Origin of the sequence: Mucilaginibacter galii (assembly GCF_014635825.1) — a bacterium.
In the GTDB taxonomy this organism is placed as follows: domain Bacteria; phylum Bacteroidota; class Bacteroidia; order Sphingobacteriales; family Sphingobacteriaceae; genus Mucilaginibacter; species Mucilaginibacter galii.
The window spans coordinates 1-57,671 of the sequence record NZ_BMDO01000015.1 but is presented as its reverse complement, the minus strand read 5'-3'; the positions used below and the strand labels follow the sequence as shown (position 1 = coordinate 57,671).

Here is a 57,671-nt window from a genome sequence, read left to right as displayed (position 1 = left end):
GCGATTTCCTCTTCCCTTACGTTACCGATTTGGGCGAGGGCTACATGGTAGCCGCCGTAACCCTCATTATGCTTTGCTTTAGCTACCGAAAAACCATATTAATTGCTACCAGCTTTGCGGTAAGCGGTATTTTAGTGCAAATAGTAAAGCACATTTACCGCGCCCCACGGCCGGTGGTTTATTTTGAAAAAGATTTAACCAGCATACATTTTGTTAAAGGAATTGCCCTGCTACACAACAACAGCTTTCCATCGGGGCATACGGTTACTGCGTTTTCGGCAGCGGTGGTACTCTCCTACCTGGCGGTAAACAAGCGGCTGGGTTTCATATTTTTGCTCTTGGCCATGTCGGTCGCCTTTTCGCGTATGTATTTGAGCCAGCACTTTTTTGAGGATGTTACCGCAGGCTCTATCCTGGGTACCATGAGCACCATTATGTGGATTACCTGGATGGACGGACGCGCCTTTATGCATTCGCAGCGCATGAGCATGGGCTTGTTGAAACGGCGGTAAGCTTTCGCGATCCTCCCAGTTGATGCTTGGCTTTTTGAAGAGATGGCATCTTATAAATATGGTATTGCGGGCAATAGAACCGCAACTATACGTGCTAAAGCAAGTGTTCGGTTGCCACGTCGCTATCACTCCTATAAATCATGTTTTTTTGTATAAGGCATGTGCCAAACTCTTCCATCACCCTAACTATTAATAATATATATTCAATATAATTAGCAAAAAGTCTGCATAAGGTATTTGATTGACTGTAAATTAGCTGTTACACAAATCGCACCTCGTATGGATGATTTTTTAGCAGCCCGATCGCAAATGGCCCTATCGCTGGGGTTTCATATTATTTACGCCTGTATTGGCATGGTAATGCCGTTTTTTATGGCGGTGGCACACTACCGCTGGCTTAAAACCGGCGATGCTGCGTACAAAAATGTAGCCAAGGCCTGGAGTAAGGGTGTAGCTATATTTTTTGCCACGGGCGCGGTGTCGGGTACTATATTATCCTTCGAATTGGGATTACTTTGGCCTAAGTTTATGGAACATGCAGGGCCTATTTTCGGGATGCCATTCTCGCTGGAAGGCACCGCATTTTTCATCGAAGCTATTGCCTTAGGGTTCTTTTTATATGGCTGGGATAAATTTAATCCTTACTTTCATTGGTTTACCGGCGTAGTGGTGGGCATTAGCGGACTGGCTTCGGGCATTTTGGTAGTAGCAGCTAACTCGTGGATGAACAGCCCGGCAGGTTTCGATTATGTGAACGGGCAATATACCAACATCCATCCCATGAAGGCCATGTTCAACAATGCCTGGTTCCCCGAGGCTTTGCACATGACACTGGCTGCCTTTGCCTCCACCGGTTTTGCCGTAGCTGGTGTACACGCGCTCATGATCGTTCGTAAGCGTAATATTCACTTTCATACGCAAGCGTTCAAAATAGCTGCCGGTTTTGCAGCGGTAGCTGCCTTGCTACAACCCTTAGCCGGCGATATTGCCGCCAAAAGTGTAGCCAAACGTCAACCGGCTAAACTGGCCGCCATGGAAGCTTACTTTCATACGCAACCCTATTCGCCACTGGTAATAGGAGGTATACCTGATGAAAAGCTGAAGAAAGTAAACTACGGGTTGGAAATTCCCGGTTTACTGAGTTTTTTGGTATACGATAATTTTCATGAACAAGTAATGGGCCTGGATCAAATCCCGGAGAAAGATCAGCCACCGGTAGCCGTTACACATTATGCTTTTCAAATTATGGTAGGCTTGGGCATGTTTATGATGCTGATAGGGGTACTGTATTTGGTAGCCGTTTGGTTTAAGAAGCACTGGCTGGAAAGCAACTGGCTCATGAAGCTGTTTATTGCCGCCATTCCGGCAGGCTTTATAGCCCTGGAGGCCGGCTGGGTAGTAACCGAAGTTGGCCGGCAGCCATGGATAATTCAGGGGGTGATGCGCACCAAAGATGCAGTTACGCCAATGCCCGGCATTGCCTATTCATTTTACTTATTTACGGCTATTTATATCTCGTTAAGTGTAGTGGTCATTTTTTTACTATACCGGCAAATACGTATGGTGCCTCAACTGTACGATAAAAAACCTGAACAATTAACGTTAAGCCACAACTAACTATGGAATACGTCATCATTGCTTTTTTGTGGCTGGCTATACTCCTTTACCTGGTTTTAGGCGGGGCCGATTTTGGCGCAGGCATTATTGAATTATTTAGCACCTCAACCACGCGCAGTCGTACCCGCAAGGCGGCCTACCAAGCTATTGGTCCTATTTGGGAAGCTAACCACATGTGGTTAATTATTGCCGTGGTTATTTTATTTGTGGGCTTCCCGGTTATTTACAGTACCATGAGTACTTACCTGCACATTCCACTGGTGGTTATGCTGCTGGGTATAACTGCCCGCGGAACGGCTTTCGTTTTTCGTAATTATGATGCTGTGGTTGATGATATGCAGCGGGTTTATAACCGTATTTTTTTATACTCCAGCTTTATAACGCCGCTATTTTTAGGGATTATTGCCGGGAGTGCGGTATCTGGCCGTATTAACCCCGATGCTCATACTTTCCTATCGGCTTATGTGTTCGACTGGCTGAACTGGTTTTCGGTAGCTATTGGCTTATTTACGGTGGCTTTATGCGGTTTCCTGGCATCGGTGTATCTTATTGGCGAAACCAATATAGACGAAGATCAGCGGAGCTTTATTCGCAAAGCCAAAATATGGAATGCCATTGCCGTGGTTTGCGGTGCACTGGTTTTTACAGCAGCGCATGCAGAAGGCATCCCACTATTTAAATGGATACTGGGCAATACGGTCGGATTAACATCTGTAATTGCCGCTTCTTTGTCGCTCGTCCTCATGTGGTTCCTCATCAGCAAGCGTAAAACCATTGTGCCGCGTATGCTGGCAGGCTTTCAGGCCAGTATGATTTTGCTGGCTATCAGCTGGGTACACTTTCCCGATTTTTTGATCATGCAAAATGGCGAACACTTATCGCTCTTTAAGCACCAGGCACCCAACGCCACCATGAACGCCTTGGCCTGGGCATTATTAATAGGTAGTTTGTTCATTATACCTGCGTTGTTCTACCTGTACTATAGTTTTCAAAAAGACAGGTTTGTTGAAAAGGGGGAAGGAAGGTAATAGCAGGAAAGTTCTGGTGCGGGGGAAGATACAGGGTTAAAGATGAATGTAGCCTTTAACTTTTTTTCTCACGCTGAATTTTATCTTTTCCTTAACCTCTCCATCGTCAACCTTTCTATCGCACCGGAGCTTTCCTGCTTTTTCCTTTCACCTTTCTTCCTTCACCCTTCCAAAATGGAATACTATTTGCAATACCTGTTTCATGGAATTACTGACGGTGCTGGAACAGATTGATGAAGAGGCTAAAGTGTTGCAAACCAACAGCCGTGCAGACTATAAAGCCTGGATGCCTAAACGGGTAGTGTTTACACCCGATGCTATGGAGGAGCCCTACGGGCGGCAGATCTTTGAACGCGCCCAAGCCCTGAACTTAAACATAGAACTACTCAAAAGCAACCGTATTATCGGTCTTCGTGGTGCTACTGACCGCGAAACTTATAAGATAGCCAAGAATACCTTGGCCATTGTTAATGCACCCAAAGGTGCGTTTAACCTAAGACCCATACCGCCATCGGCCGATTGGCAGTTTCATTTGGCCGAAGGTTGCCCCGCGCATTGCCAGTATTGCTATTTAGCCGGGAGCTTACAGGGGCCACCAGCCATACGGGTGTTTGCCAATTTGCCTGCCATTTTAGAAAACACTGTTAAGTTTGAACGTTTAAGCCAGATCACCAGCTTCGAGGCCAGCTGCTATACCAACCCGCTGAGCCTGGAACACCTTACCGGCGGATTGGCCGAAACCGTTAAATTCTTTGGCCAGCGCCCCATGAGCCACCTGCGCTTTGTCACCAAGTTTGATGCCATTGAGCCGTTGTTAACCTTAGACCACAATGGCCGCACCCGTTTCCGTTGCAGTTTAAATGCCGATACAGTTGCCCGCCGCTTAGAAGGTGGTACACCCAGCATTGCTGCCCGAATACAGGCCTTGCGTAAAATGGCTTTGCCTAAAGAACAAGGTGGAGGCGGTTACCCTATTGGCGTGGTACTGGCACCCATTATGCCGATACCCAATTGGGAGGACGCTTACAACGACTTGTTTAACCAGCTACAGCAAAACCTCAACTTTGATTGCGATTTGACTTTTGAACTGATCAGTCACCGTTTTACACCCGGCTCTAAAGATATTTTGATGAGCTGGTACCCTAACACCAGCCTCGATATGGAAGAAACTACCCGCAGCACCAAACGCAATAAGTTTGGCGGCATCAAATACGTGTACACCAAAGAGCAAATGGGCTATTTGAAAAGTTTCTTCTTTGAGCAAATAGGAACACGTTTTCCGCAGGCTAAGATTTTGTACTGGACGTAGCATTTAAGATGTTATAAGTTCCGTCATTATTGCGAGGTACGATTCCGATAACGTTATAATCAACAAAAAAGCCTGAAATTTAGCTTTATACGCTAAAGGTCAGGCTTAAATATAGTACTTTTCCCTAACTAAACTAACTGTAACGCCTTGCTGGTACGCTCTCGTGTTTCGTTGGCCAATTGTGCATTTTTTGACAATGATTGTCCGTACGACGGAATCATGCTTTTGAGTTTCTCTTGCCACTCCGGCGTGGTTACCTGGGCTTTAAAGCAGCGCTCAATGAGTTGTACCATAATAGGCACAGAGGTTGACGCCCCTGGTGAAGCGCCAAGCAGGGCAGAAATACTGCCATCGGCAGCCGTTACCACTTCGGTACCAAACTCAAGCACGCCACCACGTTTAGGGTCTTTTTTTATGACCTGTACACGTTGGCCGGCAACATCCAGTTCCCAATCTTCTTTTTTAGCGTTAGGGAAGTAATCGCGCAAGGCAGCCAGTCGGTCATCTTCCGATTGTGTTACCTGGGCAATTAAGTATTTGGTCAAAGGGATGTTATCAATACCGGCTTTCATCATCGGGAAAATATTGCCGGGCTTAATGGAGCCGAACAGATCCCAAAGAGAACCGTTTTTTAAGAAACGGGTGGAGAAACCTGCGTACGGACCAAAAAGCAACGATTTTTTACCATTGATCATCCGGGTATCCAGGTGAGGTACCGACATTGGGGGTGAACCTACCGATGCCTTACCATACACTTTAGCCTGGTGGCGTTCAATTACCTGCGGGTTATTGCAAACGAGCCATTGACCGCTTACCGGGAAACCACCAAAGCCACGGCTTTCAGGAATGCCCGATTTCTGTAGCAAGTGAATAGCACCGCCACCGGCACCTATAAATACGAATTTTGCTTTCAATTTGCGTTTTTCGCCTGTGGCCAAATCTTTCACGCGTACGTTCCAGCGTTGGTCTTTATTGCGGGTTAAATCGCGCACCTCGTGTTTAAGGTGCAGGTTAACGCCGGGTTGTTTCTTTAAGTAATCGAACAAACTGTTGGTGAGCGTGCCAAAATTCACATCGGTGCCCAAATCCATGCGGTTAGCCGATACCTTTTCGTTGGGCTTGCGCCCTTCCATTACCAGCGGCATCCAATCCTGAAGCTTAACTTTATCTTCAGAGTACTCCATGCCGGTAAAAAAGTGATTTTTAACCAGCGCTTCGTAACGCTTTTGAAGGTAGGATACATTTTCTTCGCCCCAAACAAAACTCATGTGCGGTACAGGGGTAATGAAAGATTTAGGCGACCGAATAATTTGCTTATCGATCAAAAACGACCAAAACTCTTTAGATACCTCAAATTGTTCGGCAATTTTTATAGCCTTTGAAATATCAACGGTGCCATCCTGCAACTGTGGGGTGTAGTTTAACTCACAAAAAGCCGAGTGACCGGTACCGGCGTTGTTCATGGCATCCGAGCTTTCGGCAGCCATAACATCCAGTCGTTCAAATATTTCAATGGTGAGATTGGGCTGCAATTCTTTAAGCATTACGCCAAGCGTAGCACTCATGATGCCGGCGCCAACCAGTACAACATCGGGTTCAGCGTTCTGTATATATTCGGTGTTAGTCATTTTAGATTTGAACGGTACAAATGTATGCGCAATTTACAAGGTAGCTAATTAAAACGGGCGATATTACGACATAAAACGAAAAAATTACAATTTATTTAAATCGAATGCATCTGGTATAGACGTAAGCGATATGCAATTGCTCCTGTGTTTTTATGTTGGATTAAATAAGAGATACAGGCTTACAATTGTTTGAGCATACCTATGATAATTGCGAGGCACGATGCAACCCCTTGCACAACAGGTAAATTAGCGACCGTTCATTGCAGAAATTGCTTCGTAACTCGTAATTATGCGGACAATTTAGGCGTTATTTTGCATCCAAAGCCGGCTTAACCGCCGTTTGCGATACCAGCCAGCCGGTAGTATACATCCAGCGCGTCATTTTAGCAAGTTTTGGGATGCTGATGCGATCCGGTTCGTCTTTAGGAGTGTGATAATCGGGGTGCAGCAAACTGGTGAAGAAGATAGCCGGGATGCCTGCCGCCGCATACGGCGCATGATCACTGCGGAAATACCAGTTTTCCGGGTGGCGGGCGTCATCCCACGATACATCTATTTTAAAGTTGGTGAGTTGCTCGTTGGCCTGCATGGCCATATCAACCAGTGCCGTAGAGTTTTTATGCGGCAAGGTAGAACCTAAAAGTGCTGCTGAATCGATAGAATTACGCCCAATCATATCGCCATTTAATACGGCAACAATGCTTTCCTTTTTTACTGTGGGGTTCACCGCATACCAGCGCGAACCTAACAGACCCCGCTCCTCGGCACCATGCCATACAAACACGGCCGACCGCTTGCCCGGCTTAGCCACCCAGGCGCGTGCAATAGCCAGCATACCTACCGTTACCGAAGCATTATCATCGGCACCATTCCATATAGAATCTTGCCCAACCGGGTTGCCTATGCCGTCATGATCGTGGTGACCGCTGAAGAGCACGTACTCGTTACGGAGTTTCACATCACTACCGGCGGCCTTTGCTATTACGTTTACAGATGGATACAGGTAAGTTTCCATGAATACATCGGCGCGTACGTTACCTTGCTTAACCGCCGACTCTAATCCCGAACGTAATAATATAACCGGAATAGGCTTGGCATTATTCATAGCGCTGCGGCCTGTTACCGTTGGTAGGCCTACGTTTTGATAAGAACCGTCTTCGTAATTGTGGCCTATAAAAGCAATACCTTTCTCGGTAACATCGTTAGCTACGAAAATAATAGCTGCCACTCCTTTACGGCGCAAAGCCATTCCCTGCTGCCTTATGGCCGATGCCGTATAACGGTACTCCCACAAACTCATGCCTGCGGCCGGTAATACCGAAGGTGCCTGAATTTTGACGGCTACTATCTTACCTTGAAGGTTAGCCGCAGTATCGGCCATGCTATTGAGCCAGGTTACGGGGCCGTCTAAATGACCGTCAACCGGTTGGATTACCCAAAAGTCTTTACCCATATTAAGTGACTGATCACCTGCCTGCATGGTGCTCCTATCGGCCGTGCGGGTACGCTTCATGTTGAAGTATTGAAAATAAGTGCCGTCGTCTCCGGCTGGTTTCAAGCCCGCTTCCTGTGCCTTTTGAGCTACCCAGGCTGCCGCTCGCATTTCATCAACCGAACCTGCTCGTCTGCCTCTAAAGGCATCGCCGGCAAGTTCAAATATGTCGCGTTTGAGGTCGGCCTCCTTTATAGAAGCCAGTCCGGGTGGATTGGCCGTGGTAATTTTGCCTTGACTGTAGCCTTGCAAAGCCGAACCTATCAATAAAGAAATGGTTAGTAATTTTTTCATAGTGAACGTAATTATTACAAGCCTAATATATAATTTTCGGGCTTATTTCGTTTATAACATCTGTGTTACGCGTTACGGTTGGCAGTATTTTACGCCAACATTTAAATCGTTAAAAAAAATTACCTTTGCAGCCTTGCAGCCGCGGGGCTTGCCGTTTTTATATGAAGATTTTAGTTACAGGTACTGCCGGATTTATTGGCTTTTTCGTAGCCCAGAGATTGGCCCAGTTAGGTTTTGAAGTGGTAGGCGTAGATAACATTAACACCTATTACGATGTTAACCTGAAACATGGCCGCCTGCAGGCCACCGGTATCGAAACGGATAACCTGCAAGATAATGAGCCCGTTTGCAGCACCCTGTACCCCAACTATTGTTTTATAAAACTGGACATAGCCGACCGCGCGCAGATGGAAAACTTGTTTGCCACCCACCAGTTTGATGCCGTTTGCCATTTGGCAGCCCAGGCTGGTGTACGTTATTCTATCACCAATCCGCATGATTATGCTTTGAGCAATCTTTCGGGCTTCCTCAATATTTTAGAAGGCTGCCGCAAGGTGCAGGTAAAGCATTTGGTTTATGCCAGCAGTTCGAGCGTTTACGGGTTAAACAGTAACACGCCATTCTCTGTACATGACGGTGCAGCCCACCCGGTTAGCTTGTATGCCGCCAGCAAAAAAAGTAACGAAATGATGGCCCATAGCTACAGCCATTTATACAATATTCCTACCACAGGCTTGCGCTTTTTTACCGTTTACGGCCCTTGGGGACGACCAGATATGGCTTACTTTAAGTTTGCAGATGCCATTATTAAAGGCACACCGATAGACGTATACAACAACGGCGAAATGCAGCGCGATTTTACCTATGTAGATGATATTGTCGAAGGCATTATCCGCGTTCTTGACAGGCCTGCTGTAGCCAACCCGCAATGGAGCAGCGAGAACCCCGACCCTGCTACTTCAAGCGCACCTTATCGTTTGTACAACATCGGCAATTCATCGCCGGTTAAATTGATGAACTTTATTGAGGCGCTGGAAACCGCTATTGGCAAAAAGGCGGTAATTAATTTGCTACCCATGCAAGCAGGCGATGTACTCTCTACCGATGCTGATATGAGCGATCTGGAACTGGACTTTAATTATTATCCTAAGACAGAGATACAAAGCGGCATTGACCGGTTTGTAGATTGGTTCAGGGATTTTTATAAAGTTTAAATCGATTCTAACCGTCATTGCGAGGAAGGTAGCCATCCTTGCGCAGGCTAAAGGGGCGGTACACGGTACACCCGTAGTACAGAAATTGCTTCGTCCTCAATGACGTGTTTCTATAAGCACTTGATATAATAACTAACCCATGGACTATTTTAAAAAGCTTTTAAACCTGCTCAAAATAGAGCGCGATGATGACCGTAAAGCTTATTTAAAATTGACCGAAAGTGCCTCGGCAGCAGACCGGCGTTCTAACGGATTAACCTGGTACCCCATTGCTATTCGCGGTACAGAGCCCAGCCGCGGCGATTATATTACAGTAGAAGTTGAACGCACTACGCACCAGGATCTACTGCATCAATTAAGATTTGGCGCATCCGCAGCGTTATTTTCCAATCACGACCCTAAAAACGACCGGGTTGAAGGTACTATTGCTTACCAGGGTGGCGACCGTTTAAAGATAACCTTGTTTGCCGACGAACTGCCCGATTGGGCACGCGACGGTAAGTTAGGCATCGACCTGCTGTTTGACGATAACAGCTACGATGAAATGAATAATGCCCTCAAACTGGCCGATACCCTAACCAGCAAGCCAACCGAAGGACGTTTGATACAGATACTAACCGGCGAGAAAGCGCCCGTATTTTCAACATTGCCGGTACCCTTGCCGCCCAATAGTTTGAATGCATCGCAGCAGGCAGCCGTACAAAAGATACTTTCGGCACAAGATGTGGCGGTGGTACATGGTCCGCCCGGTACAGGCAAAACCACCACGCTGGTGCAGGCCATTAAAGCCTTGATTGCTCAAAACCACGAACAGGTATTAGTGGTGGCACCAAGTAATACAGCGGTTGATTTACTAAGCCAAAAGCTTGCTGCCGAAGGATTAAATGTATTACGCATTGGTAACCCGGCGAGAGTATCTGAAAAACTAACGTCGTTAACGTTGGATAGCAAAATGGCCGATCATCCGCAGATGAAAGAGGTGAAAAAACTAAAGAAACAGGCGGGCGAATACAAAAACATGGCGCACAAGTACAAGCGCAACTTTGGCCGGGCAGAACGTGAGCAACGCAAAGCCTTGTTTGACGAGGCGCACAAAATTATGCGCGAGGTAGGCAAAACCGAAGACTATATTATTAAAGATCTTGTAGATAAAGCGCAGGTAATCACCGCTACCCTGGTAGGTTCTAATCATTATACGGTGAGGAACACCAAATTCAACACGGTAGTTATTGATGAAGCTGGCCAGGCTATGGAACCGGCTTGCTGGATCCCGATACTAAAAGCCCAAAAAGTGATATTAGCGGGTGACCATTTTCAGCTATCCCCTACCATTAAATCGGCCGAGGCGGCTAAGGGTGGTTTAAGTACTACGATGCTCGAGAAATGTGTGGACTTGCACCCCGAATGCGTTACCTTGTTACAACAGCAGTACCGTATGAACGAGGCTATTATGGGCTACTCCTCACGTGTGTTTTACGGCAGCCAACTGAAGGCCGATGAGTCGGTTGCGCACCACCTAATGTTTGCAGGAGATACACCACTTAATTTTATAGATACCGCCGGTTGCGGTTTTGAGGAGAAGCTGGAAGGTACAAGTTCTACCAACCCGGATGAGGCCACCTTTTTATTTAAGCACCTGGAAAGCTTAGTGAGCGAGTTAGACAAGCATTACGGCACGGTCAACTTCCCTACCATTGCTGTGATCTCTCCTTATAAAGAACAGATCAGGTTACTAAAAGAGCAATTACTTAACCATCCTGCGTTATCAGTACATGGTGATAAAATTGCCGTGAATACGATAGACAGCTTTCAGGGACAAGAGCGTGATGTGGTATACATCAGCATGACTCGGAGTAATAATGAAGGTGATATTGGCTTCCTGTCCGACATTCGCCGCATGAACGTAGCCATGACCCGCGCCCGTAAAAAGCTGGTGGTTATTGGCGATAGTTCTACTTTAGGCAGATTGGCTTTTTATGCTGATTTTGTTGCCTATGCAGAGGAGTTGGGCGGCTATAAGAGTGCCTGGGAATTTATGAGTTAACAATTATTCATATTTGTCATTGCGAGCGATAGCGTGGCAATCTCTAAGCGCCCGGTAACCAAGCGTAAAGAGATTGCCGCATCGCTATCGCTCCTCGCAATGACATGTATGAGGTATATTATCTTCTTAACGACGTTTTTCCGATAACTGACTTGCAGCCACTTCATCAACCATGAAAGTCAACTCACCATTCACAGGCTTTAACAATTGCGATGGGTAAAGTTCGGGGTTATGCTCACCCTCTAAAACTTCGTGCAACGCATGGGTCTTTTTCTCTCCAAAGGTCATGACCACTAATTTTTTAGCGCGATTGATCAATGGGGCGGTTAGCGTAATGCGGTACATTTCCTGCGGCTCAAGGTAATAAGCGTCTACCCACTTGGTTTCTTCTTTTAAAATTGCCGTGCCGGGGAATAAGGAAGCGGTGTGCCCGTCATCGCCCATACCTAAAAGGATGAGATCAAAAACGCCATCATTATCTACTACATCGCGTATCAACTGCTCATAAATTACAGCATATTCTTCGGGACTGTTAGCGGCATCGTACATAGGATAAATTTGTCCGGATGGAACCGGCACAAAATTCAGAAGCGTATCAAAAGCCATTTTGGCATTGCTGCGCTCATCTTCCATAGATACCCAGCGCTCATCGCCCCAAAAAATGTATACGTTTGCCCAGTCAACTTCCTCGCGGTAGGCAGGTGTAGCCAACAACTGGTGAAGCTTTATAGGAGAAGAGCCGCCGGTTAAAACCACTGTAAAGCTTCCCTTTTCGGCTATTGCCTCTTTGGAAGCCTGCACAAACATTTTGGCAGCGGCAGCGCTTAATTCATTGGCATCTTTAAATATTTGAACCATGACAAGTTGATTAATGATTACTCTTTGTATGCGCATTTACTGCCCATACATGACCCTGACGGGCAATTAAAGACTCAGCAGTTTCAGGTCCCCAGGTACCGGCAGCGTAATTAGGAAAATCCAAAGAATCACGGGTTTCCCAAACTTCCTGTATAGGCGTAATAACGTCCCACGCCTCTTCTACCTGGTCTGAACGCATGAATAGCGTGGCATCACCCTGCATGGCATCCAGCAATAAAGTTTCATAAGCTTCAGGCGATTGTGTGGAGCAGGTATCATAATTAAAGATCATTTCGGATGGATTTAAACTCATCTCCAACCCTGTTCTTTTGGTCATAAACCGCAATCTGATATCCATAGACGGCTGAATATTGATAGTCAAACGGTTAGGCATTACATTATCGCTTTGTCCGTCGGCAAAGGTAGAGTGCGGTACCGGCCTGAATTGAATAGTAATAGAGGAAGTTTTTTCCTGCATGCGTTTACCTGTACGCAGGTAGAACGGTACACCCTGCCAGCGCCAGTTATCAAGGTAAAACTTAATAGCGGCATAGGTTTCTGTATTAGATGTTTTGCTTACACCCTCTTCTTCACGATAGCCAGGCACTTTTTTGCCCTGCATCCAGCCTTCGGCATATTGGCCGCGTACGGCATAGTGATGCACTTCATCCGGCTTAATGCGGCGCACAGCCCTCAGCACATCTACCTTACGGTTACGAATTTCTTCGGCCTTGAAAGATGCCGGGGCTTCCATAGCTACCATACAAAGTATTTGCAACAGGTGGTTTTGGATCATATCCTTTAACGCACCGGCGCTTTCGTAATAACCACCACGGTCTTCTACCCCTACCTGCTCGGCAACGGTAATTTGCACGTAGTCAATATAGTTACGGTTCCAAAGCGGCTCAAAAAGCGCGTTAGCAAAGCGGAATGCCAGGATGTTTTGCACCGTTTCTTTACCCAGGTAGTGATCTATACGGTAGATCTGCTCTTCCTGGAACGTACGGGTAAGCAATTGGTTAAGCTCAATGGCTGTTTCCTTATTATGACCGAATGGCTTTTCGATCACGATGCGGTCTTGCGCTGGGATAGCGGCCAAGCCCGATTCGTTAATGTTAACCGTAACTGCTTCAATAAAGCGTGGCGCTACCGAAAGGTAGAACAAACGGTTGGCGCGTACGCCCCATTCTTTATCCAGCGCATCCAGCTTGGCGGCTAATTCTTTGTAAGAGTTGGCATCATCAATATCCGAACGGAAATAAGTAATGGCAGGGTTAAACTTAACCCACTCCTCCTCTACAGAGGCTCCCTTGCGCGAAAACTCTGTTAAACCTTCGTTCAAACGTTTGCGGTATTCTTCATCATCAAGTTCGGTACGACCTAAACCAACTATGGCAAACTTTTCGGGCATGTAGCCATCTAAATATAAATTATAGAAAGCCGGGATCAGTTTTCTTTTTGCCAAATCGCCTGTGCCACCAAATATCACAATGATGGCCGGCGTTGCATTTTTACCTGTTTTCATGGTATGTATTTAATTAATCCCATTGGGTATGAAAAGTTCCTTCACGGTCTATACGCTCATAAGTGTGCGCACCAAAGTAATCGCGCTGGGCCTGAATAAGGTTGGTAGCCATGCGTTCGCTGCGGTAAGCATCAAAGTAAGCCAACGAGTTCATGAACGCTGCAGCCGGGATACCTTTATCAACCGCTAACTTAATAACCGAGCGTACGGCTGCTTGCTTAGCCAGCACCTTACCACCAATTTGCTCATCCAGCAAAATGTTAAGCAACTCTGGGTTACGTGAGTAAGCCTGGCGGAAATCTTCCAGTACCGAAGCACGGATGATACAGCCACCTCTCCAGATCTTGGCTACATGCTCCAGGTTTAAGCCGTAATTATAAGCTTTAGAAGCAATTGTTAACTGAGCCAAACCTTGCGCATAAATATTCAACATGGCAAAGTAGAAGGCATCATGCAGTTGGCTAATTACTTCCTGCTCATCAACTTCAACTGCCGATGGTGTGAAAGTTAATTGTTTAGCCGCTTGTACACGCTCCGGTTTTAGTTTTGACATATCGCGCATGGTAACGGCAGCATCAATAACAGGTATTGGTGCTTGCAGGTCCATTGCGTTTTGAGAGGTCCATTTACCGGTACCTTTAGCTTTTGCCCAATCAGAGATCAGGTTCACCAAACGCTCGCCGCTATCTTCGTCAAACTTGTTCAGCACAATGCCGGTAATCTCAATGAGGAATGATTGCAGTTCGCCCTGATTCCAGCTCACAAATGTTTCCTGAATTTTGGCATCGCTTAAGTTCAGTCCGCGTTTCATTAAATCGTACACTTCGGAGATCAACTGCATAATACCGTATTCAATACCGTTATGCACCATCTTCACGTAGTTACCGGCCGAACCGCCACCTAAATAAGTAACGCAAGGCTCGCCATCCACTTTAGCTGCAATAGCTTCAAAGATAGGGCGCAAACGCTCGTACGCGCTTTCATCGCCACCCGGCATCATGCTTGGTCCGAAACGGGCACCTTTTTCGCCACCCGAAATACCCATACCAAAGAAATGGATCTTCTTTTCGGCCAGTTCTGTAAAGCGGCGGTCAGTATCGGGGAAGTACGAGTTACCACCATCAATCACGATATCACCTTCTTCCAAGAAAGGTAATAGACTGCCAATGGCACCATCAACAGGTTTACCGGCAGGCACCAGTAACATAATGGCACGTGGCTTTTTAATCAGGCTAACAAATTCTTGTGCCTGGGTGGTACCTTTTACTTCTTGTCCGTCTTTGGCTTCTTTTTCTAAAGACTCAGCTTTGGCAGTATCTAAATCTAAACCGGCTACGGCAAATTTATGGTCGGCCATGTTGAGTAACAGGTTACGGCCCATAACGCCTAAACCTACAATGCCAAAATCATATTCTTTCATAATTGTTATTTGTTAAAGTTGAAGTATTACAATAAGCAACTACAGATCGAGCCCGTAGGTAGAAAATACCTGGCGCGTAACTGTTGTGCTGGTGTGATGTATGGTGTTAATGCCTAACTGTTCGGCGGCCTGTATAAATACCAGCCGGTCGTCTACATAGATGGTCTCTTCGGGCTTAAGCTGCAAAAGCTCTAATGCCGTTAAGTAAATATCGTGATCGGGCTTGCGGGCTTTCAAAATACATGATGAGGCAAACACATCAATGAACGACTTAAGATTATACTCCCTGATACGGTATTCGTTAATTTCCTTACCCTCGTTATTAACGGCTATGGTTTGCAGCTTATATTTTTGCTTTAACCCAATCACAAGATCAATCATCTCCTGGTAAGGTTGCGATTGCCCCATCATGAACTTCTTAAAATCCTGCGCGTTAAAGGCACGTGGTTCGTAAAACACCAGCAGATTAAGGTATTCGTCCAAAGTGGATTTGCCCGACTCGTACGCATCAAAAATAATACGGTGACGCTCATTCATCTCCTCAAAGTTGAGGTTAAAATGATCGGCCGCCGCGCGGCGCGAACCACGATCCCAGCCATTGGTGAGGAAAACCCCACCAATGTCCAGTAAAAGTGCTTTAATAGGCTGTTCCATTACGAAACTTTACCTTCCTGACGTTTTTCTTCCAATACGCCCATCAGACTGGTAAATGGCTTGATGAACTTTTGGATACCCTCTTCTTCCAGCTTGGCCGAAATATCGGTCAAATTGATGCCTACCACATCTTCTAATTGGTACAGCACCCATTGCGCTTCTTCAATACCGCCTTCTAAACGGTCGGCCGCTTTACCATGATCGCGGAACGCATCTAAGGTATCTTTAGGAACAGTATTTACCGTGTTGGGGCCAATTAAAGCTTCAATGTACATTACATCAGAGTAAGCTTTGTTTTTTACACCGGTACTGGCCCAAAGCAAACGCTGCGGCTTGGCACCTTTGGCTTCTAATGCCTTAAACCTGTCGGATTGGAATACTTCTTTATAAATATGGTAAGCAACCCGTGCGCTGGAAATAGCTACTTTACCTATCAACTGCCTCGCCACTACCGAACGGCTATTATCTTCTTCACAAATTTTTTCCAACAATGGATCTACCATGGTATCAATACGGCTCAGGAAAAAGCTGGCTACCGATGCAATGCCCTCAATAGGCAAACCTTTTTCGGTACGTTCTTCCAAACCGGCAACGTATGCTTCGGCCACTTCGCGGTAGCGTTCTAAACCAAACAACAACGTAACGTTGATGTTGATACCCTCGCTTATAGCGTTTTTGATAGAGTGCAAACCTTCCTTAGTTCCAGGAATCTTGATCATTACGTTTTTACGATCAAGCAGCTTCCATGAAGACAAAGCCTCTTTAGTAGTACCTTCGGTATTCAAAGCCAAATCCGGCGATACCTCCAAACTTACATAACCGTCTAAACCATGCGTTTTTTCGTAAACTTCTTTGAAAACATCGGCAGCGGCACGTACGTCTTCAACGGCTATGTTCAAAAATATTTCTTCTGATGACAAGCCTTTTTTGGCCAGTTGGGCAATAGCTTCGGTGTAATCATCGCTATGGGCAATGGCTTCTTCAAAAATAGCAGGGTTAGATGTAACGCCGCGCAAATCATCATTATCAATCATGGCTTTTAACTCACCTGATGAAATGAAGTTTCTACGTATATAATCAAGCCATATACTTTGGCCGTAATCGGGTATTTGAGCTAATGGATTTTTCATTGTTTATTTGTTTTACTTTTGAGTAAAGGGCAATTATGTTTGTCATAATTGCCCTTTACGTTTATTGTCTGAATTGTTTTTCTAAAGCTATTACTTTGTTTAACCTGCGGGCAAAGCGCTCTTCGCCGTTGTATTTGGCGTTGAGAAAGGCATGAACAAGTTCCTGTATCAGCATTGGGCCAATAACACGGCCGCCTATACAAAGCAGGTTCATATCATCGTGCTCTACGCCCTGGTGCGCCGAATAGCTTTCGGTTATCAAAGCCGCGCGCACACCGGGTATTTTATTGGCGGCTACGCTTACCCCTACTCCACTGCCACACACGGCGATGCCCCGTTCTACCTCCTTGTGAAACAGCGCCATACCTAAAGGCACTATAATATCGGGGTAATCGTCAGTGGCATCGTAGCTGGCAGCGCCGTAGTCGGTAACCTCATGGCCCATCTCTTTAAGCTGCTGTACGAGTTTTTGCTTTTGCTCGAAGCCGGCATGATCGGCTGCTATACCTATTTTCATAGCTATTTGGTTTATTTGTTTAATACCGCTTTGGCACGTTTAACAACATTTTCAACGGTAAAGCCAAAGTGTTTCATTACGGCTGTACCTTCGCCCGAGTCGCCAAAAGAATCTATACCTATTACATCACCATCCAGGCCAACATATTTATACCAACCTAAAGTTACGCCGGCTTCAACCGCTACACGCTTTTTAATGTGAGGTGGCAATACCGAATCGCGGTAGCTTTGATCCTGGTAATCAAAAAGATCCCATGATGGCATACTCACCACGCGTACTTTGATACCTTCGGCCGTTAATTGTTCCTGAGCTTCAAGAATAAGGCTTACTTCAGAACCGGAAGCAATTAAGATCAAGTCTGGCGTACCGTCGCTGTCTTTCAGAATATAAGCACCCTTTTCAACATTACTTGCTGATGGATAAATATTCTGATCTAACGTAGGCAGTTTTTGACGGGATAAAATCAATGCCACCGGACCTTTATTACGGCTCATGGCAATTTTCCATGAATGTACAGTTTCATTAGCATCGGCCGGGCGCAACACGGTTAAGTTAGGCACGGTACGTAAACCGGTAACCTGCTCAACCGGTTGGTGGGTTGGGCCATCCTCGCCCAATGCTACACTATCATGCGTAAAGATATAAGTTACCGGCGCATGGGTTAAAGCTGCCAAACGGATAGCGCCACGCATATAATCAGAGAAGGTTAAGAAGGTACCACCATAAACGCGTGTACCGCCGTGGGCATCAATACCGTTCATGATAGCACCCATGGCATGCTCGCGCACGCCAAACCAAATGCTGCTGTTTTGATAGCTGCCTGGTTGGAAGCTGATGTCGCTGCTTTTTGGCGTTTCGTTCGAGCTTGCCAGATCTGCTGATCCTCCTATTAAGAATGGTACCGCTTTACGCAAGGCATCTAATACTTTACCTGATGCCTGGCGTGTTGCCAAACCTTCGGCAGGGTCAAATACCGGCAGATCTTTATCCCATCCTTCGGGCAATTCGCCTTTAAAAGCGGTGTCAAACTGCTTAGCTTCTTCTGCGAAATGTTCGCTGTATGATTGTTTAACGTCGTTCCAAACTGATTGCAGCTCTGCTCCTTTTTTACCGGATTGCAAAAGGTAATCTTTCACTTCCTGTGGAACATAGAAGGTCTTTTCAGGATCCCATCCAAAGAACTCTTTGGTTTTCTTCACATTATCTTCGCCCAGGGCGGCACCGTGCACTTTATTGGTGCCTTCTTGCGGACTACCGTAACCAATAATGGTTTTAACCGAAATTAAAGTAGGTCTTTCGGTATCGGCTTGCGCTTCTTTAATAGCAGCTTCAATGGCGGCCATATCGTTACCATCTTCAACAGTAAGGGTTTGCCAGTCGTAAGCTTTAAATCGGGCCTGTACGTCTTCGGTAAAGGCTAAATTAGTTGGACCGTCTAACGAGATCTTATTGTCATCATACAGATAGATTAATTTACCTAATTTAAGGTGACCGGCCAGTGATGCTGCTTCGGAGGCTACGCCTTCCATCAAGTCGCCATCGCTCACTATACCATAAGTAAAGTGATCTATAAGATTATGACCTTCGCGGTTGTACATGGCGGCTAAGTGTGCCTCGGCCATGGCTATACCCACACCGTTACCAAAGCCCTGCCCCAAAGGGCCTGTGGTTACTTCGATACCCGGCGTCATGGTAGACTCTGGATGACCAGGGGTTTTAGAGTCTAACTGGCGGAATTTAGTGAGTTCCTCCAAAGGCAAATCGTAACCGTATAAATGCAGTAAGCTATATAATAGAGCTGAACCGTGGCCTGCAGACAGTACAAACCTATCGCGGTTTGGCCATTTTGGTTCGGCGGGGTTAAAACGTAAGAAACGACTCCAAAGCACATGGGCCATAGGCGCTGCGCCAAGCGGCAAACCGGGGTGGCCCGAGTTGGCCTTTTGAACCATATCAACGGATAAAAAGCGAATGGTATTTACACTTAATTCGTCTGTCTGGGTGAAATTTTGTTGGGTCATGATGAAAGCGGATGTATAATTAATCTGTTTAAAATAGATATGTAGATAAATAAATGCAGCAACGTGTTTACAGCGGTAAACTTACAGGTCGGCAGGTAAAACCAGATTGATAAAAAGCACTAAATAGCATTGATATTTATCAACAATTGCCTCATTAAAGTGCTTATAAAGAACTATAACTATTAGTTAAGCACATATTTTTAACAGATATGCGCCCGTTAGGTTTCCGCTTTTTAAATATGGTATCAGAATTTTACTTTTTATAAACTAATGCCATAAATTATAATGCCGATGCATTAATTATTAAACGTACGTTCAAAATACTTATTGGCATATGGCCGGCATTTATTGGCTAATCTATGCGAAAAAAATATATGCCGGTAAGATATTAATGATATTTTTTAGGATGGTTTACTTTATTTCTACATAAATAAAATATTTCCAGTAGAATTAATTTTTATTCGAACAGCGGTCATAAATGAGGGTGCGGATTACTGTACATCAAACCATTTTAAAACAAAACGGGCGTTTCAAATAAATGAAACGCCCGTTTATTATTGATTATAACTAACTACAAATAAGACTGCAGCAGATTAGATTTTGAGTTATGTTTAAGGCGGGTTAAAGCCTTGTCTTTAATTTGACGAACGCGTTCGCGGGTAAGATTGTATTTTTCGCCAATTTCTTCTAAAGAATGTGGTGCATTTTGGTTTAAGCCAAAAAACAAAACAATCACTTGCCTGTCGCGCTCGGCCAAAACGCTTAACGAACGTCTGATCTCCTGCGATAATGAATCTAACATCAAATCGCTGTCGGTAGTAGCGTCGGTACTTTGTAAAACATCCAGCAGGGTATTTTCCTCGCCGCTTACAAAAGGAGCATCCATAGAGATCTGGCGGCCTGAGTTAGATAACGAATCGGCTATCTTATCGGCTGTGGTTTCCAGGTCTTCGGCCAGTTCTTCTGGTGTAGGCTGGCGCTCATACTTTTGCTCTAGCTTAGAAGATGATTTGTGTATTTTACTTAACGAACCAATTTGATTCAGCGGCAAACGCACAATACGCGACTGCTCGGCCACGGCAGATAGTATAGACTGACGGATCCACCATACGGCGTACGAAATAAATTTAAAACCTTTGGTTTCATCAAAACGGCGTGCCGCCTTAATTAAACCCAGGTTACCTTCATTGATCAGATCGCCCAGGGTTAAGCCCTGATTTTGGTATTGTTTGGCAACCGATACCACGAAACGTAAGTTAGTTTTTGTTAAACGCTCCAAAGCCGCCTGGTCGCCCTCGCGGATCTTTTGGGCTAAAATCACTTCCTCCTGCGCGCTGATCAGATCAACCTTGCCAATTTCGGTAAGATATTTATCTAATGACTGCGATTCGCGGTTGGTAATGGATTGGGATATTTTGAGTTGTCTCATGTAATTAAATATTCAACCGTATAATGAACAAGTTCTTTTGAACCAGACATTACTAATTGGGTAAGCAATAAATTAATTGACTCTTTAAAGTGCAAATCGGTGGCGAATGCCATTTGCCGATGAACAAATTATAAGCCTGAAATTATAATACAGCAGTAATGTGCTAACAGCCCCTATCAAATAATAGGATTTGCAAAGATAACAAAAGAAATGTGGTTGCTATGTAAATATGCTACCATAAAACTGAGTTGTAATATACGAAAAAAGGGAGAAGTTTTCACTTCTCCCTTCCAATTTATTTTACCGTTTTGATTACCAACCCGGGTTTTGCTGTGCTGCTTTTTCAGGAGCAGTTAAAGGCGCACCATCTTTCTTGATAATATCTAAATAAGAAGTTTGCGGTATTGGGCGTAACAAGTGCTTCGGCGCAATTGGTTTGGCCTCGTCGTTAAACGCAAGTGCTCTTGGCAACAGTGTCCTGGTACGGGAAAGGTCTTCCCAACGCATTAACTCACCCATTAGCTCACGAGAACGCTCGTTCAAGATGAAGGCTAAGAATTTATCAGCGTCTGAACCGGCACCAACTTTGGTGTAAAACTCCCTGCCAGAACTTAATATATCGGCCACACTATTAAGGTGCATGCTGCTTACTGTGCTTGTAGTTACCGGCGCAGCAATATTGTTAGATTCATAGTAAGTGTTCCTGTCCGAATAAGAAGTTGTAGCAGTAGGCGTTGTTGCAGGATTGGTTCTGTAAGCAATGCCACCATCAACATAAGCAGCACGGTCTTCACCATCTTTATATGCAGCACGATCGCGTACGGCATTGATGTAAGGCAAAGCGGCAGCATAGTTTCCTAAACGGCCGTAAGCTTCGGCAGCAATAAGATAGGTTTCAGCCAAACGGGCTAAAATACCATCGCGCTGACCAAATTGTGAAGCTACTGTATTACGTGAGCCATCCATAAATTTAGACAATGCTACATACTGGCTTACCGTATAGTTACCGTGACCACCTAACATATTTTCAGGCTGGCTGGCAAAATAACGTACGTACATGCTTGGAGCACGCAGACCTATGTTTGCAGTAGTATACCGGGTATCGCCTGCATTATTCACAATGTATAATATAGATTCCTGGCCAACGGTAAACTTGTTTTGCCCTGCTAACGGATTTCCGGCAGGCCATTTAGGCAAGTTGGCAGCATTGTTACTGATGTAACGCGTTTTAAAGCTTTTCCAGAAACGTGAGTCATTTACACGGTCAAACACATCTAAAGCATAATCTGTTGATCGCAAGCGTTGAAATTCACGTCCGCCGGCCAAATCGCGCACCATGCCCGGTAAGTTTTGGTATACCGATGGATAATATAAATGCACCTGGTTACCATAACGTCCCTGAGTTGCCGTGTTGTTAGAAAACTGGGCAGCCAAAATAATTTCTGCATTAGTTTCGTTAGCACCATCTACTGTGGTAAAATTCCATAAATCGCTGAAGTTGGTAGCCAAACGGTGACCGCTGGTGTTAATAACCAAATCGGCATATTTGATGGCTTCGTTTAAGTCAGCTTCTTTAGTAGCGCTGTTCCAGTCGCTGTTTATTTCGCTTGCGCGGGTTAAATAAGCTTTGGCCAGAAAGTGAGCTGCAGCCCATTTAGTTAAACGTCCTCTTTCAGGCGCCGTAGCCGGAAGCAGGTTATACGCTTGTATAAAATCGGCAATGATCTGGTCATATACCGCCTTGGCAGAAGCACGTGTAAACTCTTCTTCAATAGTTAGAGAAGCTTTTAGCTTTAGTGGCACACCGCCAAATTGTTTAACTAATTTAAAATAGTCAAACGCACGCATAAAGTAACCCTCGCCCAAACGCACATCTTTATTAGCACCGGTATAATATTGCGGCACGTTTTCGATCATGATATTGGCCGAATTGATGTTACCATACATGTTATCCCAAACGCTTGCCACATCGCCGTTCAGCGTGTTAAAGTTAGCGTCGTAAGAGTTGAACATTTGCTCGGTACGATCACCACCTACAGTAAATTCGTCTGTACCGTAGTTGGTAGTGGTATAAGCCCAGGTATAATTAAAATGGAAACGCAAACTCTGGTACATACCAATAGAAAGACCATCTAAACCAAAAGTGGTCTTAAAATCTTCTGTGGTTAATTGCGTAATGGCATTCTCATTTAAGAAGTCCTTTTTACAAGAAGTTGGTGCTATCAGTAGAGTAGCTACTGCTGCGGCACCGTATATATATTTCGTAATCTTTTTCATAAATATTTCAATTAAAAACCAACGTTTACACCAAACACAACACCACGGTTAAAAACTGAACTTTGGGTGTCAGGATCGATGAAGTCTACCTTCGAATAAATAATTCCAGGGTTTAATGCCTGTGCATAAACTTTTACACGTTGTAAGCCCATTAACTTGGTTACCTTGGTTGGCAGGAAATAACCTAATGTGATGTTTCTGATTTTAATGAACGATCCATCCTGATAGTTCATTGAGCTCTTGTAAGGATCGCCGGCAGCACTGTTATAATTAGGTGCAGGATAATCATTAGTTGGATTAGTAGGCGTCCAATAGTTTAACACGCGTTGTGCAAAACGACCTTGTAAAGACTCCTCACCTGCACGGATCAGGTAACCCCAACGGGCAAAGATAAAGGCAGATAATTCAACTCCCTTGTAATTAAAGGTATTGCTCATACCACCTGTCCAGCTTGGGCTCGAGCTTCCTCTAACAACGCGGTCGTTGTTTGCATCAATGCGGTAATCACCATTTTGATCTACTACTTTAATCGAACCCGGGAAAAATTGTCTAACACCATTATTTGCGGCGGTATATTTGGCCATCTCTAGTTGATCTGCTTCTGTATTCTGCCAAATTCCAGCTTTTTGGTAATCGTAGAAAACATTTAAGCGCTGACCAATAAACAAGTTACTTGCAATAAGGTCATTTTTACCATTTGACAAGATATCAACGCGGTCTTTGTTAGCAGCGAAACTTAAGCTCGACTCCCATGTGAAATCTTTGGTTTTGATGTTATCAGTATTCAAAGTTAACTCTATCCCCTTATTTGAGGTATTGGCAATATTATCGTACGCCGTAGTATAGCCGGTTACTGAAGGTATTGGTTTCAAGAATAACAGATCTGAAGTTTTAGAGGTATAGAACTCTAATGAACCGTTGATCCTGTTTTTAAGGAAACCAAAATCTATACCTAAGTTATACTGGGTGGTATGCTCCCAGCTTAACAGCGGGTTAGGTAATGAAATCGGGCTTGATAATGATGCGTCTGAAGACACATAACCCGGTTGCACAGCACTTCCGTAAGTGTAGTACAAGGTTTGCAATTGTCCAACAGTACTGTAAGGCGCAATAGCCGAGTTACCTACGGTACCTACACCTCCCCTAACTTTTAATTGGCTTATCCAAGAGTAATTCCTGATGAAGTCTTCCTGATCTAAGCGCCATGCAATTGATAATGATGGAAAGAAATCCCATTTGTTACCTGGAGCTAACTGTGACGCACCGTCCCAACGACCAAAGGCTGTTAGAATATACCTTCCATTAAAGGTATAGTTAAAACGAGCCATGTAAGAGTTAAGCTTTGTTTCAACAAGGTTAGTAGCAAAACCGTCGAGCGCTGAAACTGAATTTAACTGGTACCATAATGCACTATTGTAAGGCAGTTTAGTAGCCGTCATAGAAGATGTTTCCTGACGGAAAGAGGTAGAACTCTGCAGGAAAGTTGCACCAAAATCGTGCTTACCTATTGATTTGTTGTAGTAAACCAAGTGGTCAAGCGTCCATGCAAGGTTATTGGTTTGATTTAACTGCGCGTAATTAGTTGAACCAGACTGGCCGGCACCACGGTTAATAGACCGCTGATCCATCCACCTGCCGTTGTAGTTATTGTAAAAATCAGGACCGAAGTTTAAACGGTATTTTAAGCCGGGTAAAATTTCTACCTGTGCATAGAACGATCCTAAGGCGCGGGTAACCTTACGCAGGTTAATGTTGTACTGATCTTCACCAACAGGGTTTTGAATATTGATATCGCCACCAGGTAAGTTGATACGGTTACCGTTTGCATCAAACGGAATAGCATAAGGCAACATGCCCAATGCAGCGCCATATAATTGATTTGGACCGGTAGCATTAGTGGTAGAGTAACCATAGTTTTGTTTACCAAAAGTAGAGTTTATGCTACCACCCATGCTAAACCATTTTAAAGGCGTAACATCAACGCTAACCTTTGCACTGTAACGGTTATAATCCTGACCAAGCTGAGTACCTTTTTGGTTCAAGTAACCAAATGAACCATAAGCTTTAATTTTATCGGTACCACCACTGGCACTTAACACATGATCATGAGTTACACCGGTTCTGGTTACCAAGCTGCCCCAGTCGGTTGTGGGTACCAGGCTACCATCAAAAGTACCGTTTGCCCAGCCTTTTTCAATATTGGCAAATGCAAGCGCATCCTGGCCAAAAATACGTCTGTCATCTGCCAGCGTTGGTATGGTTGGGTATGTTGCTGTTGCGGCGGCGGCCGGGTTTAAATAACCAACACGGCGATAAGCATCTCTTCTGAACTCAATATATTGAGCCGAATTCATCATTTCCTGACGGTTTTGCAAGCTTTCAATAGTTGCTGTACCCACGTAATCTAAAGACAATTTACCGGCTTTACCTCTTTTGGTAGTTACCAGGATAACACCGTTGGCACCACGCGAACCGTAAATTGCGGTTGCAGAGGCATCTTTCAGAATGTCGATAGTTTCAATATCATTAGGGTTAATAGTTTCAATACCACCTGTTCTTAAATCAAGCGGAATACCATCTACCACATATAATGGCGAGTTGGCTGCAGTTAATGAACGATTACCACGTATACGGATGCTCCCTATTTCACCGGGGCGCTCGTTTGAGGTAATATCAACACCTGCTGCTTTACCTTGAATAGCCTGCAAAGCATTAGCTACCGGGCGCGAACGTATTTCTTCGGCGTTTACGCTTACTACTGATGAAGTAACATCGGCACGTTTTACAATGTTGTAACCCACTACTACCACCTCGCTCAAGTTACTGGCTTCACCAACCAATTTAATAACCAGGTTGGTTTGTGTGCCTACAGGAATTTCCTGCGTAGTAAAGCCTATGTATTTAACTACTAATACAGCATTAGCATCAGGAACGTTCAGGGTAAAATTACCGTTTACATCGGTAATGGTACCTGTGGTAGAACCTTTGATGGTTACACTTACGCCTACCAGTTCTTCGCCTTTATCGCTGGTGATCTTTCCTTTGATAGGAATGGCTAAAGCGTTGGTTTTGGTAGCAGGCGCATTGTTATCAACCGGCTTTTTATTGCTCAGCACAATGCGGTCGTTAATGAGCTGGTAAGAAATTTGCTCTGGCAAAACGCTGTTTAAAACGGCATCAAGGCGTTGTGCGTTAGCGGTAAAATTTACCTGCTTGTTGGTTTGAATAATGCTTTTGCTGTAAACGAACTTTACCCCGGCCGATTTTTCGATAACCTTCAACGCACTTTCGAGGTTGGGCTCTTTAATAGTTACACTTACAATTTTATCAAGAATTTGTGCACTTGTACTTTTAGCGTAGGTTACGCTGTAAAGTAGCAATGCAATCAATAACTGGCTAAATGTGATCTTCATAATCTTCATACATTTACCAGGAGTTAGTAGATATTGCATACATTAATTGGTTGTTTTAATTTGAAATTGGAACGTTAAATAGGTACCGGGCAGACGTATATCCACCTTCTTTTCTTCTCACGAAGGCTTCGACGAAATCATGTGCTTTAATTTCATGTGTTTTATTTAATTAAGGATTTATAATGTGTTATTGGTTTCGAATACAAAGGCTTTACCGCTTTCAATAGCATAATTCGCATTTACAGATTCTTTGATCATATCCAGTATTGCGGGAAGACTTTGATCTGTAAAATCGCCGGTGAACACCAGGCTGTTGAGCTTGGCTTGATTACTATAGATCCTGATGTTGAAATTTTTGTTAAGCGCGGAGAAAACCTGGCTTAATTGTACATCGTTAAACGAAAGCGATACCTTTTTCCATATACGCATCTCATTTTGTACATCAGTGCTTACATCTTTTACCAGGTGCTTATTACCCGCAAGTGTTACCTTTTCATTCGGCAACAACATTACCTGCTCTTTACGATGATTAGGGTTAACCGATACCTTGCCCGACACTACAGCCACTTCGGCAGGCAGGTTTTTAAATGCTCTCACCCTAAAACTGGTACCCCAAACTTTAGTGGTAATAGTGCTGCTGCTTATAATGAATGGATGCTTTTTATCTTTAGTAACCTCGAAAAAAGCTTCGCCGGTTAAGGTAACATTGCGGTACTGTCCGCTAAATTTTTCAGGGTATGTAAGTGTACTGTTGGGGCTTAACCAAACGGTGCTGTTATCGGGTAGTACTTTTTTGTAAATACTGTTACCTGCGTTGCGAAAAGCTATTTGCACACGGCTATCATTAGCGGCCACGGCCGGCAACGACTGATTGTTAAAACCTAACTTAAAAAAGAAAAGCATTAACGCTGCTATACTTGCAAACGCAAAAAACAAACTAGCAAACCGGTTACCCAGTAATGGGTGGCCGATGCCCGAAGTAGTTTGATCGGCCAAATAATTTTTGAAACGATTGTACAACGAGCGCTGCAGATTATCCTGCTCAACCTCATTCATCAGCCGAAGCGGATCGGGTCCCTGGTCAAAACTATGATACCAGGTATCAACGGCTTCGCGCTCCTCGTCAGAGCACGAATTATTTAAATATTTACGAATAAGTTCAGGAGTAATTTTCATACCATAATTTAGCCTTTAAAGAGTGTGTTTATGAATTGGTATAGTGATGACAATTACAAACGGGCTAACCCTTGCTCTGCCTGAAATTTTTTTTCAGCACTTGAACACCGCTAAATTTTAACCAGGAAAGAAATGGGATTGGTAAATTAGAAATACAGCGCTACCACTGCCATTAAAACAATGCTGATGCTTACTTTAAGCCTTTTAATGGCTTTGCTTAAATGGCCTTCTACCGTTTTTTCAGAAATGCCTAAAACCCGGGCAATTTCTTTATTTGATTTATTTTGCATACGGCTTAGTTCAAATACCGAGCGGCATTTAACGGGCAGGTAACTTACTTCTTTGGCAATAACAGTATGTAGTTCGTGTAACGATATTACCTCTTCTGTAGAATTGTCAAGGTAAGAAGCGTTGGTGTAAATATTTTCGAACACTACCGTTTTGCGGGCCTCACGGGCAAAGTAATTCAGTACCAAGTGCTTTACCGAGGTGTAGATATAGCCCTCAAAAGAAGTTTGAATGTGAAGCTTGTTGCGGCTTGCCCAAAAATTAGTCAGAAAGTCTTGTACAATTTCCTCGGCTACTTCGCGACTTTTCACGCGTTTGTAAGCATAACTGTATAGCTGTTTCCAGTAACGGTTATAAATCTCTTCAAAGGCCTGTTCGTGGTCTGCTTTTATAAGATCGAGTAGTTGTAAATCATTCAGACTATTTATATCGAGCATGGTTAGTTAATAACTTAGGTTATAAATCCTGCTGTTTAATCTCCAAAATTTGCGCGTATTGTAAAGATGCCGGAAGCGGCATACTGAATACTCATCAATATGAATGTTGATTAAACGGAACAAACAGCTTAAAGTAAATTGGTGGAACGAACCTAAAAACTTTTTAAGGATTGACTATCCTGTAGTGTCATGCCTACGGTATAACGGGCTGAAACGCACTTTAATTAATTTTGCCGTACCAGTGCGTCGAAAAGAATTTCTACCGAATGCAATGCCCTCACTCCTGCCCCGTCTTTGATCTGGTGACGGCAGCTTGTGCCTGTAGCTGCAATGATCACATTCTCGGGATTGTTCCTTACTGCCGGTAGCAACACAAGGTTGCCTATTTGCATGGAAATATTGTAATGCTCCTTTTCATAACCGAATGAACCGGCCATACCGCAGCAGCCGGAGGCAATAGTCTCGACTTTATAATTTTGCGGAAGAGAAAGGATTTGCTGCGACGCCCCCTGTGCCGACCATGCCTTTTGCTGGCAATGTGCATGCAGCTTAACCACGCGCTCTTGTGCTGTAAACTGCGATGGCAGGATGTTACCGGCCTTGACTTCGTGTGCCAGAAACTCATCGATCAGAAATGAATGAGCAGCCATGTTTTGAGCGCTGGCCACCAGCTCATCGTCAACCAAATCGGGGTATTCATCGCGGAAGGTAAGGATAGCGGAAGGCTCGATGCCTATTAAAGGTGTTTCTTTGGAAATAAGCGGACTTAACAGCCTCACATTTTGCTCTGCAATTTCTTTGGCATTGCGCAGCAAGCCTTTCGAAATATGTGCCCTTCCGCTTTGTATATGTTTGGGGATAATAACCTCGTAACCTAATCGCTCTAATAGCAAAATGGCTTTAATACCAATGGGTGTATCACTGTAATTGGTAAACTCATCACAAAACAGGTACACCTTTTTATGATTATTTGAGGGTTTAGCTGATTGCTTATGCTTCTTATACCAGCTTTGCAAGGTATCCTGATGCAGCAACGGCATAGAACGCTCTTGAGCAAAGCCTGAAAAGTTTTTAATTAATCTACTTGTTACCGCATTGGTCATAGCCCAGTTGTATAATCCTGGCGCTAACGCCCCCCACTTAGAGGCCATGGCAAAACCGGCAATTAACTTGGAACGAAATGGAACCCCGTTAGCATCCTGGTAATGCTGTAGAACCTCAGCTTTAAGCTTGGCCATGTCTACATTGGAAGGACACTCGGATTTGCAACCTTTACAGCTAATGCACAGATCCATAACCTCCTTAACTTCCTCGTGGTCAAAGCGGTTTAGTTTATCGGAGTTGATTAAAAAGGTGCGCAGCATATTGGCCCGTGCGCGTGTGGTGTCTTTTTCGTTACGAGTGGCCATATACGAGGGGCACATGGTGCCGCCCATGAGGTGGGATTTCCGGCAATCGCCCGAGCCGTTGCACTGCTCGGCATGTTGCAGCACATTTTGGTTATGATAACGAAAAACCGTTTTCAACTGCGGCACTTGTTGTCCCGGCGTATAACGCAACGAGGTGTTCATGGGTGGCGTATCTATAATTTTGCCGGGGTTAAAGATGTGCTTAGGATCCCAAACACTCTTAACTTCCTGTAGCAAACGGTAATTATGTTCACCTATCATCTGCGCTATAAATTCGCCGCGCAGGCGGCCGTCGCCATGCTCGCCGCTTAACGAGCCGTTGTACTTTTTCACCAGTGAAGCGATCTCTTGTGCTATGACCCTGAACAGGCGGTTACCCTCGGCCGTTTTTAAATTGAGAATAGGCCGCAAATGTATTTCGCCCGAACCAGCATGGGCGTAATGAACGGAATACAATCCGTGCTTCTTCAATATTTCGTTAAAATCGGCAATGTAGGCGGGCAGGTCATTTACATCTACGGCCGTGTCTTCTATTACAGCCACGGGCTTTTCATCGCCGGGCATATTACTGAGTAAGCCTAAGCCTGCTTTACGTAAAGTCCAAATGCGTTTGGTATCATTGCCAAACAATAGTGGGAAATGATAACCCAAACCTGCTGCTCGCATATCGGCTTCCACCTGTTCGGCAATAGCACGTACCTCGTCCCTGTTATCGCGGGCGTACTCCACCACCAGTATTGCGCCCGGGTCACCCTGCACAAAAAAACGGTTCTGGCTTTGTTCTATATTGTCTTTAGTGCAATCGAGTATATAATGATCTATCAGTTCGCTGGCGCTTGGTTTGTATTTGAGCGCTATTAAATTAGCCTGTAAGGCTTCCTGCACCGTATTAAAATGTACGCAAAGCAGTCCCGCCTCTTCAGGCGGCAGCGGCACTACATTAAGTTTAATTTCGGTAATAAAAGCCAGCGTACCCTCAGACCCTGCAATAAGTTTGCAAAAATTAAAATCAGGTCCCCCTACAGTAAAAGGCGCCGTATCCAGCAGCATATCAATGGCATAACCGGTATTGCGGCGCTCAATACTTTTCTTAGGAAATTCTTTACGTATCTCTACCTGGTTGTCATAGTTGCTTAGCTGCGTGCGGATGGATCTATACAACGCAGCTTCTAATGTTTCGCCGCTACACTTGGCTATAAACTCGTCAAAGTTCAGCGTGCTAAATTCCACCTCCGAACCATCACTTAATAGCGCCTTAACAGCCAGCAAATGTTCGCGGGTGCTGCGGTAAACAATAGAGTTTGACCCGCAAGAGTTATTACCCACCATACCGCCTATCATGGCCCGGTTAGCCGTAGAAGTTTCAGGGCCAAAAAACAGTCCGTAAGGTTTAAGGTACTGATTGAGTTCGTCGCGCACAACGCCGGGTTGCACACGTACCCAACTTTCGGCGGTATTGATCTCTATGATCTTGTTAAAATGCTTGGATACATCTACCACAATACCCTTACCCACTACCTGCCCGGCCAATGAGGTACCGGCCGTGCGCGGAATGAGCGAAGTGCCTTCCTTGCTGGCAAAGGCGATCAGCGCTTTAATATCCTCTACCGTTTTTGGGATAGCCACCGCCAATGGCATTTCGGCATAAGCTGATGCATCGGTGGCGTAAAGCGTGCGCATAGCCGTATCGGTAAACAAGTCGCCCTGCAAATGCACTGCTAATTGCTGTAACGCCTTTTGCATGAGGTTAGCCTTTGGTTTGTCCAGTGTAAGTACTTTCAAAAATTTTATCGGCATTGGTGGTTTCAAAGCCATCGCGGCGGTGCTTTGCTTGTATTTGGTTGGCTGGTAGGTTTGCAAACTGCGGTAAAACCAGGCGCTCGGCAAATTCTACATAGCTACCGGCAATGCTCATAGTATCGCCACCGGCAAAGGTAGCTTCCTGCATTTCGGCTACGGTGCTACTCTGAAGCAAAAGCTGATCTTGGCTGATCTTAATCTTTCCGCCTGAGGTGTTGAGCTTGATGCCTAAGCTTTCTACAAAATCGTCGAATTGTACCAGCGTGTTATAACCATCTTTGAGGGCATGTACACTAATGGTATAATGATTTAAATAATAGCGGCTGTAAATAACCCAGGCGGCATATTCGCTTTCTGCCAAAAGGGTTTCGTAATCTTTTTTAGTGGGTAGCGGCCAAAGCGCCCGATGAAAAAACTCGCCAATTTGCTGTCCATTGTTCAAGTCCAGCGCATTTACCGGGTCAGACGTAATGGCGTTGGTATATTGATGAATGATCTGCTGCGCCCCGGGTGATAACTGATCAACTACCAGTTCACTCATGAATATACGCGGATAGGCTTCCGTAGGCGGTGCATACCAGTATGCGTTGAGCTTTTTGCCTTCGAAATAGTAATAGTCGCGTTTGGTATAGCCATGATGCAGGAATATTTTTTCGAACGATTGTATACCCAAATGAGGTACACCCAGCGTACGAAAAGCAACATGATCATTCACAATTTCTTGCTGCGCCGTTACTATGCCCTGCGCTATCATGGCACCGGTTATTTTCATCACCGCCGGTACTTTTTGCTGGTAACGCTCAAAAAGCATGTTCATGAAAATATCTAAAGGCTTATGCTCACTAAAGTTCATATTCGGATGCGTTTAAATGGCTTTTCAAATATAGAGAACCTGGCGGCATGTGTACACAAAAAAAGCGGAGTTGATCTCCGCTTTTTCTACACCGTTGTTTCGTACCTCGCAATAACGGTATCAATATTTAAACCGTAACTTATACTTTCTCAGCCGCTTTCTTACCAGCTTTTCCCTTGTGTGAAGCCTTGAATGCCTCGTAGCTTTTTTGCTGGGTAGCATTTAATACCGATTTCAATTGTTGGTCGGTATTTTGTATAATGGTTTTGCGTTGTCCCTTTATCGCTTTGCGATTACCGTTGGCAGCAATTTGTTTCAGGCTATCTACCTTGTTAGCACGGGCCAGTAAAATGCCTTTTACTTTAGCAGATTGGTCTGCAGTAAGTTTCAACTGCTTTTGCAATTTCACGGTCTGGTGCGTGGCTCTTTGCTCAGGAGTCTTATGTACTTTAGTTTGGGCATTGGCAAACACAGTTACACCAAGCACCAGGGCTATCATCATGATTATACGTTTCATAAAAATTTCGTTTGTTTGCTTAGATAGACTTTACTTTCTAATTAAAGTTTAACGTGCGGTTTTAATTATACCTGCTCCAATTTGTCATATACATCTCTTTACTTTAACTTCTAAATTTTTTTATTTCTTAAAACTATAACACTGTACCCATGTTTTTAGATGAGAAATTGTCTTTAACCGGTCATCAATTACTCATCATACATCAACCTTTTACACTCATTAATTAATGTATACTTTAGGAATCAATGCCGTATTTCATGACTCGGCAGCTTGTATTATTAAAGACGGCGTACTACTGGCCGCTACTGAAGAAGAACGTTTTACTCATTTCAAACATGGCAAACGCCCGGTACCCTTCTCTACCTGGGAACTGCCTTTTCATGCCATAGACTACTGCCTGCGCATTGCCGGTATCCATATAAACGATGTAGACCATATTGCTTACTCTTTTGACCCCTACTTGTTAGTGGGTGAGCAGCACCGTGGTAAACCTACCATCGAGATTCCTTTTGAAGAAGGACCAAGTCCGTTGATGGAAGAGTACCGCGAAGTTTGGGACCCACTGTTCCTGTCATCTATTATTAACGCCCCGGGCCAACTGCGCGACGGCTACCCACACCACCTTCAAAAACGCTTTGTGGGCTGCAACATAAGCCGCGAAAAATGGCATTTTATAGAACACCACATATCGCATGCGGCCAGCGCCTTCAACTGCTCTCCGTACCAAACGGCAGCAGTAATGACAGTTGATGGCCGCGGTGAACTAGCTACCACCACCTATAACGTAGGCAGCGGACAACAACTTAACCGCATTGGCCAGGTAAATATGCCGCACTCTTTGGGCTTGTTGTACGAAGATGTAACCACACACTTAGGTTTCCTGCATTCATCTGATGAATACAAGGTAATGGCGCTGGCATCTTACGGCAAACCCGAGTTTGTGAAAGACTTTTGGGAGATAGTACAAATAGATGGCAATGGCCAGTACACCATTAACAACCAAAACTTAACCGAACGATTTGGCCCTAAACGCCTGCGCCACGAAGAGTTTACAGCACACCAGTTCAATATAGCGCACTCGTTACAATATGTGATAGAAGAAAGCATGCTGGAACTGACCGGCTGGCTGCAAAAAGAAACGAAGGAAGAAAATCTGTGTCTGGCCGGTGGTGTGGCACTAAACTGCGTGGCCAATGCCCGCTTGCGAGATAGGGGTGCTTTCAAAAACATTTGGGTACAACCGGCATCGGGCGATGATGGTACCGCTTTAGGTGCTGCCCTGTTTGTTGATGCCCAGGAACGCAAGAACAACGACCGTACCTTTGTAATGGACCACTGCTATTGGGGGCCGGAATACACTGACGAAGAGATTGAAAAATCTTTAAAACTGTGGAAGGTACCTTACCGCAAACTGGAAAACATAGCCGAAGAAACGGCCGATATACTGGCGCAAAACAAGATCATAGGCTGGTACCAGGGCCGCATGGAATTTGGTCCGCGGGCATTGGGCAGCCGTTCTATTTTGGCCTCGCCGATTAGTCCCGATATGCAGGCTCGTTTGAACGAGGTTAAGGACAGGGAAGATTTTCGCCCGGTAGCGCCGGTTGTGTTGGAAGAAGAAGCCGGCAACTGGTTTGAGGGTGCAGATTACTCCCCTTTCATGCTATTCGTTTATGATGTAAAGCCTGAAAAAGCTGACCAAATTCCTGCCGTAAGGCACACGGATGGTACCGCCCGTATACAAACTATAAATCAGCGCCAGCATAAAAATTATTACGACCTGTTAAAAGCATTTCAGCGTAAAACAGGTGTGCCGGTATTGGTAAACACATCGTTTAACACCTTGAGTAAACCAATTGTATGCACCCCTCGCGATGCCGTGGAATGTTTTTGGACATCGCCGTTTGATGCGCTGATTATTGGATCGTTTGTGATTGAAAAAGAAAAATGCTGATCACTGTAGTTGTCCCAACCTATCGTCGTCCGCAATTGCTGAACCGTTGCATCAAAGCTTTGTTGGCGCAACGGTTCGATAAAAACCAGTTTGAAATTATTGTGGTTAGCGATGGCCCCGATGCCGACACGCAAACTATGCTCAACAACTGGGCGGGCTATGACTTGCCTGTACTCAAGTTTATGCCGCTGCCTCAAAAACGAGGCCCGGCTGCCGCCCGCAACCATGGCTGGCAAAACGCCGCAGGACAAATTATAGCTTTTACGGATGACGATTGCATACCCGACAGTCACTGGCTGAGCGAGATTGCCAAGCATTGCCATACCAACGAGGATGTGGCTGTAACAGGTAAGGTCATAGTACCCATTAGCGAAGAACCAACCGATTATGAGCTAAATATATCGCATCTACAAACGGCCGATTTTATTACGGCTAATTGTGCCTGTACAAAAAGTGCGCTCATTAAAGCAGGTGGTTTCGACGAGCGTTTTAGCATGGCCTGGCGCGAGGATAGCGACCTGCACTTTAAGCTAATGAACAACGCCATACCCATCAAGAAGATAAAGACAGCCATTGTTACCCATCCGGTACGTGAGGCAGTTTGGGGCGTAAGCATTAAAGAGCAGAAAAAAACAATGTATGATGCGCTGCTCTATAAAAAGTACCCAAAACTGTACCGAAAGAAGATACAGTCGAGCCCGCCTATACTGTACTATGCCATTATATTGGTTTTTGTAATTATGTTGATCGGCTTTGTGAGTGCTAACACAGGCGTGGGTTTAGCAGGGCTAATTACCTGGCTTGCCCTTACCTTTTACTTTACGTTTAAACGCTTGCGCAATACCCGCCTCACGGCAAACCATATTGCCGAAATGATGGTTACCTCGGTAATAATTCCATTCATATCTGTTTACTGGCAGTGGTATGGCGCTGCAAAATATAAAGTCCTGTACATTTAAATGAAACTTTTACCTGCCGAAATCAAGAAGATCGTAACTTTTCGTGCCCTGCAACTGGGCGATATGCTGTGCGCTATCCCCGGCATACGGGCTTTGCGCCATGCTTACCCGGAGGCGCAGATCATGCTGATTGGCCTGCCTTGGGCAAAGTCGTTCACCGAACGTTTTAGTCACTTATTCGATGGCTTTGTCAGCTTTGCAGGCTACCCCGGCTTGCCTGAACAGCCTTTTGAGCCTGCGGCTTTCACCCAAATGCTCACCGCTATACAGGGAGAAAAATTTGACTTAGCTATACAAATGCAGGGCAATGGTTCTATTATTAACCCGATGATGGAACTGTTTGCTGCAAAGCACACGGCGGGGTATTCAATTGAAGGTCATTATGCACCCGATAACGGTCTGTTCATGCCCTACCCTGACCATGGTCATGAAATTGAGCGCCACATTGCGTTGATGGAGTTCTTGGGTATTCCATCGCAAGGTACCGATTTCGAGTTCCCCTTGTTGCCTAATGATGAAGAGAAGCTAACTTCATTGCACCTTGGTATTGAGCCTAAGAAATATGTATGCGTGCACCCCGGTTCGCGCGGAAGCTGGCGACAATGGCCGGTGGAGCATTTTGCTGCCTTAGCCGACTACTGTGCCGATCACGGCTACCAGGTGGTACTTACCGGCACCAAAGAGGAAGCTGGCATCATAAACGAAGTGATAAACCACATGTGCCATAAACCCATTAACACAGCCGGACTAACCAGCGTGGGAGCCGTAGCACTGTTGATCAAAAACTCAGCTATGCTGATCTCTAATTGCACGGGGGTGTCACACATTGCATCAGCGTTTAAGACGCCGAGCATCGTGTTAAGCATGGATGGGGAGCCTGAGCGCTGGGGGCCTCTGGATAAGCAAACGCACCGCACCATTAACTGGCTGGAAACACCTGACTTTGGACTGGTGTATGCGCAAACGGTTGACCTGCTGGCGACGATCGCTTAAGCAGGTCAATTACGGCATTAACCACATCAGCAGCTTTGGGGATGCTTGAGGGTTGGGCATACACGGTTTGGTTAACGTAGGCAATAACTTCATTCCTACTATGCATATCTACAGGTACCGGAAACTCCAATATTGTATGCGGTACTTTCCAGGGCGTATGTTGTGGGTTTGTTTGGCCGTATAGCACCACCGTTGGCGTGCCCACTGCAGCGGCAATATGAATAGTGCCTGTATTTACCGATAATAAAAGCGGCGCATATTTAACGAGGCATATAAATTCATTGAGTTTAAAAGTCCCTCCTGCCGAAAAACTACCCTCTCCTATTTGCACCTGCAACTCCTCGGTCAAATGCTTTTCTGATTCGGAACCGGTGAGCAGTATTTGCAAGCCGTATTCCCTTATCAATCTTTTAGCGGCGACTATCCAGCACTCGGCAGGGTATTCGCGTTTCGTCTCGCTTACACCGGCATGGAGAATGATCCAGGGTTTATTCGTATCTAATCCCTTATTTGATAATTGCTGCGTAATTGAAGGCCACAGATCATCATCAACCGTTAACGTTAAATTTTCGTTAGTGGTGGTTGCTCCCACCGTTGCCACTAAATCCAAGTCGCGGCGTACCTGGTGTTTGATGAACTTGTAAGGCTCCTTATCGGGCACCCAGTCGGTAATTAACTGGTACGGATTTTCGCGGCAGTAAGCCAGTATGCGGGGAATGCCTGCCAGGTAGGCCAGCATAGCCGTGGGTAAAGGATTTTGACTATAAACGGTAAATACTACGGCTGCATCAAAGTTTCGCTCTTTCAACTGAGCCACTACTTCGCTAAAAACAGTTACATCCGGCGTCTCTGCTGTCTTTACCCAAGGCAAATTAAATATGATAACCTCATCAATTTCGGGCATATGCTTAACTACACCGGCCGACATAGATGAAGTGAGTACGGTTATCTTGGCCCCAAAACTTTCTTTAAGCGCGCGTATGGCCGGACCGGTCATAATAAGGTCGCCCATGTTATCGGGACGGATGCAGAGAATATTTTTGCAGCCTTGCCAGCTCATGCCATTTGCGGGTTTAAAATATCTTTGGCCGCCTGGTTAATGCTGCTGCAAGTGTAGGTGGGCGAACGCATTGGCCCCGCTACCCATTCTGTTTCGTTACCATTATTTATGAGTACCGTTCTACAGCCCGCGCGGTTACCCGCTTCCACATCATTTAAAATATCGCCTATCATCCATGATTGTGAAAGATCAATTTCATGTTCCTGTGCAGCTTTGAGTATCATGCCGGGCTTAGGCTTTCTGCAATCGCAGTCTTGCGTATAGGCTGCAACGCTACCTTCCCGGTAATGTGGGCAATAATAAAAGCCGCTCAATTGGATACCATGAGCAGACATTAATTCAGAAAGACGTTGTTCAACCGCAGGCAAGGCATCTTCGCTAAAAATACCGCGAGCTACCCCCGCCTGGTTTGATATGATGATAAACAGAAATCCTTCATCTTTCAGCCGTTGCAAGCCTTGTATGGCATCGGCTTGCAGGGTTATCAGGTCGGGATTTACATTGTACGGTATATCCGGTATCAGCGTGCCGTCCTTGTCTAAAAAAATTGCTTTAGCCATTACGCAGCTACGCTTTTATCTATGCCCAGTAATACATTGCGTTGTTTAGCAACAGGCATCAATTTTTTATACAAATCTTCTACCTGCCCTGCTACATGTGCCCAGGTAAAGAACGTGTTTACTCTTTTAATGGCATTCCTGCTCATGCCGTATAGTATATCTTCATTATTAACCAACTGGGTTATCTTTTCGGCTAAAGCTTCTGGGTCTTCGGCAGGTACCAGTAAACCGGTTTCGCCATCGGCTACGCTGTATTTAATACCTCCCACATTAGAACCTATTACCGGTGTACCGCAGGCCATAGCCTCCAGTGGGGTTATGCCAAAGGGTTCGTACCAAGGTGTGGTAATGAAAACATCGGCGGCGTTATAGTAAAACTTCAACTGATCGCGATTTTTACGACCGGTAAAAATTACAGACGCATCAATATTATACTCACGGGCTATATTCATCAAGCGTGCATATTCGGGGCAAGTTTCCTCCACCAGTTCTTCGCATTCGCCGCCTACTACAACCAGCTTTACCGGCTTTTTGGTACCTTTTAATTTACCCAATGCCCTGATCACATTATCAACGCCTTTACGCGGAACCATGCGGCCCAATTGCAGTATAATATGTTCCTTTTGCGGTAAGCCTGCAATTTTACGGGCTACTTCTTTATCAATAGGATAAAACTCCGTTGCACTAAAACCACATGGAATGATGCTAATTTTCTCCACCGGCGCATTATAATATTGTATGAGGTCTTCTTTATCCTGCGGGCATTCGGCTATAATATGATCTGCTTCCTGCACAGCCTGTTCTTCAATGGTCAGTCTTTGTTCAGGAAACTTGTCCTTTTCGGCCTGATGAATACGACGTACGTGGCCCAGCGCATGGAAGGTTACCACGAAAGGAATATCCAGTTCTTTTTTAACCCCCATAGCCACCTGTGCCGACATAAAGAAATTGGCATGAGTAAGCGCATAATGCAGTTGTTTGTTTATGATAAAGGCAATCATATTGTCTTTAAAATCATCCATATACTGCAGTATATTTTCTTTAATAATGACCTCTGCTGGTCCGGCGGTAACATGTATTACCCTCACGCCCGGCGCCCAGTCAACCACTTCGGCTATTTCGGCACTTTCGCGGCGGGTAAATACGTCTACCAAATAGCCTTGTGCCGCCAGGTGTTTAGCCAGTTGTGCTACGTAAACATTCTGACCACCGGTGTCTACCCCGCCAAGGCTGGCCATTGGTGAGGCATGCTCGCTTATAAATGCTATTCTTTTATGTTGGTGTTTCATAGGAGGTTGTTGAAGACAAGCGGTATTATAAAGAAGCGGCTGGTAATTTTTTGGCATGTTTGGCAGTTACTTCGGCAAACAATTGTTCCCAATCGTTAGTAAAGCGCTGTATGTTGAAGCGGCCCAAAGCTACCTTGCGACCGTTCTGCCCTATTTCGCGGGCAAGTTCAGGATCACTGATGAGCAGGTTCATTTTATCAATGAGGTAATTAATATCGGTATGGATAAAGCCCGAGTAGCCATTATCAATCACGGCCGAAAGTTCGGTAGTGGCTAACCCAACTACGGGTATCCCCATCATCATGGCTTCACAAACGGCTAAGCCCAAACTGGTGTACCTTATAGGGTTAAAAAAGAAACGATAACGGCTCTGAAACTCGGGCAACTGCGGATGCAATACCTCGCCTAAGCCTAAATTGCCGGTGCCCATACCCACTAAATCGAGCGGTACATGCTGGCGTGCTTCCAAAAACACATCAAGCCCTAACAGGCGGCCACGGGCAGGCAGGTTATTAATCACCACAATGCCTTTCGGAATTTCGCCCGTGTAGTCAACCGGTGCTGTTGTTACACCGTGTTCAATAACTCGGGTTGGCGTGTTATTGCTATCCCACATTAAGCGGTTAAAGTGCGTTACATGTACTAAAGTAACATCGGGCGTATCTAAAATATGTTTGGTATCGGTTGGATGCTGACGCGGTGGATCGTGCTCTATATAAACCTTGGGCAACTCGCGTTGCTCGGCAGAAAGAATCTCGTATTGGTCTTTAAGGTAGTTTTGATTTGTTTGATAAAGAATGCAATCAAACTCATGGTTTTTCACCTCGTCAGCAGGTATTTCTACTACATTGTTACCAAACGGAAATGTTTCGCCCCGACCGTAGTAGCCTTCTGTTTTCTCAGGTTTGGTTGGTATATAAATGGTATAGTTTCCCTGCGATAAATAGAAGAGGTAACTGCCGTGTATATGCCAGGTAAAGATTTTCATGTAAGTTAAATAATAATTGAAAGTGTTGCATTTTCAACCAACAATAATGGCACCACTTCTATATTATTAATAACAAATAGTTACTTATAAGTAATTAAATAAACTTTAAACACAGATAGTCGCAAACACGTACATGAGAAACAAGCGGTTATTCAACTGATTAACAGTAGCTAATCAATTATATTTCATCTATTTTAGATGTTTAAACGCAGATTTCAGGCCTTGTTTAGGAATTGTATATTGTAGTAGACTATCACTGTTCAGTAAACGTTTCATATTACAAAAATGCCTTTCGTACTAATTAACGAAAGGCATATTTAATGTTAAATTTAAGTTACTTGTCCGAAGGCTTTTGCTGCTCGTTCATTAGGTGAGCAACGGTGCTGTCGGGCGTTAGGTTGGTCATTGCAATTTGCACCTTATTTTTCAGGCCCGATATTACTTTGTCCTTACCATCCTGCAAAGCTTCGTAACCATCTTTAGCTACATCGGCCGGATTGCTCAACGAGCTTTTATCTTCCAGAATCTTGCTGTTTTGCATACCTGCTTTATCAAAAAAGCCGGTATCTGTTGCACCCGGCATCAGGGCAGTAATAGTGATGTTGGTGTCTTTCAGCTCTTCGCGTATAGCTTCGGTAAATGAGAGTACAAAGGCTTTGGTACCATGATAAACCGACTGCCATGGACCTGGAAGCTTGCTGGCAACAGAGGCAAGTTGCAAAATCTTACCTTCGTTGCGGGCTACCATATCTTGCAGAAACTGTTTGGTCAATATCACGAGCGATGCAATGTTCAGGTCGATGATGCTTAGCTCGCGGTTAATATCGGTGTCTTTAAACTCACCATACAAGCCCTGCCCGGCATCGTTCACCAGCACATCTATGTGCAGGCCGCGGCGTTTCACTTCATCATAAAGGTCAAAAGCCTCCTGGCGGTTAAAAAGGTCTTTAGCAATGGTAATTACCTCAACTCCATGTTGCCTCAATTCGGCCGCACGGTTATCCAGTTCCTGCTGGTTACGCGACACCAGCACCAAATTGTACTTATCGGCCGCAAATAGTTTGGCCAGTTCATAGCCAATACCACTTGAGGCACCGGTTATTAACGCATACTTGTTGTTTTCCATGGTTTGATAATTAAGAAGCCCCTCCCAAACCCTCCCCCGGGAGGGAGGGCTTTAAAAGCCTTATTTTCATAAGCTATAATATAATTCATGTCATTGCGAGTGTAGTGTGGCAATCGCACGCGTTTATATTGCATCCTTGCGGTTGTCACGTCGCTATCGCTCCTCGCATTGACATTTCTTTTAAAATAGCCTTGTGGAAAAGACTTGGGATAAACTTCATGTTATTAGTGTTATTTAAATTTCCTATTCAAAAGCCCTCCCCTTTAAGGAGGGTTGGGAGGGGTTTACCCCCACGGTTTCAGCACTACCTTCACGCAATCATCTTCCTTATTTTTAAAGATGTTATAGGCATGGGTTGCTTCGCTCAGTGGTAGTTTGTGTGAAATAATATCATCCAACACTACACGCTCCTGCTTTACGAGGTCAATTAGATGATCAATATAGTTAAGCACCGGTGCCTGTCCTTGTTTAATGGTAATACCTTTATCAAACATGCGGTGTACAGGGAAATTATCGAAAGGCGTACCATAAACACCTACTACAGTTACAGTACCACTGCGGCGTACGGCTTCAAAGCACATCTCAAGCACTTTCATCGTACCTTTTTCGAAGTTGAGCGTAGCCTTCACTTTATCCAGGAATGAGCGTTCTGCCTCGAAACCTACGGCATCCACACAAACATCGGCACCGCGACCGCCTGTCATTTCGCGGATAGCGGCTACCACATCTACCTCGTTTGGGTTCAAAGTCTCTACCTTATTGGCTTCTTTGGCTTTCTTTAAACGGTAATTTACCGGGTCAATGGCTATTACACGACTGGCACCGTTTATCCAGGCTGCTTTTTGAGCCATCAGCCCAACAGGGCCCGAACCAAAAATGGCTACCACTTCTCCACCCTTCAGTTGCGCCCAGTCAATGGCCGACCATCCGGTAGGGAAAATATCGGTCAGGAAGAGCACTTGTTCATCCGTCATGTTATCGGGTACTATACGCGGACTAACATCGGCATAAGGCACGCGCACGTACTCGGCTTGTCCGCCGGAGTAACCTCCGTACAAATCGGTATAGCCATACAAAGCCCCACCCTTATTATCTAACAAATCACTTTCGGGACCATAATGTTCATGGTTGGAGTTTTCACAATGCGGCGAAGCACCATGGGTGCAAAAAAAGCAATGTCCGCAGGCTATGGGGAACGGCACTACTACCCGGTCGCCCCTTTTCAGGTTACGAACCGATGGGCCTACCTCCTCTACAATGCCCATAAACTCATGCCCCATGATCATGTCTTTGGTTTGTGGTATGCCGCCGTCGAGAATATGCAGATCGGAGCCGCAAATAGCCGTCGAAGTCACTTTGAGGATCACATCATTTGCTTCCTCAATCTTTGGATCGTCAACGGTATCTACGCTGATATCTCCCGGTTTGTGAAAAACTGCTGCTTTCATAAGTTATAATCAGATTAAGCTAAATATTAATTGTTTAGACATATTTTTAACGCAGATAACAAGCGCTGGTTTTTATAATTAAATATTTTCTTAAAAACTTATCAATCCTAAGACTCTTAAAGCGAAACCGCAGGAGTCTTTCGATTGAAAAAGTAGATTTCTTAAAAGGACTACAGCCCGGCACCGGTGAAGTAGTGAAATTTGAAGGTAAGAAGGTAGCTGCCTACCGCGACGATGCCGGCACCCTGCATACACTAAGCCCTACATGTACCCATGCAGGATGTATTGTAAGTTGGAACGGTGAAGAAAAAAGCTGGGACTGCCCCTGCCACGGTGCCCGTTATGATATTAACGGCGAAGTGATCACAGGTCCGGCCACCAAGGGACTGGCGAAGATAGACGTTTAGTAAACTTCAAGACTACATCATTGAAAACCGGCCCGGGGAGTTAAAACTGTTTTCGGGCCGGTTATTTTTATGTGCGCTAATGATTGGTTTCGATAAAAATGCTGTTTGAAAACCTTGATGTCATTATCTGTAGAAAAACCTACTTTTCTGACGAAATATTGCGGTTATATGTAAAATAATCTACTCCTAAAACTCAGGGTAAACTCGTTTCCAATCTGTAAAAGTGTGGCGTAACACTCCACAAACTGCGGAAAAATATTCTGCATCGTTCCACGTTTTTTGAAGTACTGACAGATTAGCCTCCTATTAATTGTAGATTAATTAACTAAAAATCAATTATTTATACTTTACAGTTAGCGCCGCATAGTATGGCAGCTAATTTGCAGTTTATAAGAATCAGGTTAATAGCCTGTTACCCTCTAATTAAGCTATTTATTAAACAACAAAGAAACGGCCCTGCTGTGCGGGTGCTTTATGCTATGAATATTCGCCCATCCGAACATATTACAAACACCGATTTAAATTCAGGATTAAAATTAGTTATTGCCGATGGCCTTTCGGCCGAAGCCATGGTGGTATTTACCAGCGGCACTTTCTTAACCGCTATGGCTATCCATATGGGTGCCAGCAACTTCCAGTTGGGTATGCTGGCTGCGTTGCCCACCTTTACCACCATCTTTCAACTGGCCTCTATCTGGCTGGTGCAAAAATTCAATAACCGTAAGTTAATTACCTCGGTTTTCAACCTACTGGCGCGCCTGCCCTTGATCGCTATTGGCATTATGCCTTTACTGTTCAGCGGCACTACTACCATACAGGTATTATTGATCCTCTTGTTCTTTCAGCATATTTTTGGCGATATAGCCGGTGCCAGCTGGAACTCCTGGATGAAAGATTTGATCCCTGGTGAGCGCCTCGGCAGCTTTTTTTCGCACCGCAGCCGCATGGCTCAAACCCTCAATGTAACATTAAGCCTGGCTACCGCCCTGTGTTTGGATTATGTTAAAACCCACTACCCCTCTCAGGAAATTACCGCTTACACCACCTTATTTTTGGCTGGCGGCGTGTTAGGTATGATGAGCGTTTTCCTGTTACTGAAAACGCCCGAGCCCAAACCTACTCCTATGGACGACAAGGTGTTCAAACTTTTCAGCAAATCGCTTAAAAACAAAAACTTTAGAAATCTACTGGCTTTTAACTCCTTATGGGCTTTTGCGCTGAACCTGGCTACACCGTTCTTTGCCGTTTTCATGATGAAGACCATCGGCCTGCCTTTATCTTACGTTATCGGCCTGGGTATTATTAGCCAGTTGAGCAGCATTGCCTCGTTAAAATTGTGGGGTAAGTATTCTGACAGGTTTAGCAACAAAACTATTATCAGCATTTGTGCGCCGCTGTATATCACCTGCATACTGGCGTTTGCCTTCACGGCTATGCCTGCATCGGGTGTTACCACGCTGGTTATGTTGTTTATTATTCATGTGGTTAGTGGTTTATCAACCGCTGGTATTAACTTGGCTTTGAGCAATATAGGCATCAAACTGGCACCTAAAAAGGAAGCCATTGTTTACCTGTCGGCCAAAAACATGTTTGTGGCTTTATTTTCCACCATTGCCCCCATGATGGGTGGCTTAATGGCCGACTTTTTTGCGGGCAATACCCTGGCCTGGAACATCCAGCTAACCGGAAGTAAACATATGACTATCAACCTACTTAATTTACAAGGCTGGAACTACTTCTTCATTATTGGCGGCATACTGGCCATGCTATCTTTAAGACTTTTAGCCAAAGTAAAAGAGCAGGGCGAAACGCATCGCGCCAGGGTAGTGATCCATATGCGGGCCACTTTCCGCAATAAATTGCGCCGAAACATAGGTCGCGAGGCTACCAACAATTTGTACTCACCAACGCTGGCCGTAAGGCGACAAGTAATTAAACTGTTCAAGGCAAATCATACCGCAACAGCCTATAAAAAGTCGGCATAGATTTGGTTAAAATATGCCTAAGAACTTCTTACGTTTCTTTTTGAATCTGCCTTTCGCCTTACCCAATGGTTTATGGGTATTAACTCCAGTATCTTTTAATGCTACCGGCTTAGGTGTGGCAATTATCTTATTTACGTGGTAGGGCTTAATGTAAATATAAGGTGATTTGTAAGGCTTATTCAACGTGGTTAAACTGCTTGAAGCAACCATGGGTGCATCCTCTTTATTAAAAAAGGAATAGGCGAACAAAGCCATGAACAAACCTGCTACTGAAGCCAATCCTATAAATAATCCTTTAGGCACATACACCATGCGGCGGTTGCGCTCAAAAGTACCTTTAGTTGAATTAAACGTGCTGCCGGTTTCTATAGCTAATGATTGTAAAGCCGAGAGCTGCTTTTGTTGCTCGGCATCGGCCTGCTGGTATTGTAGAATCTGCGCTTGAAGACGCTCATTATCAACTTCCAATGAATTGGCGGTTGAGAAGGCTTGATTATGCCTATCATTATTAGCAATACTGCCGTTCACTATAGCTTCCTGTAGCACCATGCCGTTAGTATAACGGTTCTCGGGTATTTTTTCAAGACATTTATTAATGATATGTAACAACCAGCCTGGTACATTCAATTCCTGATGCTGCTTTTCCTCTAACCATGTTGCAGGTAAATTCTCTTTACGTTTAGCTAAGGCATCGGGCACTTCGGTTTCTATGTGTGCCAGCATTACATTATTACGGCCGGTTTCTCCGTTACCATTCAGCGGAAAAGGTACCTGCCCTGTAAGCAGTTCGTATAAGATGATGCCAAAACTGTAAACATCAGTTTGTGGCAGCATTTGTCCCTCGTGCTGTTCAGGTGCCATAAACTCTATGGCACCTGCATGACGTATACTACTGCGGCGTTGCTCATCTGTTAAAATGGCCAGCCCAAAATCAAGCAATACATAATTGCCAGTATGAATATTATATTTAACGTTGTTGCTTTTAATATCGCCATGCTTAACGCCTACTTTGTGACAATGCGCCAGTGCTCCGGCTAACTGATCGGCCAGTTTAATGAGCTCTTTTATGGTGAATATCTTTTCATGAGGTGGCTGGAGCAGTTCGCATAAGTCGGGACCCTCAATGTATTCCATCTCGATATAAGGGAAGGATCCACTCTCGGTAACGCCCGAACTTAAAATTTTAACTACGTTAGGATTAGGCTGCTCGTTAACCTTTTGAAGCTTGGCTACCTCATTTTGAAAGTTCCGGTAGTTTTTATCCTCTTCACTTTCATCATAAATGGGAGTTGGCAACATTTTAATAGCCGTATAAACGGTACCCGTACGCCTACCTTTATACACCGAACCTTGCCCACCTGTGCGCAATGCACCCAAGTTTTCCAGTCCTTCCGCTATGGTAAATACTTTACTCATGAACTTAAAGGCTGGTAACTGAACTGCAATACGGCAGATTCGCCAATAATGATCTGGTCGCCTTCATTTAACGGGTGGCCAATTTCTGTGGAGTGCAGCTTAGCCATATCTTCAGTTGCCTCCACTTTGATCTTGATCTTATTACGTGGAGGTACGCCGCCTTCATCAGCAAAGATCATAAAGTGTGCACTGTCATTATTCCATTCCAAATGGGCATGTGAACGGCTTACATATTTATTGGCCGCATTGGCACTATCTGATGGGAAAGCGATATGGTTAGTACGAAAAAAGCCATCATCGGCCTGCGCCTTTTTATCCCGGCCAATATTGATCTTACCACTTTCCGATGTAATTTCATATTGTTCCTTATCAGCCTCACCATTCAGAATAATGATATACGCCGTGGCCTTTTGCTTTATAAAATGCTTATTGGTTTTAATGAAGAAAGCTGCATTTACATTACCTGCCTTAATAGCCTCGGCCGGCACATCTTGCGAAAACAGCACATCCAGGTTCCAGCTATCTGGCAAGGCCAAAGCATAATCATCGGCTATCTTTTGTATTTCCTCTTTAAACACATTTGGTTCATCGGTATATACAGCAGCCTCATACATGGTTTGATCTTTGGCATCGCAGGTCAGAAAAAGGCTCAGTCCTTTAATGTTGCTGCCCTCTCCGCCTTCGGCTTTTTGCAGTTCTTGTTTAATAAATTGCAGTAATGCATAACGTACACCCTTTACATCAGTTGGGCGTTCGTCGGCATTACTTTTGAAAAAATTGAACATGGCTATTATAATATCGTTAGTAGCTGTTTTTAGTGTTTACTCCACATTAACCGCTTCGTTATTTACTTGTTTGTTATCAATGCTCTTAATGTAGCCTTTATTTAACAGGAAAGGTATAATGTGCTTACCCGCCAGCTTCACTGCATCGGACGAACCTTTAGTAGCTTCTATACGAACGCATACCACCATGTTACCGCCGCCTTTAGCTTTTGGCGCAAAAAACACATACCACCCATCGTTGATCTGCTGCTTTTTCCAGATTCGCTCGGGCGTACCCGTTTTACCTGCTACGGCTATACCCAAAGTATAAGCTTTAGGAGCGCTTTGCTCTATCATATACTGACGGAGCAGTGCAGCGTATTGAGGGCTGTTAGCCAGTTTGATGCCGTCTTTAACGGGTTGTTTGGTTTTGCTTACTTTAAGCACATAGCGGTTGTTAAGCAAAGTGCCATTATTGGCTACCCCCGAAACTAAACGTGCCACGGAGGCAGGTGTGGCAATTAACTCGCCCTGACCCCAAGCCATACCCGATATGCCTTTAGCACGCGTTTTATGTACATTGTTAGGGTTGTAACGTGGCTTGGTATTAAACTCGGTTTTGCGCCAAAGCTCGCGCCATTTTTCTTCCTGCGCTGCATTCTCGTTGCGGCGGCCATAATAGTAACCACCCACACCATGCAAGAACATCCCAGTTTTAAGATATAAAGTGGCCATATCTTCCTGCAAATGCTCTTGGTTGGCCAGTTTAATAAAGTATACGTTGTTAGATTTTACGATGGCGCGCTCCATGCTAATCACGCCGGTTTCGTCGGGTTCCAAACCTTTGGTACGTATCCGCTCAGCCATGCTTACGGTGTAACGCTTACCTTCTGCAGCCATGCCCAACTTGTTGAAGGCCGCCAAAGAAGTAAGCACTTTAGCCGTTGACCCGGGTTGCGTGGCATAAGTAAAACCAAGATCAGAAGTCGTCATCCACGAAGCCAGCTGATTTTGTTCGGCATTGCTCATGGTCAGTTGTTCCCAGTTATGTACCGGGGGTAAAGGGTATACGGCCGACGTCAGTACATCTCCCGTATTAGCTTCCATAATTACTACCGAAACGCGGTTATCTGCCAACGACGTGTCTGTAGCGATGGAACGCTGTATGCTGGTTTGCAGGCCCGCATCTACCGTCAACTGCACATCGCGGTTCCGGTTGCGGAAAGTCTCAACTTCAGGGCTGTTAATACCTGCCAACAGTAACGGCGCCAAAGCGCTATAGTCTTTCTTAACCACCGTCATTTCCTTAACACCACGGGCTAAAAAGCGGTCTTCGCGGTAGCGGTTGGCCGTGGTGTTATAACTGGTAGCAGGCAGCTCAAACCCACGCAGCTCGGCGGCATGTTCATATTCGGCAAAATAACCATTACTGCTGCCGCTGAACACACCGGTATTGGCATCACCTGTCCAAAAGAACGTTTGCTCATCGAACGGATAATAACGGTCTAAACGCTTGTGCATGGCCGAATCAAGATTATAATCAGCAATGCCCGCTTTAATGAGCTTTGCTTTTTGCTTGCGAACGGTTTCGGGCTTGCTGGTTGCCAGCAATGTGCCGTTGCGGTCATACAGATCACCGGCCTGTAAGCGGTTCATTAATATGGCAATGCGCGGATTATAACTAAACATGCGGGCACCGCTTTTATCGGCCACCAAGGATGGTTGTACTACCCACTTTTTATTGTTGAATAAGTAGCGAGACACGTTCACCGTTAACAGCAATATACCTAAACAGGCCGCCATTAAAGCGGGTACCAGGTTTCTGTCTTGCTGTTTGGAAATGTAGGCCATTTGAACCGGCGTACCTTTAACCAATGATGCCGACAATAAGAATCCGGATGCCAGTAAGTTAGCCACCAGCGACGAACCGCCATAACTTTGAAACGGCAGCGACACCCCCGATAATGGTAATGCCCCAGTAGAACCACCGGCAATTAATAAGAATTGTACAAAGGTAGATATACCTATCCCTGCACATAAATAGAATAGGAAAGGCGTACCCGTTCTCCTGCCTATTAAAATGGAACGATGCAGGTAGAGCAAGAATAGCATGAAGATACACACGATTCCTGTCCAGCCAAACTCCTCGCCCATCGACGGCAGAATCATATCGGTATGTGCCTCGGGAATGGTTTTGGCAAAGCCCTCGCCAATGCCCTGACCCGATACCCCTCCGCTCGACATGGCCCAAAGGCCGTTAGCTACCTGGTCGCCGCCATAAACTTCGTTATTCCAGGCATCCTGCCAAATGGCTTTGCGGTCAATTAAACGCTGCACCGGTCCGGGAAAGGCTTTATCTAAATACGGGATTTGGTCGATGGTTAAAAATGCCGCCATAATGACCAGCACCATAATGGCCGATTCACTTAATTGCCTGCGCTGGAAAAACATAAGTAAGGCTACAATGCCTGCAGTGATGAGTGCAGATAGCCAAACATTTTTAAATATCCACGAAGCAATTACATAAATGACCACGGCCAGAGCCATAAAACCAAAATCGCCGCGCGAAAAAGAAAAGAGCGTAATGAAGGTAAAGCATACCACCATAGCAGGTCCTAAATCGCCCAAAAGCAGGAACAACATCAGCGTTAACAGGATGGCAATTAAAGCGAAAGAGAAGAATGACCAGCGCTTGGTCCAACTGGCATACTCGCTGATCAATTTTTCGTTAGCAGCGAAAAAGCCGGCCAGGAATAAGATGATAAGGTATTTTACGATCTCGCTGGGCTGAAAGCCGAACAGGTTCACTTTAACGCCGCTACCCTCCGGGCCTGTACCAAAAGTGATGGTTAGCGCCAGTAAAACCACTGCTAAAACTACCCATGGCCAGCCATTAGCCGCGCTGCGTACGTTTTTAAATACCAGCATGCGGTATAACCAAAAATCAGTGGTGAATTTGCGAGTATTAAATAGCAGCATGGCAAACGTACCAGCTAAACCAATACATAAGTAAACCAGGGTATCTTTAGCTAAAAACCTATCGCGCAAAGGATCCTGTAAACTTAACAAGGTGAGAAAAGACAAGCCCACCAGCATCATAATTACTGGCAGTATCAGTTGATCGGCAGCGCTGAATTTCCAGGATAGTAAGATATGAATAAGCAGAAAACCACCCAGAAAACTCCCGGCAATGATCCAGTACCACTGATTAAATTGCTGCGGCGTACGTATGATAAGCGACTTTTCCTTCTTGAGGATATTAAAATCGCGTGTGGACAATAGCCTGATAGTATGGGGCGATTGATGGAAGGTGAAACTGGCATCACCATCCAACTCTTGTACGCCCTGCGATGTGCCGAATTGATAACCCGGCTGTAAGGGCAAAACTTTAAAGGCCTTGCCGTCGGGTAAATTCTGAAATTTATAGGCACCATCGGCATCAGTGCGTGCATAGGCTGTTAATGATTGTAAACGGCGTTTGCCTGCACTATCGGGCAAAAAAGTCTGCGTAAAACCGTTGCCTGTTTTTGTAATGGTTTTCAGGTCTTCGGTAGGCTCATCGTTAATAATGCTGTCTTGCGGTAAGATCATTTCTAACCTAAGCAATACGCCTGCAACAGGTTGTTGTTCCCTGTTCAGAATTTTCCCGTCAATGCTATGTGAGCCGATGGCCAAATCAGTAACCGACTGCAAGGCAGGTGGATTCCGCTTTTCCTGAATAAAACGTAGTGAATCCGCTCCAGTGTAACCCAGTAATGAGCGGGAGGCAGCCACCCTGCTTTTGAACGATTTGCCGCCTTTAACAAAAGCCTCATCAGCATCAATATAATACTTACGCTTGTTGAGCTCGCCTATATTATCAACCTTTTGCCCCACACCTATCTGGTTGGCAACCGTAGTTTCAATAAGGTCAACGTCGCGCTTATCGTCAAAATAGTAGCCTTTTTCTAATAGTCGCCTTAACTGGTTTGCCGGGTCTTTACTATTAAGGTTTACAATAGTGCCGTCTTGCAGCCGTTTTTCTACATCGGCAAAACGCAATTGTATCACCGTGTATAAACGGTAAAACAACAGGGCAAAAATGATAGTAACCAACAATAAAAACAGCCGTTCTTTACCACGGCCGGCAGGTACAGGTTTATTTGGTTCCATTAGGTTTAGCAGTAGATGTGGCTAAGGTATCGGCACGGTAATGCATTACCGGCAAATCAACAGTAATGAGCTTATTAATAATGAATGGATAGGCCTTTTGTATGCCGTTGGTGCAGTTTACAAACTGTACATTCTTGAGACTTACAAAAGTATTGGCTGATTGCACAGCCGTAGTAAAACCTTCAAATTTTAATCCTTCTAAGCCTGTGCTTTTACAGTTAGCAGCTATAACCAGAGCGGGACCTTTATAAGAAGAATCGCACTTGATGGTAATGTTACCTATAATGTATAGCGTGTCTTTATTGATCTTTAAGCTATCAGTAATTATAATCGGTTGTTTGAATGCCGTATCGGCCAATACCAACTCCTTTCCGGTAGCCTTATCTATGGCGTTCTGCAATCTTATTTCATCAGCATTTTTTTCAGGTGCTGTTGCTACAGGCACAACTGGTTGAGCCGCTTGGCTTGGCTCCTGTGCTTTTAAGTAAAACCAAACCGTTGAGGCCAAAAAAGCCAGGCAAAGTATACTTAGTAACACTAAAACACCATTGCCCTTTTTTGCAGGTGCATTTACCGGCTGGGTTGTCTCATGTTTATTCACCTCAACAGGCTTAGCCATTGAAGTACTATCAACTAAGGTATCTTTTTTTTTGATTGCAGTTGCAGGCATGGTAGCCTCGGCGCGTTGCGCTACTTTACTATTTTGCACCAGAACTACGGTTATGTTATCGTGCCCGCCGTTGTTGTTGGCTGCGGCTATAAGCTTTTGAGCTTTATCTTCGAGAGAACCATTTTGGGTAAGTATATCCGTCATGGTATTTTTGTCTACCATGTCGGTTAAACCATCGCTGCAAAGCAGCAGCACATCACCGGGTAAAAAAGGCGATTTGCCGGTTTCTATATACTCATCGTCAGTTTCAATTAAGGTATCGAAACCTAATGCTTTATTTATTTCGTTTCGTTTAGGATGGCTCATGGCGGCCGATTCGCTTAACCGGCCCGAATCTTCTAAAAAGCCAACAAAGGAATGATCTTTGGAAATCTTGACCAGTGAACCATCGCGTAGCAGGTATAAGCGGGTATCACCCACGTGTGCATAATAAAATTGGTTATTTTCTACGTCAGCAACTGCAAGGGTAGTTACGCAAGCCATGCTATCCAATTCCTTTTCCTGCTGCCTGCGCTGGTAAATTTTTTTGCTGGCCTGCCGTATGGCATTGATCATTCCCACAATGATATCATCCTGCAGGTTGCCCAGTTCTTTGATCACTTCTTCGCGGGCTATGGCTGCAGCCACTTCACCACCATTGTAACCGCCTACACCATCAATAACACCTGCCAAAATTAACCGGTGTCCTGCCGTTGACTGGGCTACAAAAGTATCTTCGTTATTACCCCGAACCCTGCCGGTATCGGTTAGTCCATAATAGTTTTCAGCCATTGTGTTTTCCGGAGTTTTTAATGTCAAAAAAATGTGTGGCTAATAAACATACCACAATTACCAATAGTCCTGCTGACAATAATTGCGACATATGTTACGCTTTAAATAAGTTCAGTCCAATTATTCCGTTCAACAACATGCGCGAATTGACCGGCAGTTCTACCCAGTGAGGCGAATTGATATCGCTTTGCGCAACAGGCATTTCGTTCAAAGTCGTCATTTCGCCAAAAGATGCGAGGTAAAACTTACCATCGGCCTTGTTGTACCTGATGTACAAGTGCGGCACGTTCACCCAGTCTGACGGAATCTTGAATATATGGTCATCTTCACGGGTTTCTTCACTGCCCGATACCACAATTTCTTCGGCATTCATGAGGTATTCTACCTTTTTACCCGCAAACTTAGGGTCGGGAATTATAGTTTCCAAACGGGCAATGGCGGCTTTCTCAGGCTTTTGAACCCCTTTTTCGTCGTACTCCAGCTCATCTATATAGGGTATTTCAAAATAACCATCACTGTAATAGGTAAAGCCTTTTAATACGTCTTGGTTTACATCAAACGTTTGGGCTATACCTGTTTGGCGGGGTATAAAGGTTACCCTTAGGTTTTCTTCCTTTTTTTGATTTCCGCCGGCACTATCAGGAAGCAGCTTTCCAATAAAGCCTTTATCGCCACGAGCGTAATCTGGGTGCGATACCACACGAAAAACCCATTTAGAACCGGACGGCTCTACCGTTTTACCGGCATCACGGTATTCCTTAAGTATCTCATAAAACTTTTTAACACATTCCTGAATAATGAGGCCTATGATGCCCTGCTTATTCTCGTTGAATTCTTTATAATCCTCTGCATTAAAGCTGATGATAAATTCGTGATAAAAAACTATACGGCCTGCGAAGGACAGGTCGCCTATAGAATCACGAAATTTTTCAATAATATATTTATAAATGGCATCGGGCGTAAGCGAGGGTGCCAGGTTTGTTTTTACTGTTTCTTCATTGGTTAAAAACCAATCCTGAATACCTATACGTTGCCAAAAATTAGGTTTAGATTCCATTAAAGTTATTCGTTTTAACGTGTATACAGCAGCGTGATTATCAATTACAAAGGCGCATTGATGACCACACCGGTATCTGCCTGCGCATTATCAATACTGTCCTGACGCTCTCTGGCTCTTCTTGCAGCCGCTGCTGCTTCGGCCTTGCGCACACTGTCGATAGTTTTTTCCATGCTATCCGATGCCTTTTGCTTGTTTTCGGGCGTTATGGTTGGATATTGCTCGCCGGTATCTACCCGCATAGGCTCGCTACTATTTGTTGTTGACGTAGTATCTTGCGGCGTAACGGCCGCCGGTTGTGCATTCCTTTTGAAAAATGCTGAATACACCGAGAAACCCATAAATACAACCAGCAATACTACAAAAAGAATGAACAGCGGCTTAGAAATAACCACACTTGATTCATCTTCAACAGGCTCGGTTTCAACCGGCCCGGCTTGCTCTAATTGCAACAACTTTGCTTTAAGCTGATCATTTTCCTTTTGTAAGGCACTGGTGCTCAATATCTGCTGTTGTTGCGGATAGCTCTCTGCAGCCGATAAACTACCATTAACTACAGCTTCCTGCAATTCAACACCGCTGGCGTAGCGATTTTGAGGATCTTTTTCTAAACTTTTGGCAATAATTTGCAGCAACCAGTAAGGTACCTGCATTTCCTGCATCTGCTTATCGGCCGACCAGGTAGTAGGCAAATTTTCGCGTCTCTTAGATAAAGGATCTGGCACCGCCGATTCCATATGTGCAAGCATTACAGCATTGCGGGCAGTTTCGCCTCCACTATTTAACGGAAAAGGCACTTCGCCTGCCAGTAATTCGTACAAGATTACTCCATAACTATATACATCAGTTTGAGGAAGCATATGGCCTTCATGCTGCTCGGGCGCCATAAACTCGATTGCCCCCGCATGGCGTATACTGCTGCGGCGCTGCTCTTCGGTCATGATGGCCAAACCAAAATCGAGTAATACATAATTACCCGTATGGATATTGTATTTTACGTTATTGCTCTTAATGTCGCCATGCTTCACTCCTACTTTATGGCAATGAGCCACGGCACCGGCCAACTGATCGGCCACCCTGATCAATTCTTTTAGTGTGAATATTTTTTCATGTGGTGGTTGCAGTAATTCACACAAATCTGGTCCTTCAATATATTCCATCTCAATGAAAGGAAATGAACCACTATCGGTCAATCCCCAATTCATGATCTTTACCACATTGGGATTGGGCTGCTCGTTAACTTTTTGCAGCTTGGTAACCTCATTTTGAAAGTTGCGATAATTTTTATCGTCCTGGCTCTCGGTATGTATAGGCGTGGGCATTAGCTTAATGGCCGTATAAACGGTACCTGTACGCCTGCCTTTATATACAGAACCTTGTCCGCCGGTGCGCAGTGCGCCCAGGTTCTCCAAACCTTCGGTTATTGTAAATACTTTACTCATTTAATTTTACAGCAAATAACACATCCTAATTACAGGTTGCCATGGTAACGGGCAAGAATGTAAATTACATTTAATATACATTTTTGTTGTGGCAATACTTGCAATTAGTACAAATAAACAAAAAGAGCTGACTATTTAAATAATCACCTCTTTTTGTTACAAGTTGAAGTAGCGTATTAAACAGCACTTAAGCTTTCTTTCTTAGTTCTCAGTAACAACATGATCAACACAGAAAGGGCAATTAACGTAAAATAACTAAAGCCAAGGTTATACTCGTCTTTAGCTGGAAACGCCGAAACGATGCCATAACTTAAAAATGAAACGATGACGTAATTGATACCGCCGGTAAGTCCACTGGCTATGCCTGCATTTTTAGGGAAGCGGCTTAAACAGTAAGTAAAGAAATTATTAAAAGTAAACCCTGCGGCTACATGAATTAAAAATGCAAAACCTATCAAAGAATATAAGTTGGCAATATAGCGGATGCTTACTAACATCACGATCACAAATAAAATCTGGAAACCCAAATTAACCACCATACGGCTAAAGAAAGGTTTGTCAATTGTCGCTTTGCCAATGAAACCGCCCGTCATCCATGCTAAACCTAATACGAGTGAACTATAACCGGCAATAACAGGCGAAAGGTGCAGGTTATGCTCTATAATAAACGGCCCAGTCATATTATAGATCATGACCATGCAATAGGCTAAACCCAGCATTACGATGCCCAGTGTAAAACTAACCGTTTTGATCATACTGATATACACTTCAGTAATTACTTTAATAGTGAACTCAGAAAAATGCTTTAGCGACTCACCGCTATAAATCAATTCCAAAGCAGCCATCACCAAAGCAAAGGCACCTAAAAAATAGAAGTTCGATTTCCATCCAAAGGCTACCTGGAAATAGCCACCAATGAATGGAGCCACAATAGGCCCGGTTGACCAGATAATGGAAAACAAACTCAGATAATGTTTTAGCTTTTCACCTTCATATACATCTATAAAATACGCACGTTTAGCTACCACCACGGCACCAACGGTAATACCATGAACCACACGCATGGCGTAGATTAGGTAAATATTTTGTGTGGTTGCTATAATTATACTGGCTAACGCGAATACCAATAAACTCACCAGGCTTATTTTATAACGCCCAAAACTATCTAATATACTTCCTATAAAAAGCTGTGCCACGCCGTAACTTATTAAAAATAGCGTTAATGTAAGCTGAACCTGAATATTGGTTGCATGAATAGACAACGCCATGGAAGGCAGCGATGGAATATAAATGTCTGTAGCGAAGCCGGATAGGGGTATTAGAGCAAAAGCTAAGATAGTGGCAATCCCCTTGTGTTCTTCCTTAATAGGTTTGGGAATTGTTAAAGTGTTCAACATGTAATAAGTAGTATGTATGAATAACGGCAGAGTTAAATCTATGACGTTTGCTGCAAAAGTAAATTATTTTAAGAGCTGAAATCACCACACTTTTCTTTATGATGATGATATGGCATTACCGAAACAAGCAAGGTGGATATATGCATTTTAATAAGCCAAGCAGATTTAGCTACGGCAACAATTAGAGAAATGAGGCAGTAAGCCACCTTCACTATCATACATGACTATTACGCAAGGCATATTAGTATAAATGCAAAAAGCCCCTTGCATCGAAGATGAAGGGGCTGGATTGTAAGATTAGGCGCCGACCTACTCTCCCACGTGTTACCGCAGTACCATTGGCTCTGGCGGGCTTGACTTCTCTGTTCGGA

The 57,671-nt window shown here is 44.6% G+C and carries 41 protein-coding genes and 1 rRNA gene (1 of these 42 running past the window's edge); 11 read left to right on the top strand and 31 right to left on the bottom strand.

All coding sequences use genetic code 11. The features are described from left to right. The 4 genes from IEV61_RS19575 to IEV61_RS19560 all read left to right on the top strand — a co-directional run. A protein-coding gene (locus IEV61_RS19575; RefSeq protein WP_188418758.1) for a phosphatase PAP2 family protein crosses the window boundary here: on the top strand, window positions 1–512 show its 3' portion. The gene continues 148 nt to the left of window position 1, outside the view; only the last 512 of its 660 coding nucleotides appear in the window; its start codon lies beyond the left edge, outside the window; it ends in the stop codon at window positions 510–512. A 279-nt stretch (window positions 513–791) separates the two neighbouring features. Beyond that, a complete protein-coding gene (locus IEV61_RS19570; protein ID WP_188418757.1) occupies window positions 792–2,129 on the top strand; it encodes a cytochrome ubiquinol oxidase subunit I in 1,338 nt (445 codons plus the stop codon). 2 nt (window positions 2,130–2,131) lie between these two features. Beyond that, entirely contained in the window at window positions 2,132–3,157 is a 1,026-nt protein-coding gene (locus IEV61_RS19565) for a cytochrome d ubiquinol oxidase subunit II (RefSeq protein WP_188418756.1), read from the top strand. 202 nt (window positions 3,158–3,359) lie between these two features. Continuing rightward, entirely contained in the window at window positions 3,360–4,466 is a 1,107-nt protein-coding gene (locus IEV61_RS19560) for a spore photoproduct lyase family protein (protein ID WP_229747219.1), read from the top strand. 128 nt (window positions 4,467–4,594) lie between these two features. Here the strand turns inward: IEV61_RS19560 and IEV61_RS19555 are convergent, their stop codons facing one another. Together IEV61_RS19555 and IEV61_RS19550 are read right to left on the bottom strand one after the other, a co-directional pair. Beyond that, window positions 4,595–6,094, bottom strand: a complete 1,500-nt coding sequence (locus tag IEV61_RS19555; protein WP_188418755.1) for a malate:quinone oxidoreductase — start codon at window positions 6,092–6,094, stop codon at window positions 4,595–4,597. A 307-nt stretch (window positions 6,095–6,401) separates the two neighbouring features. Beyond that, the gene (locus IEV61_RS19550; RefSeq protein WP_188418754.1) at window positions 6,402–7,880 is read right to left on the bottom strand and encodes a M28 family metallopeptidase; all 1,479 of its coding nucleotides are present in this window, start codon (window positions 7,878–7,880) and stop codon (window positions 6,402–6,404) included. 161 nt (window positions 7,881–8,041) lie between these two features. On the opposite strand from IEV61_RS19550, the gene IEV61_RS19545 reads away from it, so the two are divergent. Both IEV61_RS19545 and IEV61_RS19540 read left to right on the top strand, forming a co-directional pair. Beyond that, window positions 8,042–9,094: an NAD-dependent epimerase gene (locus tag IEV61_RS19545; RefSeq protein WP_188418753.1), complete on the top strand. Its 1,053-nt coding sequence runs from the start codon at window positions 8,042–8,044 to the stop codon at window positions 9,092–9,094. A 139-nt stretch (window positions 9,095–9,233) separates the two neighbouring features. Then, window positions 9,234–11,138 (top strand): AAA domain-containing protein, encoded by a 1,905-nt coding sequence (locus IEV61_RS19540; protein ID WP_188418752.1) that lies wholly within the window; start codon window positions 9,234–9,236, stop codon window positions 11,136–11,138. 126 nt (window positions 11,139–11,264) lie between these two features. On the opposite strand, the gene pgl is transcribed toward IEV61_RS19540, so the two are convergent. The 15 genes from pgl to IEV61_RS19465 form a co-directional block, all read right to left on the bottom strand. Next, entirely contained in the window at window positions 11,265–11,996 is a 732-nt protein-coding gene (gene pgl / locus IEV61_RS19535; RefSeq protein ID WP_188418751.1) for a 6-phosphogluconolactonase, read from the bottom strand. A 10-nt stretch (window positions 11,997–12,006) separates the two neighbouring features. Further along, a complete protein-coding gene (gene zwf, locus IEV61_RS19530; RefSeq protein ID WP_188418750.1) occupies window positions 12,007–13,521 on the bottom strand; it encodes a glucose-6-phosphate dehydrogenase in 1,515 nt (504 codons plus the stop codon). Window positions 13,522–13,534: 13 nt separating this feature from the next. Further along, window positions 13,535–14,941: an NADP-dependent phosphogluconate dehydrogenase gene (gnd, locus tag IEV61_RS19525; RefSeq protein WP_188418749.1), complete on the bottom strand. Its 1,407-nt coding sequence runs from the start codon at window positions 14,939–14,941 to the stop codon at window positions 13,535–13,537. Window positions 14,942–14,980: 39 nt separating this feature from the next. Then, a complete protein-coding gene (locus tag IEV61_RS19520; RefSeq protein WP_188418748.1) occupies window positions 14,981–15,595 on the bottom strand; it encodes an HAD family hydrolase in 615 nt (204 codons plus the stop codon). Beyond that, window positions 15,595–16,725 (bottom strand): transaldolase, encoded by a 1,131-nt coding sequence (tal, locus tag IEV61_RS19515; protein ID WP_188418747.1) that lies wholly within the window; start codon window positions 16,723–16,725, stop codon window positions 15,595–15,597. The genes IEV61_RS19520 and tal overlap by 1 nt, the downstream gene beginning before the upstream one ends. Window positions 16,726–16,786: 61 nt before the next feature. Then, on the bottom strand, window positions 16,787–17,242 hold the full coding sequence (locus IEV61_RS19510; protein WP_188418746.1) for an RpiB/LacA/LacB family sugar-phosphate isomerase: 456 nt from the start codon (window positions 17,240–17,242) through the stop codon (window positions 16,787–16,789). A gap of 11 nt (window positions 17,243–17,253) precedes the next feature. Beyond that, window positions 17,254–19,263, bottom strand: a complete 2,010-nt coding sequence (tkt, locus tag IEV61_RS19505) for a transketolase (RefSeq protein WP_188418745.1) — start codon at window positions 19,261–19,263, stop codon at window positions 17,254–17,256. Between the two features lie 571 nt (window positions 19,264–19,834). Continuing rightward, window positions 19,835–20,692, bottom strand: coding sequence for a sigma-70 family RNA polymerase sigma factor (locus IEV61_RS19500; RefSeq protein WP_188418744.1), 858 nt, complete (start codon window positions 20,690–20,692; stop codon window positions 19,835–19,837). 312 nt (window positions 20,693–21,004) lie between these two features. Then, entirely contained in the window at window positions 21,005–22,969 is a 1,965-nt protein-coding gene (locus IEV61_RS19495; protein WP_188418743.1) for a RagB/SusD family nutrient uptake outer membrane protein, read from the bottom strand. A gap of 11 nt (window positions 22,970–22,980) precedes the next feature. Then, complete coding sequence (locus IEV61_RS19490) at window positions 22,981–26,382, bottom strand: SusC/RagA family TonB-linked outer membrane protein (protein WP_188418742.1); 3,402 nt, start codon at window positions 26,380–26,382, stop codon at window positions 22,981–22,983. Between the two features lie 177 nt (window positions 26,383–26,559). Continuing rightward, window positions 26,560–27,558 carry a FecR family protein gene (locus IEV61_RS19485; protein ID WP_188418741.1) on the bottom strand — a complete coding sequence of 333 codons (999 nt, stop codon included), beginning with the start codon at window positions 27,556–27,558 and terminating at the stop codon, window positions 26,560–26,562. A 146-nt stretch (window positions 27,559–27,704) separates the two neighbouring features. After that, entirely contained in the window at window positions 27,705–28,283 is a 579-nt protein-coding gene (locus tag IEV61_RS19480) for an RNA polymerase sigma-70 factor (protein WP_188418740.1), read from the bottom strand. A 224-nt stretch (window positions 28,284–28,507) separates the two neighbouring features. Continuing rightward, window positions 28,508–31,435 carry an FAD-binding and (Fe-S)-binding domain-containing protein gene (locus tag IEV61_RS19475; protein ID WP_188418791.1) on the bottom strand — a complete coding sequence of 976 codons (2,928 nt, stop codon included), beginning with the start codon at window positions 31,433–31,435 and terminating at the stop codon, window positions 28,508–28,510. Window positions 31,436–31,439: 4 nt separating this feature from the next. Further along, a complete protein-coding gene (locus tag IEV61_RS19470) occupies window positions 31,440–32,345 on the bottom strand; it encodes a DUF1338 domain-containing protein (protein ID WP_188418739.1) in 906 nt (301 codons plus the stop codon). Window positions 32,346–32,484: 139 nt separating this feature from the next. Then, on the bottom strand, window positions 32,485–32,862 hold the full coding sequence (locus IEV61_RS19465) for a DUF4890 domain-containing protein (protein WP_188418738.1): 378 nt from the start codon (window positions 32,860–32,862) through the stop codon (window positions 32,485–32,487). Between the two features lie 226 nt (window positions 32,863–33,088). Between IEV61_RS19465 and IEV61_RS19460 the strand changes: the two genes are divergently transcribed. Genes IEV61_RS19460 through IEV61_RS19450 form a run of 3 tightly spaced genes read left to right on the top strand, consistent with a single transcriptional unit; the run spans window position 33,089 to window position 36,768 of the window. Then, window positions 33,089–34,816 (top strand): carbamoyltransferase family protein, encoded by a 1,728-nt coding sequence (locus IEV61_RS19460; RefSeq protein WP_188418737.1) that lies wholly within the window; start codon window positions 33,089–33,091, stop codon window positions 34,814–34,816. Then, entirely contained in the window at window positions 34,810–35,775 is a 966-nt protein-coding gene (locus tag IEV61_RS19455) for a glycosyltransferase family 2 protein (RefSeq protein WP_188418736.1), read from the top strand. The genes IEV61_RS19460 and IEV61_RS19455 overlap by 7 nt, the downstream gene beginning before the upstream one ends. After that, window positions 35,776–36,768 (top strand): glycosyltransferase family 9 protein, encoded by a 993-nt coding sequence (locus tag IEV61_RS19450; protein WP_188418735.1) that lies wholly within the window; start codon window positions 35,776–35,778, stop codon window positions 36,766–36,768. It abuts the gene before it with no gap. Here the strand turns inward: IEV61_RS19450 and IEV61_RS19445 are convergent. From IEV61_RS19445 to IEV61_RS19420, 6 genes are all read right to left on the bottom strand, one after another. Further along, complete coding sequence (locus IEV61_RS19445) at window positions 36,695–37,828, bottom strand: glycosyltransferase family 9 protein (protein ID WP_188418734.1); 1,134 nt, start codon at window positions 37,826–37,828, stop codon at window positions 36,695–36,697. The genes IEV61_RS19450 and IEV61_RS19445 overlap by 74 nt on opposite strands. Next, window positions 37,825–38,388 (bottom strand): D-glycero-alpha-D-manno-heptose-1,7-bisphosphate 7-phosphatase, encoded by a 564-nt coding sequence (locus IEV61_RS19440; RefSeq protein ID WP_188418733.1) that lies wholly within the window; start codon window positions 38,386–38,388, stop codon window positions 37,825–37,827. The genes IEV61_RS19445 and IEV61_RS19440 overlap by 4 nt, the downstream gene beginning before the upstream one ends. Beyond that, entirely contained in the window at window positions 38,388–39,677 is a 1,290-nt protein-coding gene (locus IEV61_RS19435) for a glycosyltransferase (RefSeq protein ID WP_188418732.1), read from the bottom strand. Before IEV61_RS19435 ends, IEV61_RS19440 begins: the two co-directional genes overlap by 1 nt. Window positions 39,678–39,702: 25 nt before the next feature. Next, window positions 39,703–40,665 (bottom strand): glycosyltransferase family 4 protein, encoded by a 963-nt coding sequence (locus tag IEV61_RS19430; RefSeq protein WP_188418731.1) that lies wholly within the window; start codon window positions 40,663–40,665, stop codon window positions 39,703–39,705. 334 nt (window positions 40,666–40,999) lie between these two features. Then, complete coding sequence (locus IEV61_RS19425) at window positions 41,000–41,791, bottom strand: SDR family NAD(P)-dependent oxidoreductase (RefSeq protein ID WP_188418730.1); 792 nt, start codon at window positions 41,789–41,791, stop codon at window positions 41,000–41,002. Between the two features lie 284 nt (window positions 41,792–42,075). After that, window positions 42,076–43,239, bottom strand: a complete 1,164-nt coding sequence (locus IEV61_RS19420) for a zinc-dependent alcohol dehydrogenase (protein ID WP_188418729.1) — start codon at window positions 43,237–43,239, stop codon at window positions 42,076–42,078. Window positions 43,240–43,304: 65 nt separating this feature from the next. On the opposite strand from IEV61_RS19420, the gene IEV61_RS20635 reads away from it, so the two are divergent. Together IEV61_RS20635 and IEV61_RS19410 are read left to right on the top strand one after the other, a co-directional pair. Continuing rightward, complete coding sequence (locus IEV61_RS20635) at window positions 43,305–43,646, top strand: Rieske (2Fe-2S) protein (RefSeq protein ID WP_188418790.1); 342 nt, start codon at window positions 43,305–43,307, stop codon at window positions 43,644–43,646. A gap of 479 nt (window positions 43,647–44,125) precedes the next feature. After that, window positions 44,126–45,631: an MFS transporter gene (locus tag IEV61_RS19410; protein ID WP_188418728.1), complete on the top strand. Its 1,506-nt coding sequence runs from the start codon at window positions 44,126–44,128 to the stop codon at window positions 45,629–45,631. 6 nt (window positions 45,632–45,637) lie between these two features. On the opposite strand, the gene IEV61_RS19405 is transcribed toward IEV61_RS19410, so the two are convergent. From IEV61_RS19405 to rrf, 8 genes are all read right to left on the bottom strand, one after another. Beyond that, the gene (locus IEV61_RS19405; RefSeq protein WP_188418727.1) at window positions 45,638–47,047 is read right to left on the bottom strand and encodes a serine/threonine protein kinase; all 1,410 of its coding nucleotides are present in this window, start codon (window positions 47,045–47,047) and stop codon (window positions 45,638–45,640) included. After that, on the bottom strand, window positions 47,044–47,832 hold the full coding sequence (locus IEV61_RS19400) for an FHA domain-containing protein (protein ID WP_188418726.1): 789 nt from the start codon (window positions 47,830–47,832) through the stop codon (window positions 47,044–47,046). The genes IEV61_RS19405 and IEV61_RS19400 overlap by 4 nt, the downstream gene beginning before the upstream one ends. Window positions 47,833–47,868: 36 nt before the next feature. Further along, a complete protein-coding gene (locus IEV61_RS19395; RefSeq protein ID WP_188418725.1) occupies window positions 47,869–51,963 on the bottom strand; it encodes an FtsW/RodA/SpoVE family cell cycle protein in 4,095 nt (1,364 codons plus the stop codon). Beyond that, window positions 51,950–53,404 (bottom strand): PP2C family protein-serine/threonine phosphatase, encoded by a 1,455-nt coding sequence (locus IEV61_RS19390; protein WP_188418724.1) that lies wholly within the window; start codon window positions 53,402–53,404, stop codon window positions 51,950–51,952. Before IEV61_RS19390 ends, IEV61_RS19395 begins: the two co-directional genes overlap by 14 nt. Window positions 53,405–53,498: 94 nt before the next feature. Continuing rightward, window positions 53,499–54,461 carry a hypothetical protein gene (locus tag IEV61_RS19385; protein ID WP_188418723.1) on the bottom strand — a complete coding sequence of 321 codons (963 nt, stop codon included), beginning with the start codon at window positions 54,459–54,461 and terminating at the stop codon, window positions 53,499–53,501. A gap of 44 nt (window positions 54,462–54,505) precedes the next feature. After that, on the bottom strand, window positions 54,506–55,903 hold the full coding sequence (locus tag IEV61_RS19380) for a serine/threonine protein kinase (RefSeq protein WP_188418722.1): 1,398 nt from the start codon (window positions 55,901–55,903) through the stop codon (window positions 54,506–54,508). Window positions 55,904–56,079: 176 nt separating this feature from the next. Next, entirely contained in the window at window positions 56,080–57,300 is a 1,221-nt protein-coding gene (locus IEV61_RS19375) for an MFS transporter (protein WP_188418721.1), read from the bottom strand. Between the two features lie 296 nt (window positions 57,301–57,596). Next, window positions 57,597–57,671 (bottom strand): 5S ribosomal RNA (gene rrf / locus IEV61_RS20835); the annotation flags it as partial.

What these genes read in the sequence shown, in the direction of transcription:
- IEV61_RS19570 (WP_188418757.1), top strand. Translation starts at nt 792, where the DNA reads ATGGATGATTTTTTAGCAGCCCGATCGCAAATGGCCCTATCGCTGGGG.
- IEV61_RS19565 (WP_188418756.1), top strand. Translation starts at nt 2,132, where the DNA reads ATGGAATACGTCATCATTGCTTTTTTGTGGCTGGCTATACTCCTTTAC.
- IEV61_RS19560 (WP_229747219.1), top strand. Translation starts at nt 3,360, where the DNA reads ATGGAATTACTGACGGTGCTGGAACAGATTGATGAAGAGGCTAAAGTG.
- IEV61_RS19555 (WP_188418755.1), bottom strand. Translation starts at nt 6,094, where the DNA reads ATGACTAACACCGAATATATACAGAACGCTGAACCCGATGTTGTACTG.
- IEV61_RS19550 (WP_188418754.1), bottom strand. Translation starts at nt 7,880, where the DNA reads ATGAAAAAATTACTAACCATTTCTTTATTGATAGGTTCGGCTTTGCAA.
- IEV61_RS19545 (WP_188418753.1), top strand. Translation starts at nt 8,042, where the DNA reads ATGAAGATTTTAGTTACAGGTACTGCCGGATTTATTGGCTTTTTCGTA.
- IEV61_RS19540 (WP_188418752.1), top strand. Translation starts at nt 9,234, where the DNA reads ATGGACTATTTTAAAAAGCTTTTAAACCTGCTCAAAATAGAGCGCGAT.
- pgl (WP_188418751.1), bottom strand. Translation starts at nt 11,996, where the DNA reads ATGGTTCAAATATTTAAAGATGCCAATGAATTAAGCGCTGCCGCTGCC.
- zwf (WP_188418750.1), bottom strand. Translation starts at nt 13,521, where the DNA reads ATGAAAACAGGTAAAAATGCAACGCCGGCCATCATTGTGATATTTGGT.
- gnd (WP_188418749.1), bottom strand. Translation starts at nt 14,941, where the DNA reads ATGAAAGAATATGATTTTGGCATTGTAGGTTTAGGCGTTATGGGCCGT.
- IEV61_RS19520 (WP_188418748.1), bottom strand. Translation starts at nt 15,595, where the DNA reads ATGGAACAGCCTATTAAAGCACTTTTACTGGACATTGGTGGGGTTTTC.
- tal (WP_188418747.1), bottom strand. Translation starts at nt 16,725, where the DNA reads ATGAAAAATCCATTAGCTCAAATACCCGATTACGGCCAAAGTATATGG.
- IEV61_RS19510 (WP_188418746.1), bottom strand. Translation starts at nt 17,242, where the DNA reads ATGAAAATAGGTATAGCAGCCGATCATGCCGGCTTCGAGCAAAAGCAA.
- tkt (WP_188418745.1), bottom strand. Translation starts at nt 19,263, where the DNA reads ATGACCCAACAAAATTTCACCCAGACAGACGAATTAAGTGTAAATACC.
- IEV61_RS19500 (WP_188418744.1), bottom strand. Translation starts at nt 20,692, where the DNA reads ATGAGACAACTCAAAATATCCCAATCCATTACCAACCGCGAATCGCAG.
- IEV61_RS19495 (WP_188418743.1), bottom strand. Translation starts at nt 22,969, where the DNA reads ATGAAAAAGATTACGAAATATATATACGGTGCCGCAGCAGTAGCTACT.
- IEV61_RS19490 (WP_188418742.1), bottom strand. Translation starts at nt 26,382, where the DNA reads ATGAAGATCACATTTAGCCAGTTATTGATTGCATTGCTACTTTACAGC.
- IEV61_RS19485 (WP_188418741.1), bottom strand. Translation starts at nt 27,558, where the DNA reads ATGAAAATTACTCCTGAACTTATTCGTAAATATTTAAATAATTCGTGC.
- IEV61_RS19480 (WP_188418740.1), bottom strand. Translation starts at nt 28,283, where the DNA reads ATGCTCGATATAAATAGTCTGAATGATTTACAACTACTCGATCTTATA.
- IEV61_RS19475 (WP_188418791.1), bottom strand. Translation starts at nt 31,435, where the DNA reads ATGCAAAAGGCGTTACAGCAATTAGCAGTGCATTTGCAGGGCGACTTG.
- IEV61_RS19470 (WP_188418739.1), bottom strand. Translation starts at nt 32,345, where the DNA reads ATGAACTTTAGTGAGCATAAGCCTTTAGATATTTTCATGAACATGCTT.
- IEV61_RS19465 (WP_188418738.1), bottom strand. Translation starts at nt 32,862, where the DNA reads ATGAAACGTATAATCATGATGATAGCCCTGGTGCTTGGTGTAACTGTG.
- IEV61_RS19460 (WP_188418737.1), top strand. Translation starts at nt 33,089, where the DNA reads ATGTATACTTTAGGAATCAATGCCGTATTTCATGACTCGGCAGCTTGT.
- IEV61_RS19455 (WP_188418736.1), top strand. Translation starts at nt 34,810, where the DNA reads ATGCTGATCACTGTAGTTGTCCCAACCTATCGTCGTCCGCAATTGCTG.
- IEV61_RS19450 (WP_188418735.1), top strand. Translation starts at nt 35,776, where the DNA reads ATGAAACTTTTACCTGCCGAAATCAAGAAGATCGTAACTTTTCGTGCC.
- IEV61_RS19445 (WP_188418734.1), bottom strand. Translation starts at nt 37,828, where the DNA reads ATGAGCTGGCAAGGCTGCAAAAATATTCTCTGCATCCGTCCCGATAAC.
- IEV61_RS19440 (WP_188418733.1), bottom strand. Translation starts at nt 38,388, where the DNA reads ATGGCTAAAGCAATTTTTTTAGACAAGGACGGCACGCTGATACCGGAT.
- IEV61_RS19435 (WP_188418732.1), bottom strand. Translation starts at nt 39,677, where the DNA reads ATGAAACACCAACATAAAAGAATAGCATTTATAAGCGAGCATGCCTCA.
- IEV61_RS19430 (WP_188418731.1), bottom strand. Translation starts at nt 40,665, where the DNA reads ATGAAAATCTTTACCTGGCATATACACGGCAGTTACCTCTTCTATTTA.
- IEV61_RS19425 (WP_188418730.1), bottom strand. Translation starts at nt 41,791, where the DNA reads ATGGAAAACAACAAGTATGCGTTAATAACCGGTGCCTCAAGTGGTATT.
- IEV61_RS19420 (WP_188418729.1), bottom strand. Translation starts at nt 43,239, where the DNA reads ATGAAAGCAGCAGTTTTTCACAAACCGGGAGATATCAGCGTAGATACC.
- IEV61_RS19410 (WP_188418728.1), top strand. Translation starts at nt 44,126, where the DNA reads ATGAATATTCGCCCATCCGAACATATTACAAACACCGATTTAAATTCA.
- IEV61_RS19405 (WP_188418727.1), bottom strand. Translation starts at nt 47,047, where the DNA reads ATGAGTAAAGTATTTACCATAGCGGAAGGACTGGAAAACTTGGGTGCA.
- IEV61_RS19400 (WP_188418726.1), bottom strand. Translation starts at nt 47,832, where the DNA reads ATGTTCAATTTTTTCAAAAGTAATGCCGACGAACGCCCAACTGATGTA.
- IEV61_RS19395 (WP_188418725.1), bottom strand. Translation starts at nt 51,963, where the DNA reads ATGGAACCAAATAAACCTGTACCTGCCGGCCGTGGTAAAGAACGGCTG.
- IEV61_RS19390 (WP_188418724.1), bottom strand. Translation starts at nt 53,404, where the DNA reads ATGGCTGAAAACTATTATGGACTAACCGATACCGGCAGGGTTCGGGGT.
- IEV61_RS19385 (WP_188418723.1), bottom strand. Translation starts at nt 54,461, where the DNA reads ATGGAATCTAAACCTAATTTTTGGCAACGTATAGGTATTCAGGATTGG.
- IEV61_RS19380 (WP_188418722.1), bottom strand. Translation starts at nt 55,903, where the DNA reads ATGAGTAAAGTATTTACAATAACCGAAGGTTTGGAGAACCTGGGCGCA.
- IEV61_RS19375 (WP_188418721.1), bottom strand. Translation starts at nt 57,300, where the DNA reads ATGTTGAACACTTTAACAATTCCCAAACCTATTAAGGAAGAACACAAG.